We start from the raw sequence: 44,608 nt of genomic DNA, 5'->3' as shown, positions 1-44,608 counted from the left end.
CCCCCCCCCCCCCCCCCCCCCCCCCCCCCCGCGCCCCCCCCCCCCCCCCCCCCCCCCCCCCCCCCCCCCCCCCCCCCGTCTCCTGTTGCCCGAGACTGTCTTCCCCGAGCGGCGGGACCTTACCCGAGCGGCAGGACGACCGTGCGGGTCTCCAGGTACGCCTCGACGCCCTCGGGACCCATCTCCCGGCCCACGCCGGACTGCCGGAACCCGCCGAACGGGCTGCGCGGCTCGACGATGACCGGCGAGTTGACGGCGCAGACCCCGGTGCGGATCCGGCTGGCGACCGCGATGCCACGGGCGTTGTCCGTGGTCCACACCGAGCCGGACAGGCCGTAGTCGGAGTCGTTGGCGATCGCCACCGCCTCGTCCTCATCCCGGTACTTGATCACCGTGACGACCGGGCCGAAGATCTCCTCCCGGGCGATCCGGTCGGCGTTCTCGACGTCCGCGAACACGGTCGGCTCGACGTAGAACCCGGCGTCCAGGCCCGCGGGACGGCCACCGCCGACCACCAGGCGGGCGGCGCTGTTCTTACCCTCGGCCAGGTAGGCCTCCACCCGGTCCCGCTGGCGGCCCGAGATGAGCGGGCCGATGTCGGTGTTCGGGTCCCGCGGGTCGCCCACGGCCAGGCCGCGCACATGCTCGGCCAACGCGTCGACGATCTCGTCGTAGCGCGCGGCCGGCGCCAGGATGCGGCTCTGGGCGGCGCAGATCTGGCCGTTGTTCTGCAGCCCGGAGTCCAGCACCTGCGGGACGATGGTCGCCAGGTCCGCGTCGTCGAGAATCACCGCGGCCGACTTGCCGCCGAGCTCAAGGGTGAAGCGCTTCATCTGCTCGGCACAGGTGGCGCCGACCGTGCGGCCCGCCGCGGTGCTGCCGGTGAACGAGACCTTGTCGATGCCCGGGTGGGCGACCAGGTAGCGGCCGAGGTCGGCCCCGCCGGGCAGGATGCTCACCACGCCCGGTGGGAGGCCCGCGTCGGCGAGCACCTCGGCGAGCAGGAACGAGCTCAGCGGCGCCTCCGTCGGAGGCTTGAGGATGATCGGCGCGCCCGCCGCCAGCGCCGCGCCCAGCTTCATGCAGGCGAGGAAGACCGGCACGTTCCACGGCACGATCCCGGCCGCGACCCCGACCGGGACCTTCTGGATCAGGCAGGGTCCGACCAGGCCGGCCCGCTCCTGCTCGAAGGCGAAGTTCTCGGCGACGTCGGCGAGGCCCTCAAGGACCATGCCGGAGCCATAGCTCTGGCCGAAGATCGAGAACTTGGCGGGCGAGCCCATCTCGTCCGTGATGAGCCCGGCGAGCTCCTCGCCGCGAGCCTGCAGCCCGGCCGCGACCCTGCGGATGATCTCGGCCCGCTCCTTGCCGGTGGTCCGCGCCCAGTCGGCACTGGCGAAGGCCGCGCGGGCCGCCTCGACGGCCGCGTCCACGTCGGCCTGGCTGGCCTCGGGGACGGTCGCCACCAGGCGCTGGTCGTGGGGTGAGCGCACCTCGATCCGACGGTCCGAGGCGGGCTGCGCCCACTGGCCGCCGATCAACAGCCGGTCACGTTCAATCACCGTGGTCACGGCGTTGCCTCCTTGGGGAGCTGGCGCCGCGAGACCCTGCCGGCCGGCAGACGCGGCAGCTCGGCCAGTCACACGGCCGAGCGGGAACATGGGTGGAGGGCATCCACCACGCCCATCATGGCCGGCCCCGCGCCGCGAAGCAGTGTTCGCCCGAGCAGCGGCGTTCACCCCGAGAGGCGGCCTTCGCCGACGGTGCGGCGTTCGTACATGGCTCGATTGCACCCCCATAAACCTCTATATATTATCGTCCAGAGCAGTCGGCACCCAGGCCCGCAGCGCGGCGTCGACGCCCGCCGGGCCAGATCCATGGGTTCCCATCCAGCGCACTGGCGCGCCGAGCGACGGCCGTCGGCCCGCGCCGTCGAACTCGAGAGGGACTGGGCATGAATCCTGACGAAGCGGCGAGTGTCTTCGTCGACCCGCGTTCCTACGCGGACGACGCGCGTTTCCAGGCCGCGACCGCGTTGCTGCGCCGCGAGTCACCGGTGCACTGGGTCGAGTCGTCGAACCTGGCGCCGTTCTGGGCGATCACCCGGCACGAGGACGTCATGGCGATCTCCCGCAACTCGGAGATCTGGCGTAACGCCCCCCGCACCGCGGTGAACCAGGATCCGGCCGCCGACGCACCGCCCGTGCGCACCCTGGTGCAGATGGACGCGCCGGACCACCCGGTCTACCGGCACATCAGCGCGCCGTGGTTCACCCCGGCCGGCGTGCGGCGTCTGTCCGATCGCGTGGCGGAGCTCGCCAAGCGCTACGTCGACCACATGGCCGAGCTCGGCGGCTCGTGCGACTTCTTCACCGACGTCGCCTCGCACTACCCGCTCTACGTCATCCTGTCCCTGCTCGGGCTGCCCGAGGACGACTTCCCCCGGATGCTGAAGCTCACCCAGGAGCTGTTCGGCGCCGAGGACCCGGACTTCGCCCGCGCCGCGGACGACGACGCGGCGCTCGCCGCCCTGCTGGACTTCTTCCAGTACTTCCAGGGCATCATCGCCGACCGCCGGAAGAACCCCACCGACGACCTCGCCTCGGTGATCGCCAACGCGACCCTGGAGACCGGTGAGATCGGCGAGATGGAGGCGGTCGGGTACTACGTGCTCATCGCCACCGCCGGCCACGACACGACCAGCGCGGCGATCTCCGGCGGCCTGCACGCTCTCCTGCGGAACCCCGACCAGCTGCGCCGGCTGACCGACGACCCCTCCCTGGTGGGCACCGCCGTGGAGGAGATGGTCCGCTGGGTCTCCCCGGTCAAGCACTTCATGCGGACCGCCAACCGCGACACCTCCGTGCACGGCGTCGACATCAAGGAGGGGCAGGCGGTCCTGCTCTCCTACCCGTCGGCGAACCGGGACGAGGAGGTCTTCGACCAGGCGGACACGTTCGACGTCGGACGGACCCCGAACAAGCACGTCGGCTTCGGTTTCGGCGCCCACTACTGCCTGGGCACCCACCTGGCCCGGCTCGAGGGCCGGGCGCTGTACTCCGAGCTGATCCCGCGGCTGCGCTCGATCGAGCTGGACGGCACCCCCGAGTACACCGACACCCTGTTCGTCGGTGGACCCAAGCGGCTCCCGATCCGCTACGAGCTGGGGGAAAGTATGACCGCGCTGACAGGTGACCAGGTGAGCGGGTGAGCGGGGACGGGCGGCCGGGCGGCGCGCTCCCGGACGACGCGGATCTGATCATCGACGACCCGGCCGAGGCGAGCCCGCGGTGGGTCACCACGGTCCTGCGCCGAGCTGACCTGGACATCGAGGTCACCGCGGTACGGTCCGAACCGATCGGCACCGGGCAGCTCAGCGCCAACTACCGCATCCACCTCGACCTCGACGGGGCCGACGCCGCCCGCGCGCCCGCCACCCTGGTCCTCAAGCTGCCCGCCGGGTCCGACCAGGCCAGGGCCCAGATCGCAGCCGGGTACCGCAGTGAGATCGGCTTCTACACCCGGTTCGCCGCCAGCACGACGATCAATGTGCCCCGCTGCTGGGGCGCCGCCATCAGCGCCGACGCCCGCGCCTTCACCCTCGTCCTCGCCGACGCGCACCCGGCGCGGGCTGGCCGCCAGGTCGACGGGTGCGCTCCGGCCCAGGCCGACACCGCCGTCCGCAATCTCGCCGCGCTGCACGCCCCGTTCTGGGGCCTGGCGGACCTGGGCGACGGCGTCGACTGGTTACGCCGCACGGACGAGGTCGGGCTCGGCTTCATGGCCGAGGTCCTCGCCGCGTCCACCGCCCCGTTCGTCGAGCGCTACGCGGGACGGCTCCCGGCCGAGGACGCCGACACGCTGCGGCGCGTCGCCGAGGTCAGCGACCGGTGGGGCCGGCACGTCAGCGGGCGCCACTCGCTCATCCACGGCGACTACCGGCTCGACAACCTGCTGTTCGAGGGCTCGTCCGCGGTGATCGCGGTCGACTGGCAGTCGCTGGAGATCGGCTTCCCCGGCCGCGACCTCGCGTACTTCCTGTCGACCGCGCTCGCGCCGGCGCGGCGCCGGGCCCACGAGCGGGACCTGATCCGCGCCTACCACCAGCGGCTGACGGAGCTCGGGGTCACCGGATACCCGCTGGAGGACTGCTTCCACGACTACCGGCTGGGCATGCTGCAGGGCCCGCTGCTCACCGTGCTCGGCGCGCTCTACGCGACGCACGAGCGAACGGAGAGCGCCGATCGCATGTTCCTGTCCATGGCGGCCAACTCCTGCGCGGCGATCCGGGAGCTCGGAACCCTCGAGTTGCTGGCCGCCTGACCGCGCCGACCTGACCGCCGCGTGGTCCACCGCGTGGTCCACCGCGCGCCCCGCCGAGCGGGCGGGCGCCTTACGCCGACCGCGCCTCACGGGAGATCACGACGCCCTCGTCGAGCAGCAGTCCGCGCAGCGCGCCCACATCCACCTTGCCGCTGGCCAGCCGCGGCACGCGGTGCGGGTCGCTCAGGAGCAGCCAGCGGCTCGGGACCTTGAAACTGCTCAGCCGGGCCCGGGCCAGGTCGGCCAGGGCCCGCGGGTCGGGCAGGGAGCTTCCGACGACGACCGCCGCGACCTGGCGGACGCCCTCGTCGGAGGCGGTGCCGTCCGGGCCGGCCGAGGCGGGCGAGTCGCGGGACGCGGTCGGGGCGGCGGGGCCGGTGACATCGGTGACGTAGACGTCGGCGACTCCCGGCAGCGCCCGCAGCGCCGACTCGACCTCCAGCGGGTAGACGGTGGCGCCGGAGACCTTGAACATGTCGTCAAGGCGGCCCTTGTACCAGAGGTAGCCGTCGGCATCGAGGATGCCCCGGTCGCCCGTCGGGTACCAGCCGTCGGCGTCGAACACCTCGGCGCGTTCGCGACCGACCATGCCGCGCATCACGTTGGGTCCCCGCAACCGGATCTCGCCCTCGTCACCGGCCGGGACCGGCGCGCCGGAGACCGGGTCGACGATGCGTACCTCGACGCCGCGGAACGGCTGGCCACAGCTGCCCCGCTTGTCCGGCGGCAGGTCGATGTCGAGGCGTGACCCGCAGTACGGGCCGAAGGTCTCGGTCATCCCGAACAGGTTCGCCCGCGCCCCCGGGGCCGGCCGCTGGTGCGACGGCAGGACCGGGCCGAGGCTCGCCGGCCGCAGCGCCGACAGATCCGTACTCGCGAACGCCGGATGGGCCGCGAGCCGGGCGGCCTGATCCGGCCACCCCCGGAACAGGGTCACCCGCTCCCGCTCGAGGAACCGCAGGGTGCTGGTCGGTTCCGGGACAGCCTCGGACAGCAGGGTGGCGCCGGCGACCAGGGCGGAGAGCAGGCCGCCGCCGAACCCGCCGGTCCAGAAGAACGGCATCGGGATGTACATCCGCTCGCCGCGGCCGATCCGCCGGCTTCCGAGGCTCGCGGCCACCGCGCGCAGTCCACCGCCGTGGGTGTGCAGCACCCCCTTCGGCCGGCCGCGGCTACCCGAGGTGAACAGCACCACCAGGTCGTCGGCGGGCCGCACCGCCGCCGCGAGCGCCTCGACGATCTCGGCCGGCACGCCCGCCGACGGCACGTCCGCCGACGGCACGCCCGCGGACGGCACCCCGCTGGTGGACGCCGCGGCGGAGGTCACGCCCAGGGGCAGTTCGTCCGAGCGCCAGATCCGCCGCAGCGACGGCGCCGCGGCGTGCCGCCGGCCGGCCCGCGTCGCCTCCACGAGACCCGGCGCGGCCGAGTCCAGCTCCTCGAGATAGTCCCGCCCGCGCAGTCGCGGCACCACGACGAGGTCCGTGACGTCGGCGGTCCGCAGCTGGGCGAGCAGCTCCGGCGGGCGCAGCAACGTGCTGAGCGGAACCAGGACCGCGCCCAGGCGCATCACCCCCAGCGCGATCGTCGCCCACTCGATGCCGTTGGGCAGCACCAGTCCCACCCGGGTGCCCTTGCCGACGCCGACGGCGACCAGGTACGCGGCCACCATCCGGCTGGCGTCGTCCAGCTCGGCGTAGGTGATCCGCTCCTCGTCGCTGACCAGCGCGTGGACCTCGCCGTCGAGGCGCCGGCGGACGGCCAGCAGCGCCGGGATGGTCAGCGGCACCTCGTCACGCGGCGTCTCGTCGGATTCGTCGCCCGGTGTGGTCATTCCTGGGCTCCCCTTTGTGACGTCCTCCCGGGTGAGGTCGCCCCTGGCGATGCCCTCCGTGGCGACACCGCCGGTAGCCGCGACCGGTCACCCTTGACCGCATTCATCTCCGCCTCGCACACCACCGTCTCACCGGCCCGCAGCGTTCCGGTCGAGTGGATCCGCGTCTCGTCCACGGACCGGGTCAGCTCGAAGCGCAGATCGGTGCCCAGCGGCGTGGGCCGCCGGTACCGCAGCGCCAGCTTCGTCGTCTTTCCCGCCAGGCCGAGATCGCAGTTGTGCTGCTGGATCGCCGTATCGAAGAAAAGCGCCAGATATCCCCCGTGCACCAGGCCAGGAGGCCCCTCGAACGCGATGGGGAAGTTCACCGTGCCGGTCGCCCGGTCGCCCTCGACGACGAGGTCGTACTCGGGGAAAAAGGGATGGAACGAGCCGACATCACGGGAATGATCGATATACACCCGGTTATCGGAGTCCACCGACGCACCGACCCGGGGTACCGCGCTCGCGCGGACCTGCCCGGCCAGCGCCCGCTCGGCCTCGTCGAGCGCCCGGATCAGCGCGTCGATCGCCGGGTCGGGGCGTTCGGCGGAGAGCACCAGCCCGGTGACCCGGCGCAGCCGGTCCGCGACCTCGACGGTCTGGGCCAGCGGCCCGACCCCGAAGGTCCAGGGAATCACCGGCGCCGTGTCGGTCACCGCAGCCTCCACGCGGGCCCGCCCGGGCGCGCGGGCGCCGGTGCGGTACCCGATGCGGACGACTCGTCGGCCTTCGCCTTCGACGTCTCCGCCTCCTTCGCCTTCTCCGCCTCGGCCATCCCGGCCGCGTTACCCAGCCTGGTGTAGATCAGTGCCTGTTCCATCGCCGCCCGGTACGGCCGGTCCAACGACTCCCAGATCGCCCGCACCGTGCCCTGCGTCGCCACCGAGGGCTTGCGCGCGATTCCCGCCGCGATCTCGTGCGCCCGCTCCCACAGCCGGTCCCGCTCGACGATCTCGGTCACCAGACTGATCCGCAGCGCGGTCTGCGCCGACACTCGTTCGTCGTTGCCCGACAGCGCGATGCGCAGCGTCTCGGCCAGCCCGATCCGGCGCATCAGCCCGATCGGCTCCACCGCGAGCACCCGGCCGAAGGTCACATGGGAGTCGAAGAAGGTGGCCTCCGGCGAGCAGATCACCACGTCCGCCTCGTTCAGGAAGTAGAAGGCGCCCGCGGTGCAGATGCCCTGCACGGCGACCACCACCGGCTTCCAGCATTTCTGCCACTTGGGGCTGAGCAGCTCGCCGGGATCCTCGTGGTTCCAGATGTCGTCCGGCTGGCCGAACGCCTTCTTCACGTCCAGCCCGGCGCAGAACGCCCGGTCGCCCGCGGCGCGCAGCACCACCGCGTTCACCTCCGGATCGCGCTTGATCCGCTGCCAGGCGTCCCGGATCTCCTCACACATCTGCCGGTCGAAGGAGTTCAGCGCCTCCGGCCGGTTCAGGGTGATCGTGGCGACCCGGTCGGAGCCCGTCGCATAGTCGATGGTCGAGTAGCCCGGCGTGACATCCTCCCCGGCCTGACGGCCGAGAATTCCCTTCCTCGCGGTCGGGTTTTCCTGGTTCACCGACAGATGCCTCCCCACTCCAGGAGCGGGGTGGTCTCACTCCGTCTCCACCGGCTGATACCGCGAGCCCCGCGGCCAGAATGTGCCACGTTCACGTCCCGGTCCGGTCGGGCGCTACCGTCCACCGAAGTCGGGGGACCGTCGCTCGCGGAACGCCACGAGCCCCTCCTTGAAGTCGGCCGTGCGGGAGGCCAGTTCCAGCGCGAACGCCTCATCCTGCAACGCCTCCGCGAGGCCCAGCTCGAGCCCCCGGTTGAGCAGGCGCTTGGTCAGCCCAACCGCGACCGTCGGGGCCCGCGCGAGCTCCTGGGCCAGCGCCGCCGCGGCCTGGTCCAGCTCGGCGTCGGGCACGGCCCGGTGCACGAGCCCCCACTGCGCGGCCTCGGCGCCGGACAGCTTGCGGCCCAGCAACAGCAGCTCGCGGGCCCGGGCGAGCCCGACCAGGCGGGGCAGCAGCCAGGTCGCCCCGCTGTCGGGACTGAAACCCCTGGTCAGGAACGGTTCCCAGAAACTGCTGGTCGCCGCCGCCACGGTGAAGTCCGCCGCCAGCGCCAGCTGGCAGCCAAGCCCCACCGCATGGCCACGGACCGCGCAGACCACGGGCAGCTGGATCTCCGTGATCAGCTGGATGAGCCGGTGGGCCTGCAGCGCGGTGCGACGCTGCACGCTGCCGGGCCGCGGGCGAGGCCCACCGGCCGTGTTCGACCCCACCCAGTCGGCGCCCGAGCAGAAGTTCTCGTTGCGGCTGAACAGCAGGACGGCCCGCAGCCCGTCGTCGGTCGCCGCCTCCTCCAGCACGGTCACGATCCGGCGGACGGTGTCCTGGTCGAGCGCGTTGCGCCGCCGCGGCCGGTCCAGACCGATCCGCAGCACCGAGCCGTCCCGATCGACGACGATGCCCGCGTCCCGAACATCCGCGTCCTCGGTGGCGGTCACCAGTCCTCCAGCACCTCGATCGTCCCGGCCAGCGCCCGGCCGGCGCGCCACCCCTAAACATCTAGATGTATAACATGCCGGGGGATGGCGGAGCGAGCATCCCGGCGACCAGGACCGGCGATGCTCCGGCTGCCTGACCGGGCGCCGCGGGCTGCGCGGCCAGCGCCGCCGCGATCAGCTCGCGGCACAGGCCACTACCGGGTCGCTTCCGCCGGCAGCAGGCGACGTGCCACCTTGCCGGTCAGCAGCCTGGGCAGCTCGGCCAGGAAGACCACCGAACGAGGACTCTTGTAGTGGGCGATCCGCTCCCGGGTGAACGCGATCAGCTCCGCCTCCAGCGCCGCCGGGTCCTCCGGCGGCGTCACCGGCTCGACGATGGCGCGCACCGACTCCCCGAACTCCGCGTCCGGCACGCCGATGACCACCACGTCGGTGACGGCGGGATGCAGGATCAGGACATCCTCGATCTCGCGGGGATAGATGTTCACTCCGCCCGAGATAATCATGTTCGACGCGCGGTCGGTGAGATAGAGATAGCCCTCTTCGTCGACCCAGCCGATCTCGCCGAAGGTCGCCCAGCCCTCGGCGTTGAACGCCTCCGCCGTCTTGGTGGCATCACCGTGGTACTCGAACTTCCGATCCGACTCGAAGAAGACCCTGCCCTCGGTACGCGGCGGCGCTTCCTTCCCATCGTCACCGACAATGTGCACCGTTCCCAACAGTGACCTGCCGACCGATCCCGGGTGCGCGAGCCATTCCTCCGGTCCGATCGCGCAGAACCCGACACCCTCGCTGCCGGAGTAGTACTCGTAGACGATCGGCCCGAGCCAGTCCAGGATGGCCCGCTTCACCTCCGGCGGGCACGGGGCCGCCGCATGCACGATGGTACGCAGGCTGGAGAGGTCGTAGCGGGTCCGGACCTCCTCGGGCAGCTTCAGCAGCCGGATGAGGTGCGTCGGGACCACCTGACAGAGCGTCACCCGATGGCGTTCCATGAGCGCGAGAAACTCGGCCGCGTCGAACCGCTCGGTGACGACGACCGTGCCGCCGAGCCGGTGGATCGTCGCCGCCCACCCCAGCGGGGCGGCGTGGTAGAGCGGCGCAGGGCTCAGATAGACGGTGGACTCGTCAGCACCGTAGACGAACCTGAGCAGGCTGGTGAAGCTGGTGGGCCCGCCCAGCGGCCCGCCGACCCTGGCGGGCGTGATGCCCTTGGGCCGGCCGGTGGTGCCCGACGAGTAGAACATCCACATGCCCTCGCACTCGTCGTCGATGGGCGACGTGGGCTGGGCGGCAAGCAGCTCCTCGAAGGAGTCGAACCCCTCGATCGACCCGCCGGCGGCGAGCCGCACCTTCAGCGCCGGCGCCTCGATCCCGGCGACGACGTCGGCGCGAGCGGCGGACGCCACCAGCACCGAGGCGCCGCAGTCCGAGACGATGTAACCGGCCTCGGCGGTGGACAGATGCCAGTTGATCGGCGTGACGTACAACCCGGAGCGCAGTCCCGCCCACACCACGACGAAGTACTCGATCCGGTTCTCCATCAGCACGGCCAGGTGGTCGCCGACGCCGAGGCCGAGTGAGCGCAGCACGTGGGCCAGCTGGTTGGAGCGCGCCTCCAGCTCCCCGTAGGTGAGGACCTGATCGCCGAGGATCACGGCAGGCCGGTCGGGCGCGGACGCCGCGAACCGCTTCGGGTGCTCGATATCCATGCCAGACTCCCTTGCGCGCCGTTGTGGCCGCCGCCTTGTGGCCTCTGCCCTGGTGGCCTCTGCCTTTTGGTGCCTCTGCCCTGGTGGGCCCTGGTGGCCTCTGCCTTGGTGCCGACGTGGCTGGCACGGTGCCAGCACGGAGACATGGTTTCGGTATGCGGTCCGGCGGGCCCCGCCGGACCGTGTTCGGGCCAGGCGGGGCCCGCCGGACGGACTCCGTCAGGCGGAGGCCGGCGGGAGAAGCACGGGCTTGATGACCTTGCCGGACAGCGAGGACTCCTCCGCGGCGTTGATCGCCTCCAGGGGGAACGTCTCGATCAGCCGGTCGAACGGGAACTGGCCGGCCCGCCACAGCTCGATCAGCCGCGGGATCACCACCTGGGGGTCGGCCCCGCCCTCCAGGATGTTCGACAGCTGCTTGCCGAGCAGGCCGAAGGCGTCGAAGGTCACCGGCCCGGTCTGGATGCCCACCATCCCGCAGTGTCCGCCCGCCCGTAGGGCACCGACCGCGTTACCGATCACCGCCGGGTTGCCGGTGGTGTCGAACGTGTAGTCGGCTCCGCCGCCCGTCAGGCCCTGGATCTGGGTGACCAGGTCCTCGCCGCGACCGTCGAGGGTGTGGGTCGCCCCGAGTTCGGTGGCCAGGTCCAGGCGGTGCTGGTGCAGGTCCACCGCGATGATCGGACCCGCGCCGACCACCTTCGCCGCCATCAGCGCCGCAAGCCCCACCGCGCCGGCGCCGAACAGCACGAAACTCGCCCCGGCCCGGACATTCAGCTGGACGAGCACGGATCCGGCGCCGGTGAGAATCCCGCAGCCAAGCGGTCCGAGCTTCTCCAGCGGCAGGTCCCGGTCGACCACGACCACGCCACGCTCGGCGGCCAGACAGTGGGTCGCGAACGAGGACTGGCCGAACCAGCGCGAGGCGATCTCACCTCCGTCGTGGCCGTGGGCACCGGTCGTGCCGTCGAGACGCCGGCCGAACATGTTGCGGAACAGAAACAGGTCGCAGTACGAGGGCACGCCGCGCCGGCAGCTCGCGCACTCGCCACACGAGTCGAACGAGAGCACCACGTGGTCCCCCACCGACACCCGCGTCACGCCCTCGCCGACCGCCTCGACCACTCCGGACCCCTCGTGCCCGGTGATCACCGGCGGGGGCACCGGCGAGAGCTCGCCGCGCGGCACGACGTCGGTGTGGCACATGCCGACGCCGACGACGCGGACCAGTACCTCACCCGGCCCCGGCGGATCGAGCTCGATCTCCTCCAGCTCGTACGGACCATCCGCCTTCCGCAGGACCGCCGCGGTCGCCTTCATCGGACACCTCTCCCGTTCTCCGGCCTGCGTTCTCCGGCCTCATTGTCCGACCTGGTGGGAACTCGTGCGTCAGGTTCGCCCCGCACGACTCGGTCCGGCATCGCCGCCTGGTGCGTCCAGGTCGCCCGCTCAGCGGCCCTTCCACTGCGGCGCACGCTTCTGCGCGAACGCCGCGGTGGCTTCCTTGGCGTCCTCGCTGGCCAAGAGCTTGCCCATCTCCTTGAAGACGGGGCCCAGCGCCGCCTCCTCATCACCGAGCTCGGAACGCATCAGCCGCTTGGTGGCCGCGACCGCCAGCGGGCCGGCCGCGCTGACGCGCCGGGCGAGCTCCAGCGTGGCGGGCAGCAGCTCCTCGCGGGGCACCACTCGGTTGATCAGACCCCAGCGCAGCGCCACCTCGGCGGGGAAGGGCTCACCGGTCAGGCCAAGCTCCAGCGCGACCGCGAGCGGTAGCCGCTGCGGCAGTCGGGTGCCGCCACCACCGGCGAGCAGGCCCCGCTTGACCTCGGGCAGGCCGAACGGCGTCCCCTCGACGGCCACGACGAGGTCACAGAACATCATGAGCTCGAAGCCGCCGCCCAGGCAGGCGGCGTTCACCGCGGCCAGCAACGGCTTGGTGAAGGTCCGCAGCGCGGTCAGGGCGTCCATGACCGGCCTGAGGTTCTCCCCGGCAGCCAGCGCCTTCAGGTCGAGGCCGGCGGAGAAGGCCTTCTCGCCCGCTCCGGTGACGACGACAACCCGGGTGTCGGGGTCGTCCTCGGCCTTCGCCAGCGCATCGATGATGCTCTGGCCGACGGCGCCGTTGAGGGCGTTGCGCGCCTCGGGCCGGTTGATGGTGATCGTCAGAACGCCATTGTTCAGATCGGTAAGAATGCTCATCTCAAGGCCTACTTCGGTGCGAAACGCTGGCCGCCGTCCAGACGAATTGTCTGGCCGTTCAGCATGGGATTTTCGATGATGCCGACAGCCAGAATGGCGTACTCCTCCGGTCGGCCCATGCGCTTGGGGAAGGCCGCGTCCTTCGTCAGCACCTTCTCGTATTCCTCCGGGATCCCCTTGGTGAGGCCGGTGTGGAACAGGCTCGGCGCGATCGCGTTCACCCGGATGCCCAGCGAGCCCAGCTCCCGCGCCATGGTGAGGCTCATGGCCGCGACGCCGCCCTTGGCCGCCGTGTAGGCGATCTGCCCGATCTGCCCCTCGAACGCGGCGATGGACGCGGTGTTGACGATGACGCCGCGCTCGCCCTCCCCGTTCGGCTCGTTCTTGCTCATGTGCCAGGCGGCGAGCCGGGCCACGTTGAACGTGCCGATCAGGTTGAGATCGACGATCTTCTGGAACTCCTCGATCGGGTAGGGGCCGTTCTTGCTCAGCGTGCGGCCGGGCATCGCCCCGCCCGCCGTGTTCACGACCACGTCGAGCCCGCCGAGGTCGGCGACCGCCGCCTCGAGAACACCCTCAAACCCGGCAAAATCGGTCACATCGCAGGCGTGGAAGCTGCCGTTCAGACCGGCGGCCACCTCGGCCCCGGCGCTCGCGGGCCGGTCGAGGATGGCGACCTTGCCGCCACGGGCCCCGATCAGCTCGGCGGTCGCTCGCGCCATGCCGGAGGCGCCACCCACGGCAACCGCCCGAATCCCTTTCAGGTCCACTCGTTCTTCCCCTCCGCCAAACATGTTTGGAACGGTTCCCAGCACCTGCGGGAAAGTAGGATTTTTGTATCTTCCGGGTCGCGCCACCCGCAAGCGAAGTCGAGCCCCGGCCGGTTGCGCACCATCCGCGCTCACCCCCGGTGCCGCTGGGGACGCTCAGCCGGCGGCACGCAGCAACTCCTTCAGCCCGACAAAGTCGATCTTGCCACTGGACATGGCCGGTACCTCGTGGTCGGCGAGCAGAACGATCCGACGCGGAACCTTGTAGGCGGAGAGCCGCTCGGCGAGCTGGCGGCGCAGCCCGTCGGCATCGACGCTCGCGCCCGGGGGTACCCGAACCGCCGCCGCGACGATCTGGCCGCGGCGATCGTCGGGCACGCCCACCACGTGCGCCGTCAGGCCGGCGACGTCCCGGATCGCGGCCTCGACCTCGGCCGGCGAGACGTTCGCGCCACCGGTCTTGATGACGTCCCCACCCCGCCCCTGGAAGTAGTGGAAACCCTCGGTGTCCACGAGGAACAGGTCCCCGGAGTGGTACCAGCCGTCGGCGTCGAACACCTCGTGACGCTCACGGCCGTAGTAGCCCTCCATCATGAACGGGCCCCGCAGCCAGAGCTCCCCCACCTCGCCCGGGCCGAGTACCCGCCCGTCGCCCTGGGCGACAATCCGCGTCTCGAAGCCCGGCGCCGGGTGCCCGAACGAACCGCGCCGACGCTCGGGCTGATCACCTTCGTCCTCGCTGACCAGGCAGACCGAGCCGGTCTCGGTCATGCCGAGCATCTGGTGGCGCAGCTGCGGGTCGGCCGGCCGGACTTCGTCCGGCATGATCGAGTACAGGTTCCCCCGCCGGATGAATGACAGGTCCCGGCCGGCGAACGTCGGATCCGCGGGCAGCGCCGCGACCGACGCGGCATAGCCGTTGACCATCGTCGGGCGCTCGCGTTCCAGCACGTCGAGAACGGCCGCCGCGTCGGCCGCGTTCGAGCACACCAGCCGGCCGCCGGACAGTAGCGTGCCGAGCAGGGCATAGGACAGACCGCCGATCCAGAAGAACGGCGAGTTGGAGAACAGCACCTCGTCGGGCGTGAAACGACGGATCTCGTTCAGGTTCGCGACGTGACGGATCAGCGCACCGTGACTGTGGATCACACCTTTTGGCGCGCTCGTCGAGCCGGAGGTGTGCACGATCGCCATCCGGTCGCTCGCCGCCACGGCGTCCTCGGCCGCGCGCAGCACGTCCGCGCCGACCGTGCGGCCTGCCGCCAGCAGGGCCGAAACCGTCCAGGGCAGGTCGGGTCGGCCCCGCGGACGCGCACCGTCACCAGTACCGCGTGCGGCCGCCTGGATGTGCGGGGAGTCCGCCGGGGCGCCGAAGGCCGGAGCTTCGAAGAAGGCATGGCGCAGGGCGGGCGTGGAGGGTGCGAACAGCGGCGGCGGAATCGGATCCGCCGCGGCGCCCGTCGCATCCGTCATATCCGTCATATCCGTCATGTTCGGTGCGTCGATGGCGGCGGCAAGTTCGGGCACCGCCGCCCGCACGGTGGCGACAAAGTCGTGGTTACGGTAAGAAGGCGCGGCCAGCAGCACCGCCACGTCGGCTCCCCGCAGCAACGCGCTCACCTCGGCGCTGGTGGAAAAGGTGCTCAGCGGCACCGTCACCGCGCCGATCCGCGCCGCGGCCAGCCACCCGACGACGAAGTCCGCCCCGTTCGGATACAGCAGGCCGACATGGGTCCCCTTACCCGCGCCCACCGCCAACAGACCATGGGCGAGGGCACGCGACCTGCGGTCGGCCTCGGCCAGGGTGAGCACCTCGTCGTCGCGGACGAGCAGTACCCGCGCGCCGTCCCGGGCGGTGCGCTCGCGGAGCAGGGCCGCGATGGTCAGGGGGAGGCCGTCTCCCGCGTCGACGACCGTGGCACTCATGGATCTTTCCCCACCAACCCGCCTCCTCCAGAGCGCCCGGCGGCGCCATACGGGAACCACGCCCGCTTCGGGTCGCCCCCCGAGCCGAACCGGCCCGACACCCATCCGCGAGGATGCTAGCCCCTAGCCCCGCAATGGTCTAGATATATGGATGCCATCGGATGAGTCACGGTGCGCGGACGAGCAGCACCCCGGCATAGCCGCAAAGACGAATCGGGACGCCCCACACGGAGCTTCTCCGGCCTCGGGCAGCCAGCACCCGCCGCGGACCACCCACAAATCGTCTAGAGGGAGAAGGCCCACATTTGCCTGCCCGGTCATGTGTCGACGAGGCCGCCCGGTAGCATGGAATGCGCCTCCATGCCGGGCTGGGTCAGCGTCGATCACGGTCATCGTCGATCACGGTCACCCCACCGGCCCTCCGCCCGTGAGCGGGCGCCCGGCCCACGGGCCGCCCGCACGGTCGCCGCGGAGTCGGCCGTCCGTCGCGGACGGGCTCATGGGCTGGAGGCAGTCGGACGAAGGATGTAGCCGGGAGAAGGAAGGTCAGCCCAGGTGGCCGAGTCAAGGCGAGTCCGCAGCGGGGATCGGGCATCGCTTCGGGAGAAGCCGCAGCAGGTCGCCGACGAACTCCGGCGGCTCATCCTGATCGGTGAGCTGGCGGACGGCGAGTCGCTGGGCCGCGAGCCCGACCTGGTAGACCGGTTCGGTGTCTCGCGGCCGTCGCTGCGGGAGGCGCTGCGCATCCTCGAGGCGGAGGGCCTCATCTCGGTCCGGCGTGGCGTGCTCGGCGGCGTGATCGCCCACCAGCCCGACGAGCGACTGACGGCCCGCACCGCCGCCCTCGTCCTGCAGGCCCGCAACGTTCCGCTGGCGGATGTCTACGCCGCTCGCAGCATGATCGAGCCGGTGGCGGCGCGGCTGGTGGCGACGTCCCGCTCTCACGGCGCCGCGGCGGCGGAGCTGCGCCGGCTCTCCGCCGAACAGCTCGAGGTGATCGACGAGCCCGAGGCGTTCGGGCGGGCCAACTCCCGCTTTCACAGCCGGCTCGTCGAGCTCGCCGGGAACCAGACGTTGACCATCATCGCGGAGATGCTCAACGAGATCGTGGCCCGCGCCGTCGCCGCGGTCAGCCGGCCGGACGACAACGAGGACGGCGATGCCACCGCGACCAAGCTGCGTGGTCTACGTTCCCAGGCCCGGCTGGCAGCGCTCATCGAGGAGGGCAAGGCCAGCGCGGCCGAGGAACACTGGGCCGAGCACATGAAGATCGTCGGGCGGGTCATGCTCGCCCACAGCGCCAAGACCGTCATCGACCTGATGCAGCACGACTTCTGAGCGCCGCCGCGCCACTCGCCAACCAACCAAGACGCGCCACGAAAGATATAGAGTTTTCCCGGGCCGCACGTCACCCTCACCGGATTCAGCTGGGATCCCCGCGCGATCACGGAGATCGCCGTACGGGCTGAACAGGCCGGCTAAGGTTCCGACCCGCCACACCGCCCTTCTCGCAGCAGCGCGTGACGACGGACCGGCCCCGGAAAACCCCCCGTGTCGCTTCTACAGGGTTACGAAGGGACAACTCGGGCACATTGCCCGGTAGAAGCGACATCCCCACTGACCAGCAGCGCCACCACCCCCAAAAGCCATCACGGACAGTGAGATTCACCGGGCGAACCGGTCGCGAGCCGCCCCCGCCCGCCCAGGGACCTCACGTCGGTTCAGACAGGGGACGGCGGCGCGCAGGGGTGACGAGTTCGCTGGCCGGTTCGCCGGCCAGGCGGCGCTGCAGGGAGCCGGCGATCCGGCCCGCCTGGAGCTTGGCGCGTTCGGCGCGTTCGCCCTGGTACAGATCGTCGACCGTGCTGGTCCACAGGTCGAGCCAGCGCGCGAAGTGCGCGGGGGTCAGCGGGGACCGCGCGTGCAGAACGGCGTGCACGTGCAGCGCGTCGCGGCGGTAGGTGCCGAGCCGCAACAGCACGCTTTCCCAGAAGTCGCAGATGATGGGCAGATGCGCGGCGAGATCGAGCCGCGCGACGTCGATGAAGATCGGCCCGAGCAGGGGATCGGCGAACGCCCGACCGTAGAACGCGGTGACGAGCGCGGCGATGTCCTCGCGGCTCGCGAGGTCCCGCGGCTTCGAGCCGGGCGTCTCGGCGACAGCGGTCATCCGAGGAGCTCCCGGGCGAGCAGAACGCCGAGCGTCGGCAGCAGGATCACCTTGACGGCCTCCAGAACGATGTAGGTGACGTGCCGGTGGGTGGGCGGTGGTGCGGCCACCCGAGATCACCAGCTCGGCCCGCCGGTCCAGGACCTGCATGGCCGCACGCACGGATGCTCCGGGAGACGGTCCAGCCGGTTCCTCCCCATCCTCCACGCACGGGCTGGGCTCGACGAAAGGTACGGCACGAGGCCGGTGTCGAGGGCGGCGCCTCGACGTGCTCCGGCACTCCGCGCGGAAGCCCGAGCTACACCGTGCAGAACGCCCGGATGGGCCGGATCGGCCTGGCACTGATGTCGGCCGGAAGCGGCCTTCCGGGCCGAACAACATCTTCCGTGTGCTATCGTTTGAACCAGGATCGGGGGGGTCCGTCTTCCTTCATGCCTGCGCGCATGCCCCCGATATCCAACTCGGGGGGATTCATGAAACGCGTCGCCATTCTTCTGTGTACCGTTGCGATGTTCCTGGGGGTTTCGGTGGGGACCGCCACAGCCGCCACATCGTCATATTCGTCCACATCCAAGCTGTGGACCACGAGATGGACTCCATCGACGTCGGCGGAGACGACCGGTGCTTCGGCTACCTGTTCACTGGTCACCCGGGGTCCAAGGAAGTTCACGGCGTGGACGGCCTGGCTCACCTGCACCCTCAGAGACAACGCCAAGGATGGCAGCTCAGTCTATCTGTCCTCGGACGTGACGAGTCTCCCGAATATCCGGACGACTTACAACAAGAATGGCTATGACTCGTCCTACACCTTCACGCAGCTCCGTGGCAGCGACTCCAACTGGCCCTATCTGAGGTGGCGGGTCTGCCGCGACCGCCGAGCGCGAGCCAACAACTGCTCCGGCTGGCAGTACTACTACTTCAAGTACTGATTCCCGATCGGACGGGGTACCGGGACGGCACATCGTCAAGGCCTTCAAGGATATCGCCGTTCCTTCACGCCAGAACGGACCAGCCGATCACCGACGTCGACGGTCGGGGCGCCGGACACCCCAGCGGTCCGAACGCCGAGCGCGGCGCCGGTAGCCCGCGCGGCTCAGGGGACGCGGGCGGGGATAACCGGCTCGGGCGAGGCCTCACCGGTCGCGGGCCGGACTGGACCTGGGAGCGCCAGGCGCAGGATGCGTCCCCAGACGCTCGCGGTCTGCCGAGGCAGCGAGCCGGTCGCGTACGGGAGGCCGAACCGCTCGCACAGGGCCCGGACCCGCGGGGCGATCTGCGCGTACCGGTTGCTGGGGAGGTCGGGAAAGAGGTGGTGCTCGATCTGGTGGCTCAGGTTGCCGCTGAGCAGGTGAAGCGCCGCCGGGCCGCTGATGTTCGCGGAGCCGAGTAGTTGCCGCAGGTACCATTCCGCTCGGCTCTCGCCCTCGATTTCCTCCTCGGTGAAGGTCCTGGTGCCGCTGGGAAAATGACCGCAGAAGATCACGGTGTGCGCCCAGATGTTCCTGGCGACGTTCGCAGTCAGGTTGCCCGCCAGCACGGGGAGGAATGCCGGGCCGGCAAGCAGCGGAAATATGACATAATCTTTCCTGCCCTGACGGGCGGCCTTCCTGAGGGCGTCGCCGAGGTGGTTCAGGGTCTCGTCCAGGGGCTTTTCCCGGCGCCAGGTTCTATCGATCTCCACGTCGTAGAGCGCGATTCCCCATTCGAAGACGACCGCGAGGGCGAGGTTGTACAGCGGCTGAGCCAGGTGGACGGGGCGCCACGGCTGCTCGGGAGCCACCCTGAGCAGGCCGTACCCGACGTCCCGGTCTCGACCGAGAACGTTTGTATAGGTGTGGTGAATATAGTTGTGCGTATATTTCCACTGGGCGGCGGGAGACGCGAAATCCCATTCCCAGGTGGTGGAGTTGATATGGGGGTCGCACATCCAGTCCCACTGCCCGTGCAGAACGTTGTGGCCGATCTCCATGTTCTCGAGAATCTTGGCGAGGGTGAGCATCGCCGTACCTGCCAGCCATGCCGGCGGCAGCAGGGACGCAAACATCATCATCCGGCCGCCGGCCTCCAGTCCGCGTTGAGCCGTGATCACCCGTCGGATGTACCGGGCGTCGTCCTCTCCTCTGCTCGCGAGGAACTCCGCGCGGAGGCGGTCAAGCTCCTCGCCAAGTTCCTCGATTTCACCGGCGCTGAGAGAGGTCGGTACTGCCATCCGTCTGCTCCTTACAGATCGATGTCGACCGGGCCGTGATGTCCGGAATCAATCTCCTTCTGCCACGGGCGGGCGGCTGATTGTTTTTTTCCGGATCGTCACCGGCCTCCACGTGCGGCATACCAGGCTCGGGCTCGGCAGCCGGGAGAGTACACCGCCAGGCCGCCCCCGACCCGTCGACCATCTCGACGGGAAGACACAAGGAGAGACATTCTGGGCCGACACGGCGTCCCGGGGCCGCCGCGTTCGCGTGGAAGATCCTGGGCAGTGGATCCAGCGGCCTTGAGTGACCTCGCGTAGCCTGGCGATATCACCGGTGATGATCTACGGGCAACAGCAGACATCGCCATGGTTGTTCGCCCAGTTGCGGGCGGATCCCAACACGTCTGCGGCGTTCGCCGGCCGCCGCCTCGAGCTGCTACGAAATGCGAACTGGCCCGGCAGCACAGTGAAGCAGCGAGCCTGATCGAGGCCGTCGGCCACCGGGTATTCAGGTCGACTACTTTGAGTGAACTCGGGTACACCGAATGCGCCAGGTCGTTGACACGCTTCGGAGGTGTGTCGTGCGCGGAATTTCGAAAATCAAGGCCGCTGCCCTGATCGCCGGGATCGGAGCACCGTTGGCCGTCATTCCCATGGCGACCCCGGCGCTTGCCGGCACCATCAACAATCCCCTGACGGTCACCGGGACCGTCCGATGCAAGATCGGATCGGCCGAATCCCTGCTGATCACCGGCGGTGGGGAGTCACACGGCTCGGCGGTGGGCGTCGGCGGGCACTTCTCGGTCGTCTTCGGCAATCCGCAGCTCCCCAGCACCGCGACCGCCCAGGTGCGGTGCGACGTACTCGGCAAGCGCACCTACCGTTCAACGAACTTCCTCATCTATCGGCCGCAGACCGGGCAGGTTCTTCCCGTGAACCTGGCCGCCTGACCATCTTCACCGGGGCGCGCCGGGCCGTCACGGCGCGCCCCGGTCGATGGTCGGCCAGACAGCTGGAATCCCGTCTCCCGACAGGTTACGGCGTCCGATCCGCCATCACGCCCGGCGCCTGCGGATCCTTGCTCGTCGTCATCGCACCATGTCCTCGTCCGCGGGGGTCCCGCTCCGGGCACGGGCCGCGTCCGCCCGGCCTACTCCGGCCACGACGTCCAAGGCTGCGTCCGTGGACATCTCACTGACTCGCCCTATCCTGCCGGTCCCAGCTTCTTGACGCCGAGCATGCCATCGGACGCGCGGTGCGCGGCGTTGACATGAAGTCAGGTGCAGGTTCTAGCCTACGGTTCGGTCAACGACGGCGGATGACGTCACCCGCTCCCGGCTCGAGCTGACCTCGGTCCACCTCGAGCCGGCGGTGGGCGGGCGCGTCGCCACACGATGCGGGCAGGAGCAAGGGAACGATGCCGATCACTACGGGCTTCAACCACGTGGCTACGATCACGGCGGACATGGACAGGCTCATCGCGTTCTATGTCGACGCCTTCGACGCGAAGATCACGTTCGAGATGGCCGCGCGCGAGGATCATCCACGCATGACGATCCTTGACCTCGGTGGAGGTGCGGCGCTCAACGTGTTCGAAGCCCCCGGGGACGCAGAGAAGGCCGAGAACACGGCCTGGAACAGGCGCCGCCCGGGCGGACGAGGCCCGATCGATCACTACGGCCTGGCCGTCGACTCCCTGGCGACCCTGGAAGCAACGCGTGATCGGCTACGCGAGCTGGGAGCCGACACCGGCGAGATTCAACGCCTCGGATCCGAATGGTCACTGTTCTTTCGCGATTCCGACGGCATGGAACTGGAAGTCTGCTGCCCCGCCGACGCATGACCGACCGAGGTCACTGTCCCGCCGCTACGCGGCCGTGCGGATGACCGCGACCGGGCATGCGGCGTGGTGCAGGCACTGGTGGCTGACCGAGCCGAGGAGCAACTCGGCGAAACCGCCATGGCCGCGGGAGCCGACGACGAGCAGCTGGGCATCCTCGCAAGCCGTCAGCAGCGCATGGGTGGCGGCGTCGGTGACGAGCAGGTCTTCGACCTCCAGGGTGCCGCGTTCACCGACCGCCTCCTCGAGACACGCGTCGAGCATCGCGCGGGCGGCCTTCTCCGAGGCCTCGAAATCCACGCCCACGTACATGGCGGGATAGCCATAGCCGACCGGAACCGGGGACCAGGCGTGCACCACCCGCAGCACCGCCCCGCGCAGGCGGGCCTCGTGCGCGCCCCAGCGCAGCGCCTCGACCGACCTGACCGACCCGTCGACGCCCACGACCACCGGGCCCGCCGCCCGTGCCTGCCCGGCACGGACCACGACCACCGGCGTGGTGGACCTGTGCACGCAGGCGGCCGAGACGGAGCCCATCAGGATCCGGCGCACCCGGCTCGCCCCTCGCATGCCGACCACCAGCAGGTCGGCCGTGCCGGCGGCGGCAAGCAGCGCCTCGGCCGCGGGCCGCAGTTCCACGCGTTCCACGACCGGCACCGGGCACCGCGGGTCGGAGGCGTTACGCACGGCCGTCTGCAGGACCCACCGAGCGGCCGTCTCGACGTCGTGCTGGCCAGGTCCGGAGGTCATCCCGACGACGGAGCCGGGCGAGTCGTCAGGTGACCAGGCCAGCAGCGCGGTCACCGTCGCGCCCCGCACCCGGGCCTCCCGCATCGCCCACCGCAACGCCTCCTCGGCCTCGGCCGAGCCGTCCACCCCTACCACGATTCCACTCATCGCCCGCTCCCGTCATGTCGAGGTCCGCGCCTGCCGAGGTCTCTGCCTGGCGCGGCTCCTGCCGATGGACACACAGAGTCGTCTCGCCGGGACCGCCAGTCGAGAGCTGTCCGGCAATACCGGCCAGGCCACTTGGCCCGACCAGTCCGTACCAACGACTCGTTGCCGCACGGATCAGCCAGGCCGGATTCCGCATCCGCACGTTTCGCGGGAAATGTCGACCTGACGGCGGCGCGGGCGTTCGCCCCGCGGAACGTACGACCGGACACTGCCGTACCCGTGGACGCCCGCGCGCAAGCTCCGGGTCGGGCCGGGCGGTCCAAGACCGGCCAAAGACGGGCCGAGCAGCCCGGACAGGCGGGACGATCGGCCCCCGAACGGGAAGCCAACGGAAGGAAGTCCGCGTACGGACCGGCGGAAATACTGGCGAGGTCCGAACAGATGACCACGGGCGGCAGGCAGTCCGGAATGCGCCTGCCGGGCGGTGATGGGAGCGCATCCATGGCCACAGAGACAACAACACTGTCCGCGGACCTTGCTCGAACAGCGGTCCAGACCGCGGTCCTGGCCCCCTCGATCCACAATTCCCAGCCGTGGCACTGGCGCCTGCATGACGGCGTCCTGGACCTGTCCGCGGACCTCACCCGCGCGGTCCCGGTGGCCGACCCGGATCACCGCCAGCTGGTCATGAGCTGCGGCGCCGCGCTGTTCCACACCTGGCTGTCGCTGCGGGCGGCGGGGCTCACCGCGCAGATCGACGAGCTGCCGGACGGCCCCGACATCACCCGGGGGCGGCTCGCCACCCTGCGGGTGATCGATACCAGCGCCCCCGCGCCGGGAGATGCCGCGCTGGCCGCCGCCATCGGCCATCGCCACACCGACCGGCGGCCCTTCGACCCCGCCGACATGCCCGGTGAGCTGATCCGCGGACTGCGCGCGGCAGCCGAGGAGGAGGGCTGCTGGTTGGACCCCCTGACCAGGACCGATGCCCGGGTGGAACTGTCAGTGATCCTCGCCCACGCCGACTGGATCGAGACGCACGACCCCGCCTACCAGGCGGAACTGCTCCGGTGGAGCCGCACGGACCCGGACGCGACCGACGGCGTCCCCCGCAGCGTGGTCGTCGGCAGCGAGACCCAGCGCCAGTCGGAGTTCTCGCTGCGCGACTTCGACGTGGTCGGCCAGGCCGGGCAGCATCTGCGCGACCCCCGGGTCGAACACCCCGGCGTCCTCGTGCTCGGCACCGACGCGGACGGTCCGGCGGACTGGCTGCGCGCCGGGCGGGCGCTGGCCCGGGTCCTCGCCGTCGCGACCTCTGCGGGCCTGGCCGCCTCCCCCCTCGGCCAGGCCATCGACCTCGAGGCCACCCGCGCCCTCGTCCGCGAGGCCACCGGCGGCCTGGGCACAGCCCAGATGATCCTCCGCGTCGGCTACCCCGACCCGGCCGCCGAACCCCTGCCGCCCACCCGGCGCCGCCCGATCGACGAGGTCCTCGACCTCGTCAGCGACCCCGCATCAGCCTGAGATCGTGCGGGCACACGCCGTCCGGCCCCAGGCTCGCCCGGTTGGTGACGCCGTGCGGGTAGATGCACCGTGAGGACACCGGGAATGGCGCGGACCACAGCCAGGGAAGGTCGCACCCATGACCAGGTCAAGTAGATCGAGTACGGCTTCGACGCCCGCATCCGCGGCACAGCCCATGGGCTCCGGGCCCGCGGCCGGCACGCGACCCGTAGCCGGGCTGGAGCCCGCGCCCGCACCGCCACCTGCCGTGGTGGAGACGCATACCTCGACGCTTATCTTTCTTGGTAACCGGGTGTACAAGGTGAAGAAGGCGGCGGACCTTGGCTTTCTTGACTTCCGTACCCGTGAGGCACGGCTGGCCGCGTGCCAGGCGGAGGTTGCACTCAACCGGCGACTCGCCCCCGACGTCTACCTGGGCGTGGCCGATGTGTCCGGGCCGGACGGCCAGCCGTGTGACCACATGGTCGTGATGCGTCGCCTGCCCGTCGCGCGCCGGCTGTCCGCGCTGGTCGCTTCGGGTGCTGATGTGAGCGGCGCGCTGCGCGACACGGCCCGGCTGATCGCGTCCTTCCACACCCGCTGCGAGCAGTCACCGCAGATCGACGAGCTCGGCGGCGGCGCTGCACTGCGCGCCCTGTGGGAGGCGGGCCTGGCCGGCGTGCAGCCGTATCTCGGCGGTCCGCTCTCGGCACAGATGGTGACCGAGATCGGCCGCCTCGCTGGGCGGTACGTCGACGGGCGAGGCGTGCTGCTGGCCCAGCGCCAGCGGGCCGGCCTGGTCCGGGACGGCCACGGCGACCTGCTCGCCGACGACATCTTCTGCCTGGACGACGGCCCGCGGATACTCGACTGCCTGGAGTTCGACCAGCGGCTTCGGGCCGGCGACGTCCTGGCCGACGTCGCGTTCCTCGCGATGGACCTGGAACGCCTCAACCGCCCCGACCTGGCCGCCCGTTTCATGTCCGCCTACCGCGAGTTCTCCGGCGAGAACCATCCCCGGTCGCTGGAGGACTTCTACGTCGCCTACCGGGCGTTCGTCCGCGCCAAGGTGGCCTGCATCCGATCGACCCAGGGCGACCCCGACGCCGCCGGGCAGGCACAGGCACTGGCCTCACTCGTCCTGTCCCGGCTACGCCACGGCCGGGTCCGCCTCGTCCTCGTCGGCGGCCTGCCGGCATCAGGAAAATCGACACTGGCCGCCGGACTCGGCACCACCGAAGGATGGACGGTGCTGCGCTCCGACGTCATCCGCAAGGAACTCGCCGGAGTATCAGCCACCACCCCCGCGGTCTCCGACCCCGGCAAGGGCATCTACCAGCCGCGGATGACCGACGCCGTCTACGACGAGCTGATCCGCCGGGCCGGCATCGCCCTCGAACACGGCGAATCAGTAATCCTCGACGCCTCCTGGACTGATCGCAGACACCGCCGCCAGGCCACACGGCACGCCCTGGAAGCCGCAGCCGAGATCATCGAGCTGCGCTGTGCCGTGGCACCGGAGATCGCCCACTCCCGCATCGCTGCCCGCATGCAGGCACGAGCGGCCGCCAACGGCCCCGGGATGGAGGTGCCTGACCAGCCGCGCGGAGCCGACGAACTCGGTGTGGTTGCTGTCGGCGCGGGCGCCCACAGCGTGGCCGACAGTCTGTCCGCCGACGGTGTGTCCGCCGACGGTGTGTCCGCCGACGGTGTGTCCGCCGACGGTGGGGTGTCCGATGCCACCGACGCGGTGCTGACCGAGCTGACGAGCCGGGCGGACCCATGGCCCGAAGCCATCACCGTGTTCACGACCGCCCCGGTGGCGCAGACCCTGCGCTCCGCCCGCAGACTCGTCGCCTGACTCCTGCACGCAGCGCGACAACGGCTGCGCATCGTCACATCCCGGAACGCCGAGGCCGGGAGCGAACCGACGATCGATCCGTCTGGGTAGGCCAAACGGCCTGCACCGGAGGTGCCCTTGCCATTCGAGTCCCCCGCCAGCCACGCTGAAGAATGAGCTGTGCCGGACTTCACTGCAACGAAATCTTGAACCACGGGAGGCCCCAGATATGTGCACTGAGAGAAAACAGCACATTCTTGTCGGTATCGACGGCTCCACCGGATCTGAAGCCGCCCTGCGCTGGGCGTACACAACAGCCCAGCTCGAGCACCAGCCCGTCACCGCACTGCTGGGCTGGACGGCCGACGGCCTGCCCAGGCCGGTTTATCAGGCAGCGGTCAACGCCGACCACCTGGGACTGACCAAGGCCGCCGAACAGACCCTGCACGGCACGATCGCCCGGGTGCCCGTACCCGACCCACCCGTCGAACTGCACCAGGTGGTTGTTGAGCGCGACCCGGTGGAGGCCTTGATCCACGAAGCCAGGAACGCCACCATGACCGTGATCGGTACCAGCGGATCAGGCTTCGCCCACCGCGTCCTGGCCGGATCGGTCGCCCAACAGCTGCTGCACCAGCACACCGGGCCGGTCGTCGTCGTCCGTGGCGACGACGAGCCGGTGAATCCGGACCAACGGCCGATCGTGGTCGGCGTGGACGGCTCGGACCCTTCCTGCGCCGCCGTCCGCTGGGCCGCCGACCAGGCCGCCGCACGCGACGTCCCGCTGTACCTGATCAACGCCTACCGCGTGCACATCGCACCGTTCGCTCCACCCATGGAGTACTTTGCTTCCCTGCATCAGGGCGCCGAACAGCTGCTCACCGACACCGTCACCGCGAACATCGACGACGACTCCGACCTGGAAATCCACCGGATCGCCGCCGACGACTCCCCCAGCCGTGCCCTGCTGCACGCCGCCCAGGACGCCCAACTCCTCGTGGTCGGCACCCGAGGCCGCGGTGGTTTCGCCGAGCTCGTCCTCGGCTCCACCGCCCACCAGTGCGTCCTGCACGCCCCCTGCCCCGTCGCCGTCGTCCACGCCTAGGTCATGGATCGTGTCCCGGTCCCACTTGGCTGTCGCCTTCGCGTAGGAGCGGCTTCGCGCTGTCCGGCGGTATGGTCCCGCCGCCCTCACGGACCTGCGGATCCTCATGATCGACCTGGATACCGCAAAGGATGCGGCACGCAACTCGTGCGCCGCGGGCAGGAGCGGCAGAAGACCTAGAATCGGTTGAAACTGAGGACCAGGAGCACCCGATCCACATACATCGCCGCCACTGCCGGCTCGTTCCGTCGGAATATTCCTGGCGGCAGATGGGTGGGGATACCGCCGGTGGACTGGCCGTCGCCGCGTACATGATTCCGCAAGTGATGGCCTACGCGTCGCTCGCCGGTGTGCAGCCCGTGGCGGGCCTGTGGGCAGCCGCACCCGCCATGGCGATCTATGCAGTCCTCGGAACATCGAGGTTGCTCTCGGTCGGCCCCGAATCGACCACCGCTCTGATGACCGCCGCCGCCATCGCCCCGCTGGCCGGGGGTGACCCCACCCGGTACGCCCAGCTCACGGCGGCCCTGGCCATCGTGGCCGGGACCTTCGCGATCCTCGCCGGGCTGGCTCGGCTCGGCGTCATCGCCGACCTGTTGTCCCAGCCGATTTTGGTCGGCTATCTCGCCGGCGTGGCCATCATTATGATCGTCGGCCAGTTGGGCAAGGTCACCGGAGTGCCGGTGGACGGCGACAACCTCTACGAGGAGATGCGCTCGTTCGCCCGCGGTCTCCCCCACGCGCACGGCCCCACGGTTGCACTCGCCACCGCTTCCCTCGCCCTGCTCTTTCTGCTGGCATGGCGAGTTCCCCACCTTCCGGGACCGCTGCTCGTGGTTGCGCTGGCCACGGGCGCGGTCGCGGCGGCCAACCTCGACGCACACGGACTTCGTGTCGTCGGGACCATCCAGGCCGCGTTGCCGGACTGGCGCCCGCCCGCCGCAACCGATCTGGTGCGGGTCGCGCCCCCGGCGCTGAGTGTGCTGTTCGTCGGCTTCACCGACACCATGCTCACCGCCCGCGCCTTCGCCGCCCGCCACGGCCACACGGTGCACCCCAACCGCGAGTTGCTGGCGCTGGGCGCGGCGAACATCGGCGCCGGAGCTGCCCGGGGATTCCCCGTCTCCAGCAGCGGAAGCCGCACCGCGCTCGCCGTCGCCGGCGGCGCCAGCACGCAGGTCTACTCCCTCGTCGCGGTCAGCGCGGTCATCGGCACTCTGGCGTTCCTGCGGCCGGCCCTGGCGATGTTCCCCCTGGCGACCCTGGGCGCGCTCGTCATTTTCGCCGCGATCCGCCTCATCGACCTCAGGGGGTTTCGCCGGCTCGCCTCGTTCCGCCGCAGCGAGCTTCACCTCGCGCTGCTCGCCGCCGCCGGTGTGCTCATCTTCGATATCATCTACGGGATTCTCATCGCCATCGGCGTGTCACTGCTCGATCTGCTCGCCCGGGTCGCCCGACCTCACGACGCCGTTCTTGGCCAGGTGCCCGGCCTCGATGGCATGCACGACGTCGACGACTACCCGAACGCACGTACCGTTCCCGGGCTGTTCGCCTACCGGTACGACTCACCGCTGTTCTTCGCCAACGCGCACAACTTCCGCCACCGCGCCCTCGCCTCGCTGCAAAGATCCACCGGGCCGGTCGAGTGGTTCATCCTCAACATGGAGGCGATCGTCGAGGTCGACATCACCGCCTTGGACGCACTCGAAGACCTGCGCGCCGAGATCACCCGACGCGGCATCGCCTTCGGCATCGCACACGCCAAACTGGACCTCCTCGGCGACCTCGACGCCTACGGGCTCACCGCCTCCATCGGCCCAGAAATGATCTTCCCCACCATGCGGGCCGCCGTCACCGCTCACGAGACCCGACACGCCGATCCACCACAACCACCACGTACGGATCCGGGAACGAGCCGATCAAGATCGGCGTGACAGCCAGCGGTACCGGCGACAGCCATGCGCTGCTCTGGCCTGCGAGCTCCCGCTGGCCATGAGGCGCTTGCGCCAGGCGCGACCGAGGCGGTTATCTCCGCGTAAACCCGTATCTCCGCGGAGCCCCGTATCCGCGTGGTTCTTCTCACCCTCCGCGCTGTCACGCGAAGGGTGAGTGTGCTGTGCGAGATGGACACCAGACCCGCCGCAATGCCGCCGACGCGATCTCACCGGCCTGCCAGCACAGGACCTATGAGGTGCCTCCCGGGGCAACCCGGCCGGAGGTCCACACCCCCGCCCGCCATCTGACCGCGACTCGGTGACTATAAAGGGTAACAGTGTCGGCGAGATGCGTCCGAGAGTGGGTGCGGGTCGCGCGGGTGGTCCTGTCATTCGCGACGATGGCCACATGAGGATTGTCAGTACGTCTCTGCTTGGCAGGATGGTTGGGGCTCATCTTGCCGGCCGCGGCGATGGCGGCCACGGCGATGTTCCGAGTGGCCGTCGACCGGTGATCGTGGCGTCGGGAAACTTCGCCAGCCCGGACGTCGTGTTGCGCGTCGTTGACGAGACCGTCGCGGTCTATCAGCTGTTCGTGCTGAACCCTCAGGCGGGCCTGCCGGTGCGGGCGGGGGTGTCACATGTGACGCCGTTCGTCGGCCCGGGCGCGCGGGAACTGGCCACGCTGGAGTACGTTCCCTGCCGGCTGAGTCTGGTGCCCGGGCTGTTCGCCGGGCCGTACCGCCCCGATGTGGTTGTGGTGCACACGAGCCCGCCATCGCGCGGTCGGGTCTCGCTCGGCACGGAAGTCAATATTCTGCCGGCGGCCATCGAGGCAGCCCGCAGCGGCGGCGGGCTGGTCGTCGCCCAGATCAATCCGGACATGCCTTACACCTTCGGCGACGGAGAGGTGTCCGTCGAAGACGTGGATCTGGCCGTCGAGACGCAGCAACCCCTGGTGCATCCGGCGCCCAGGGCGAGCGACGCGGTGACGCGGGCGATTGGCGCGCGGGTCGCGGCCCTGGTGAAGGACGGTTCGACCCTGCAGCTGGGGATCGGGGGCGTGCCGAACGCGGTGCTCGCCGCGCTGTCCGGCCGACGTGGTCTGCGGATATGGACGGAGACTTTCTCCGACGGTGTACTGGCCCTCGAGGGTGCCGGTGCGCTCGACACCGGTGCGGACCTGGTGACGAGTTTCCTGTTCGGTTCGGCGGAGTTGTATCGCTGGGTGAATCGCAATCCGCGGGTGCGGCTGCTACGCACCGAGACCGTCAACGATCCGGGCCGGATCGCCCGCCAGCCGGCGATGACGTCCATCAACACCGCGCTGCAGGTCGACCTGCATGCCCAGGCGAACGCCTCCTACGTGCGGGGACGGATCTGGTCCGGTTTCGGCGGCCAGCCTGATTTTGTCGCCGGTGCCCTGCACGCCCCCGGCGGCCGCGCGGTGATCGCGCTGCCGAGCTGGCACGCCAGATCGGACACATCGACGATCGTGGCGTCCCTGCGCGAGCCGACAACCAGCTTCCAGCACAGCCACGTCGTCAGCGAGCACGGAACCGCGGCGCTGTGGGGACAGAGCCTGGAAGGGCAGGCGCGGGGCATCATTTCCCAGGTGGCCGATCCCCGGGCCCGCGGGGAACTCACCGACGAGGTCGTGCGCTGGGCCACTGCGCCCGCTGGCCCGTCGAAGCAGTCCGCGCGCAGGCCCAACTGCTGAGGACCGAACAGCCCCGGCGAAGCGCGGCGGCCACGCCACAGCGGGAATAACGGACACGGTCCCGGATCGCGCCCCCGTCGTTGAGCGTGTGACTCGAATTCCTCCCGCTAATGGCGCTGTGCGGGCAGGTGGACTGCGATGACGCCGGGGATCGCGCGGACAAGGGCGAGCAGCAGATCGGGCAGGGCGGCCGCCGGGCCGGTGAGAGTTACTTCGCCATCGGTCACCGAGATGGCCGGGGGGAGCTCCGTGTACCAGTCGGTGAGCACCTGCCGCACGTCGTCGGCGATGTCGCAGTCGGCGCGGACGAGCAGACGCACCAGGTCACGGCGGCTGACCAGGCCCACGAGACGGTTGTGGTCGTCGAGGATCGGCAGCCGGGTCAGATGCGCGGACAGCATGATCCGAGCCAGGTCGGCCAGGTCTGCGTCGGCTCGCGCGGCGACCACAGGCGTCGACATGATCTCACCGACGGTCGTCGGATCTCTGGATATGCCCGAGGCTGCGGCGTGCGGCAGGAACGTGGTCGCCGCGACCAGATCGCGGCGGGCGTGGCGGCGCGGATCCGGTGCGCAGCTGACGGCTAGCAGGTCTGCTTCAGTGACCATTCCGGCCAGGGTGCCGTCCGCGTTCACCACGGGAAGTCCACGGATATGCCTGCGGAGCAGGAGCTCGGCGGCCTCCTTCACCGACACCTCCGGTCCCACGAAGCACACATCGGTCGTCATGACGTCGTCGGCGCGCATGCTGCTTCCTTCTGGGCGTCGTGATCGGCATTCCCACGCGGACGGACGGCCACGAAGATCTTTTCAGGGGCGGTGACGGGCAGGCCGCGCTCGTCGTAGATCGGTGCGCCCAGCTGCCGCAAGCGGGCCGCGCTGGCGCGCAGGTGGTGGGCGCAGAGGAAGATCTCCTGGGCGTCCCGGTCGCCGGACGGCGGTAGGACGACCCGGGCGGCGGGTTGGCTGGGGCAGCAGCATGCACGGGTGGCCGCACCAATCGGCATTACAGGGCCGACGAGGAGGCCACCCGCCGGCTGGGATTCGGCGGTTCCGTCTCCGGTGGCCGGAGCTGCCGGATGAGCACGTCGCGTGCCAAGAAAGCTCATGAGACCAACACTGATCCTCCCGGCTGCGCGGAACGACTGCCGGAGGTCCCGCCCGGCGTGGACCAACGGCACGCCGGGCTGCGACCCATGACCGCTCTGCTGACGCAGGCCCTCCAGGTGACGAGACGAGCTATCGCGCGGGTGCGGCGACGGACGGTGTCCCATCGCCGACGACATCTTCTGCCCTACCCACCGCGCGTATACCTACTGTCTGACTCCTCGCGCAACGACATGGCCGCTGCCGGATTCTCTGTAACAAATTCGCCGTCAGCGGATGTCCGCACCACTACGCCCGTCCTGTCTGAGGCACGTTGCGTATCTTTCCGCGGCGCGCAGCCCTATCATCATCCCTGATCCGCAGTCCTCCTGCGACATGCGCTTGGGGTGCCGGTGGGTGACCGCAGTACCGATTCCGTCCGCGCTGGTGGCGTGTCCGCGCCTGCTCCGGACGGCGGGCCCACAGTCAGATCCCTCAGCGGCGCTGTTCCCGCGGCTGGTCTGGCATTTCCCTCCGTCGCCCGGCTCGAGCTGGACGAGCTGCTGACCCAGCTGGTCGACCGGGCCCAGGACGTGATCGCCACCCAGGGGCGGCTGCGAGGCCTGCTCCGCGCCACCCAGATGATCACTACTGACCTGCGGCTGCCGGTCCTGCTCCGGCTGATCGTGGAGGCGGCCTGCGAACTGTTGAACGCCCGCTACGGCGCTGTCGGGGTGCTCACCCCGGACCGGCGTCGGCTGGAGGAGTTCATCCACGTCGGCATGGAGCCGGACGCGGCCGAACGGATCGGGCACCTGCCCACCGGCCACGGCCTGCTCGGCGCTCTGATCGACGACCCGCGCCCCCGCCGGGTCGAGGACATCGCCCGCGACCCGCACGCGATCGGGTTCCCGTCCGGGCATCCGGTCATGCGCACCTTCCTCGGCGTACCGATCATGGTGCGGGGTGAGGTCTTCGGCAACCTCTACCTGACCGACCGCCGCGACGGTCTCCCGTTCACCGGCGAGGACGAGGAACTGGTCCGGGCGCTGGCCGCCCAGGCAGGGGTCGCGATCGCGAACGCCCGGCTGTTCCAGGAGTCGCAGGCACGTCACCAGTGGATGAGTGCCGCCGCCGAGCTCACCCAGACGCTGGTGAGCGGCACGGACTCCCCCCTGAACCTGGTCGCCGACCGCGTGCGAGAGGTCGCCGAGGCCCAGTTCTGCGCGGTCGTGACCGCGTCGTCGGAAACCACGACCGGGTCCCAGACGCACGACGGCCCTTTCCGCCAGGCGCACCTGGCGGTGTCGCTCGGCGCCGGCGATCCGCATCCGGCCGGTGCCACGTTCAGCGAGAACGGGACGCTGGTCGGCCAGGTTCTCGCCGAACGGCGTCCGATCCTGGTGGACGACCCCCAGCTCGACGCCTCGGACCTGGAGCGGGGCAAGGACACGGCGTCGCTGATGGTCCTGCCCCTGCCCGGCCCGCGGCATGACCAGGCGATGGTCCTGCTGGTCGGCCGCGACCGGGGCAGGCCGGCGTTCACCGCGTTCGACCTCGGCCTCGCGGCCACCTGCACCGGTCACATCGCGGTCGCCCTGGAGCTTGCCCGCGCCCGGGCCGAACGGGAGCGGCTGCTCGTCGCTGACGACCGCGGGCGGATCGCCCGGGACCTGCACGACCAGGTCATTCAACGCATCTTCGCGATCGCGCTCGGCCTGCAGGACCTCGCCCAGTACGAAAGCCCCGCGAACGCCGGCCGGCTGGACGGCTACGTCGAGGACATCGACGCGACCATCAAGGACATCCGCCGAACGATCTTCGAATTGCGGCCCGGCCCGTCCGGGGCCGTCGTCGGGGGCGGCGGCGTGCGCGGCACCCTTGACAAGATCGTGGCGGATGCCCGGCCCGGTCTGGGCTTCGCCCCGACCGTCCGCTACGCCGGGCCGGTCAACCTGGTCGTCGACGCGAGGCTCGCGGACCACGTCTACGCGGTGGTGCGGGAGTCACTGTCCAATGTGGCCCGCCATGCCCATGCGGGCGCGGTCGACCTCGCTGTGCGCGTCGCCGACGGCCAGCTGATCGTCGAGGTGACCGATGACGGTGTCGGCCTGCCGCAAGCGTCCCGGCGCAGCGGACTGGACAACCTGCGCACCCGGGCCGAGACGCTCGGCGGCACGTTCACCGCCACGGCCCAGGCCGCCGGCGGAACCCGGGTGCACTGGAGCGTGCCGCTGTGACACCCAGAATCTGTGACACCCAGAATCCACACACCGACAATCACTGACGGCCAGAATCACTGACGGCCAGAATCACTGACGGCCGGAATCGCGGTGGCGTCGCCGTCCGCGCCGGCTATCGCGACGCATCGCCCCCGAGGTGTTTGGAGGCGATGACCGCCGCCTGGGTGCGACTCGTCAGGCCGAGCTTGTCCAGAATGCCGGACACGTAGTTCTTCACCGTCTTCTCGGACAGGTTGATCCGCCCGGCGATCTGCCGGTTGGTCAGCCCCTCGGCGATCAGGCCCAGGATCTCGCGCTCCCGCGGGTTCAGCGGCGCGAGCACCGGATCCTCCCGCGGGCCTTCCCGCAGCCGGCTCAGCACCCGCCGGGTGACCGATGGAGACAGCAACGACTGGCCGCCCGCCACCGTCCGCACCGCACCGACGAGATCGTTACCCCGGATCTCCTTCAGCACATAACCGGCCGCCCCAGCCATGATCGCGGAGAACAGCGCCTCGTCGTCGTCGTAGGACGTGAGGATGAGACAGGCGATCTCCGGAAAATCTGATCGGATCTCCCGGCACACGTCAATGCCGCTGCCGTCGGGAAGCCGGCCATCCAGAATCGCCACCGTCGGCCGCAGCGCGGGAATTCGGCGCAGTGCCTCCGCCACCGACCCCGCCTCACCGACGACTTTGATGTCCTCATGCCGCTCCAGCGTCTGCCGCAGCCCGTTACGGACGATCTCGTGGTCATCGAGTAGGAACACGCTGATCGCGGCCATGCGACAGACACTACGCGAGACTCCGGACCAGGTAAATCGTCCAGCTGATCTACCGACGCGGCGCGGGCGTCCAGGGCGAGGAACTCACTCGCGCAACGCCCGTCCCCCCGCCTGGCGGGCGGAAACGGGGCCGCACGGAAACCGGAGTCGTCGCCCTGGTGGAAGAACAGGTGGCCGGTCAGCGCGTCGTCGTCGCCCCCCGTGATCATCGGCATCCCGACCCTCCTCCCACCGTCGCCGGCCCGCCCCTGGCGACCGGTCCACCGTCACGGAGCCGTCGTCGGGTCACCAGAGTTCGGCGTAGCGGGCCGCACCCTTCGGATGGGTGGTCGGATTGATCAGCGACGAATGGACGTTGTCGGGGAGGTCGTCATTGAAATAGGCCTCGTAGGCGAGGATATCCGCATTGTCATGCATGGTCTGGTACATCATTTCGATGTAGAACGGATTGTCTCCGCCGGCCTGGCCGATCTTGCCCGCACCCGTGTCGGTCGTCCCCACCAGACCCCATTCGGGGACGGAGAACTTCTTGCCGTGCTGCCGGGCGAACGCGATGCCCGAGCACAGCCCGGTCGCCTGGCGGCACTGCGCGTTGAAGTCGGCCTCGGTCTTGCTTGCCGGCCACTGGTCATAGGTGTCCACCCCGACGATGTCGACGTACTTGTCACCCGGGTAGTACTCGAAGGCGTCCGTGTTGTGGGCGTTGAACGTCCAGTCGATCAGTGCCTGCGGGGCGGTGGCGCGAATCGAGGTGACGACCTGCCGGAAGCACGACACCCAGCTCCAGCGATCCTTCGACACCGACCACGGGAACCAGGCGCCGTTGAACTCCCAGGCGGGGCGGACGATGCTCGAGCCGCGCCCCTGGCTCACCAGCCAGTTGCCGAACTCCCGCCAGTGGGAGTTGTAGAACCCCGCCGCGCACAGCCCGATGGTTCCGCCGTTGGTGGGAAAGAACGGCTGCGAGATCACCCAGGTGCCGGCGAAGCCCTCGAACTTCTCGGGGCCCGCACCCATCCACGGGTGGGTGATGGTGTCCCAGCTCGAGCGGTCGGTGAAGCCGACGACGACGTCGACCGGCGAGCCGCGGAATGCCTCCCACTCGCGCACTTCGGTCAGTGATCCCGCCGAGATGCCGCTCAGGCCACCGGGCGGCTGGCCGCTGCGGGAATCGCCGCCAACGGCGGCGGTTGGTCCGGCGGTGGCGGTTGGTCCGGCGGTGGCGGTTGGTCCGGCGGTAACGGGCGAACCGGTGGCAGGCTGCGGGTCCGGCGACGCGGGCCGCGGTATGTTCTGGCCTGTCCCCGGCGTCGACGCGCCGGTGCCGGGCCCGGTCGGGGGGTTGTTCCCCGGATCCGTGGCCGTTTCGCCGTTCGCTCCGGCAGCCGGCGGGGGCTGCGGTGCCGGCGAGCTCGGACCGTCGCTGGCGGCGCCGGCTCCGACCGCCACCGTTGCGCCGCTGCGTTGGTCGGACTCCAGCGGCTGCGACCCGCATCCCGCGATCACGACCATCAAGGCCAGCACACCCACGCCCACGCTCGCGAGCCTGGCCCGCCGGCGGGTCGTGGCCGACGTGCGGCGTCCGCCACCGCTACCGGTCGCGGATGCCTCGGGGGCGGACGGTCCCGGCGCGCCGATGCCCTCGAAGCCGCTTGACGAAGTCGGACGTAATCGCGCTGGACGAACTCCCACCGTGGACCCCTCAAAGACGTGCTTCCGCGTCGCGTCCGGCTGCGCCCCGCTGGAATCAGTGCGGTCGCCCGGTAGCACAGTCGCGGACCCGTCGAACTCGCCCCGGGTGCGCATCCCAATCGGAAAATCCGGGACATCTTTGCCAATTTCGCCGGACGCTACCGGGGGCGGACCGCGCTCGCCAGCGAAGGCGATGCGGCGGCATCGCTGCGACCCGGCTCACGTTGTGAGGAGTTCGCGCTCCGTATCCGCGCGCCCTTGACGCGGCCGAAGAGCGGCAGCCGGGGTGGGCACACCGCGCTACCCACCTCGTCGTGAACGCGTCACCTCGCGCGACGCGGGAAGATCGAGAAGTATCGGCAGGCGAGCGACGTGGACTTCCGCTCATCACGGACGGTCCCGCTGGGCGTCGCCGCAGACGTGCGCCCAAGGCTTCATCCGACCACGTTGTCGGTGCACGGAGGAACCGACCGCCCGCCCGGCGGGCGAAAATCGATCAAATGGAATCAGCCAGCGGGCAACGGCTGCCCAATTTTGCCCGGTCGCGATCATTGGTTCACTTCTACCCAAAGGTGGGGATGCGGCCCGATGCCGCCGCTTGCGCGGACATCGTGTCCGATCGCCGGATCCGACATCGTGAGCACGGCCAGCGGCATCATCGTCAGCCAGACGGCCAGGGCGCCGTTTCCCGAGATGCTGTCCGTCCCCGCAGGCCGTCCGTCCTACCGAAGGAGGTCGCTCGTGCCCGACGATCGCCACCCGGTCACCGTCGTCACCGGCGCCAGTTCCGGCCTCGGCCGCGGCTTCGCGATCCGGTACGCCGAACGCGGCCACGACCTCGTGCTCGTGGCTCGGCGGGCCGCACGGTTGGAAGCGCTCGCCGACGACCTGCGAGCACGCACCTCGGTCACGGTCACCGTCCTGCCGGTCGACCTCACCGGCCCGCAGGCTCCCGAAGCCGTCGCGGACGCCCTCGCGGACAGGCGGCTGCGCGCCGAGGTACTGGTGCAAGCAGGTCGGCGTTGATGGTGTCTCGGCCTGGGTGGTGGGGATGCCGAGGTGGGCGGTCAGCGCGGCCAGGTCGTCGACGAGCTGGTTCGGCGACATGCGGCATTCGCCGCCCTGGCACCCGTCGTACTAGCGCCAGCCGTAGCGCTGACGCAGCCGGTCCGTGACCCGCTCGAACGGTTCGCGCGCAAGGGCCGCCGACTCTCGGCGCATCCCACCCTCATGCAACCGGATCACCCGGTCCAGATTGACCCAGGACGGTCGGTGCTCGCCGTCCCATCCACCCGCGCCGACGGACACGAAGTCACCCTCGCCGTCGTGGTCCTTGCTGGTCAGCTGCACGGCCAGGTAGGTACCCGCCGATTCGACGGCGACCACGAGCACCGGCCGGTCCTTGCCCCGTCCGTCGTTCTCCTCGAACGGCACCCATGTCCAGACGATCTCACCGGGATCCGGGGCCCCGTCCGACTGCGGAGAGTAACTCATCCGCACCGGCCCGATGCGATCCGGATCGACCTCCACGGTGGCGTCCGGCCCGAACTCGCCCGGCGAGCCTTCCCGTCCTGCCTCCCGCGAGGGCGCCTCACCCCGGCGACCACCGCTCGTCGCCAGGTCGGACACGATCTTGACTAGATCCCCCAGAAATCCCATGCCGCCACCATAAGTGGATCGCGCTGTCGCATTCGGAGGGTTCGTTCGACGCAGCCAGGAGTAGCTGACCGTCTGCGACCGCGACGCAGGATCACAGCACTGCCGGGCACCTGGAGACGGCCAGCACGATCCGTCCCGCGCCGAACGCCGACGATCGAATGAACCCGGCGGAGATATTCCCGATCGACCGAAAGGTACCATTCAGAGTCGATTCTGAACTTTCGAGAGGAGATTTTTGAGATGCCATGGAGTGCTCCAGAAGCAGCCCCGAAAATCTCCGAGGAAGACGGCGAGTTCCCGCTCCGAAGGAGGGCAAAACGCGAGCCTGGATGCTACCTTCTTCCCCATGACTCAAAGCAAAGTGCAACCGCGCCACGGTCTGGTCTCGGAACCGGCATCTCGAGCCAGCATATATCTTGCGGGATGGCAGTCCGCCGGCCTCGAGTCAGGGAAGTTCTTCCCGGCAACGCAGGGCGGGCAGGCAGATCCCTTCGCTCCTGACGACGTCCGCAACGACGCGCCGCCCCCCGACGGCAAGATTGCGAGCGCCGGCCTGGACTATGCCGTCGAGCTGGACCTGCCGAGATCGGACTGGCAGAAGCACACCGTCGCTGCCGGCCAGCCGCTTCCCATCACCTGGAGCTTCCACGCGCCGCACAAGACGCGGCGATGGAATTACTTCATCACCCGAGAGGACTGGAACCCGAACATCCCGCTGAGCCGAGCCCAGTTCGAGCCACAGCCGTTCCATCAGGTCCAGAACAGCGCGCAGCCCTACTGGGCATCCGACGACCTCGTGCCGGAGAACCCGACCCGGCACGAGGTCGTCCTGCCGCAGCGGCAGGGATATCACGTTCTGCTCAGCGTGTGGGAGGTCGCGGACACCGCCAAGGGCTTCTACCAGGTCATCGATCTCGAATTCACTGGGTGACACCGACGCTTCGTCCGCCGGCCGGGGCTCCGGCCCGCCGGCGGACGAGGCGCGCCCGCACGACACCGGGAACCTCAGGCGACAACCACCGGCCAGCGGTGGACCGCCGCACAGAGATGACCAGACAGAGAAGAGATAGGTGGTAAACGTGTACGAACTCCGCCGAGGACGGCTGTCATGACCACACGAAATGCGGCGGACGCGCTGCGCGAGGCGATGATCGGCCAGGGCGGCCCGGAGGCGACGGGCTGGACGGGTTCGTTCGAACTGCCCCCGGCTCCCCGCGCGGGCGCCACCGTCGCCGTTCTCGGCGCCGGGGTCGGCGGGCTCACCGCTGCCTACGAACTCGGCCGGCTGGGCTACCGCTGCACCGTGCTGGAGGCGTCGGACCGCGCGGGTGGCCGCAATCGCACGGCCCGAAACGGCGATGTGCTGCACGAGCTCGGCCCGACCGGGCAGCCGGTCGCCACCCATCGATGTTCCTTCGACGACGGGCTCTACCTGAATCTGGGCCCCGGCCGCATTCCCCACCACCATCGCCGAATGCTCGACTACTGCCGGGATTTCGGCGTCGAGCTCGAGCCGTACATCATGGAGACGACGGCGAACGTCATACACCTGGCGGACGGCCGGGTCGTCCGGTGGCGCAACCGGCAGGTCGCCAACGACACCCGCGGGCACCTCGCGTCCATGCTCGCCGGGAACCTCGTACAACGGGACGCCGCGACCGGGCGGCTGCTGGACCTGCTGCGGGTGTTCGGTTCGCTGGCCGACGACGGCAGCTACGACGGCTCCACCCGCTCGGGATACGCCGAGGATCCAAACGTGCACGACTTTCCCCGCCCGGCGCCGCCGATTCCGCTGGCGGACCTGGTGGAGTCGGGCTTCTGGCGGCACTCGTTCTACCAACCGGTGGACTACCTGTGGCAGGCCACGATGTTCCAGCCGGTCGGCGGCATGGACCGTATCGTGACCGCCTTCGAACGGGAGATCCGGAAACGGTTCGGCGACATCGTCGAACTGGGCGCCGAGGTCACCGCGATTCGACTGCTCGACGAAGGCGGCGTCGCCGTCGAATACCAGCGCGACGGAGGTCCGCGGACGCTGACCGCCGACTACTGCGTCAGCAGCATCCCGTTGCCGGTACTGCGGCGGATCCCGACGAATTTCTCCGCCGAGTTCGACGCGGCGATCAACGCGGTCGCGTTCGCGGACACCTGCAAGGTCGGCTGGCAGGCGGACGAACGTTTCTGGGAGGGCGACACCGACCAGATCTACGGCGGGATCAGCTGGACGAACCATCCGATCACCCAGATCTGGTATCCGAGCAACGACTTCCTCTCGTCGATGGGCACCGTCACCGGCGCCTACAACTTCGGCGACGTGGCCGTGAAGTTCGGCGACCTGGCACCGCCTGAACGGCTGGCACAGGCGAGGGCCGGGGCGGCAGAGTTGCACTCACAGTTCAACGACGAGGGCATCGTCCCCACCGCGAAGGGCATCACGATCGCCTGGCAGAAGGTGCCGCACCAGCTCGGTGGCTGGGCTGCCTGGGACCCCGCGAATCCCGACCACATGCGGGCCTACAAGCAGCTCCTCCAGCCCGAGGGTGACGGACGCTTCTACGTCCTCGGCGACCAGAGCTCCCCGCTACCCGGCTGGCAGGAAGGCGCCATGATGTCGGCCCACTACGTGATCGGTCAGATCCAGGGCGTCGTCCCACTCACCGTGCCTGAACCCGTCCGCGTGCCCGACGCGGTCGCCCTCACCCAGGGCTCCCGCTGACCTCTCGGGCGCCCCATCCAGCGATGGATGCGTACAGGACGACAAATCCCTGCGGCAGAAGGTGTCTACGACGGCAGGCTGGCCGATGGACGGCCGCGTCCGGCCATCGGCCAGCCTGACCGGTCAGGGCTGGGGCCGGCGGCCGGGGAAGGGCGGCGCGGAGGTGGGGCGGTTACGGCCGCTGATCATCGCGTCGATGCCGCGGCGAAAGGCGTCGCGGGCGTCGGCGTCATCCAGCCCGGCGAGGTCGATATAGGAGATCCCGTGCAGCACACCCTCCGGCCGACAGCTGGAAATCCGCACGGGTACGAGCCGTCGTTCCATTCCCATGGGATCCTTTTTCCAGGCCGCCGTCCACTGCGCCTGGACCTTCGGCTCCCGCAGGTAGTTCTCCGAGAGCACCAGGAGCGTTTTCTTGGCGTGGCGGATCGCCTGGTCCAACTGGACGACCGAATTCTGTCCGGCCACGACATCCCATTCCTGCAGATGCACCTGGAAATCGCGGGCTTCGAGCTCCCAGGCGATCCACGCTCCCCACGCGGCGTCCGCGTCGGCAACGGAAATGAGGTAGTCCCATTGGTTGCGTCCGGCGCTGGAGGCACCACCCGGACCGTCCGGCGCATCGTCGTGCGGCGCATCGTCATGCGGCGCCAGGCCGTGCACCGCCGGGTCCTCGGCCCCGGGGCGTGGGCCCGGGGCCGTCAGCCAGGCGGAGCGGATTCCCGGCGGGATGTCGACATCGATCTCGCGGAATTCCGTCGGGTCGAGACCATGGAGCCGGCGGCGGACCGTCGCGTCAAACAGGGTGCAGGAGAGGATTTCGACGAGGTCGGCTGTCGGTTCACTGCGCATGAGCCAGTTCAGCCCTGGCGCGTCCATCAGCCGATGGGTCGTCACCACCGCGGTCTGGTCAAGCGACCCGTCGGCATCGGCGAGCAGGGCCAGGCGTAGTCGCACCCGTTCCTCTCCCGCCCGCCTACTGTTGTAGGCGCGCAGGGTGCCGGCGAGTTCGGCGGCGAAATCACCGACGATAACCGGCGCGGCCGCACTGTCCAGGACCGTGCCGAACAGGCGACTGCCCCGCTGCCGGTGGCTGATGGCTCCGGCCGGTAGCCCGCACCGGCGGGCGGCAACCTCGACAACGTCGGCGAGATTCACCTGCCACCGCACGGGCACCAGCGTGCCGTCGGAGTCGTGTAGGACCGGATCGACCGCCAGTAGAGTGGTTCCCGGAACCGGCGCGCGGCCTTCCTTTCCGTCATGTGCGTCGGCCTCGTGTCCATACGCATCGCCGCGGCCACCCTGACCGGCAGCTTCAGTGGTGCTGCCGCCGCCATCACGGCTGTTCTCCTCGTGGCGATCTCGCTCGCCGTCGCCGATGTGGCTCTGGTGCGCCGGCCCGCCACTGGCTGCGGCCCTCGCCCGCGTGATCTCCTTGAGCCCCGCGCTGAAGACCGGGTTGGCTCGGAAGTCCTGGCTCGCCATGGCGAGGATCCGGCGACGCCCGTCGGGCAGAAGGCCGAAGGCAAGCTGCCTGTTGATTTCCCGCCAGTACGACAACGAGGACTGCCCGGACCAGGACGGATGCTCCAGGCGCTCCAACCCGGCCCGCTCGAGCAGGGACGTCACCTCACTCGGACGATGGAACGCGCGCGCGAGTTCGAGCACCTCCCGGTCGGACAACTGCTCAGACACCATTCCCCCGACTTCACTCGCACCGCCGACGCTGCCCGTGCTGCCCGTGCTGCCCGGGCGGAAGTCGGCACCATCAGCCGTCCCGCCTGGAACGATCCCAGAAGATCGTACGCGGCGGACGCGCGAGAAAACGGACAGTGCTCCCAGCCAGACAATCGGCAAGGCGACAGGCGCCAAAGCTGACCGTCGCCGTCCACGCTCTCACCGATACCCGCGGCGCACCCGCTTCGCCACTCCCACCTGCACATTGGGGCGGTCCAAAACCGTCGGAAGGCCGGCATGGAGGTAACGGTCTTTCCGCACCAGCCGAGCCCGGATAATCCCGGCCCGAATCCTTGGACAATGCGCCTCCGACATCAGCCCGGAGCAGGTAGCTGCTGTCGCCGCTGGTGCTGTTGTTGTCGCTGGTGCCGCTGTCGCCGGCAGACGAGACACCGTACGGCCGGTCCGGACCCCTCACCGGCCCACGTCGATCACTCACTCAGGGCATCGGACACACTACGATCGCCTCGGCGTGGTCCGGTCGGCGGAGTCGGCTCCGCCGTGCTGTAAGCTGGCGTCGCCGGCCACTGCGGTGGCGGGCACGCGCTCGTAGCTCAACGGACAGAGCATCTGACTACGGATCAGAAGGTTGGGGGTTCGATTCCCTCCGAGCGCACGCACGGTTGAGACAGGCCAGAGCCCCGCACCCCCATCCAAGGTGCGGGGCTCTGCCGCTTCCAGACCGCGAGTACTGCCATTGGCGGACGGTCCTGCAAGAGGCTTCAGGCGGTACCCTCTCCTGTCTCACTCGCCGTAGTGGTCACCTGGTAGCCGGTCGACGTGGGCACGCGGATCGCCAGGCCGGTGCGCCCCTCGCTGGCTTCCACCGACGCTGCGACATGAACGTCAGCCGGGCGCGTCCGCACAGCCACCAGACCACCGGCCAGAACGACCGGCCATGCAGCCGCCACCACACGACGGCGAACACCGCCAGGCCGCCAAGCAGGATGCCCAGGGCGGGCAAGCCGAAGTGATGGACGAACAGCAGCGTCCCGAGCGTCGAGCCGACCGCGACCCGGTGCCGCCAGGGCGGACCACCGGGGATCTCATAATCCGCTGGCGCCTACTTTGCTTCGGCGTGACCCTAGAAAAACCCGTAACCTTGGCACACAAGCCGAAAAGAGATTGTGTTATTCGGCTGGGGGCAGCGCTCGCGGACTTGATCCGTCGACGCTGCGCGAGAGATGTCGGATGCAGCCTTCCACTATAGATCGACTGGTCCAAATCTCCCTTACTGCATCCGAGCTCAAGATGACGCCTGACTCGACTCTCTGCATGCTCATCTCGAGTCGATGCCAGGCCGCAACGAGTTCACTTATTATTTTCGGCGTGATGTGGAGACTAAGCCTCACATCCCCTTCCGGAATGTCATGAATCATCGCAACCAGCTTTTCGGGCTCGACCAGGTTTTGATTCAAAATGCGCCGCTGATCTCTCACGATGTTCAAGATTTCTTCAATTAGTTCTTTCTGACCCCTCGAGCGATGCGCCGTTATTTGAATGGCTGGTGCCTGTAGAAGCTCCGCCACATCAGCCTCTAGCCGAGGCCACCACATACGAAATCCCTCGCCAAGGCGCTCTTCGGAAAGGGCTCGTTCCCCACAGGCTTCATTGATGCTCTGAAGTAGCAAATAGACGTCATTCTTATCGCATACAGTCGCTTGAAACTGGGTCAAAGGGCCACTTAGGTCTGATTTTCGAACGTTCAGGAGAATCGGGGATACTCGACTAGTCTCGAAGGCGACTGAAAGTGCGCCGGCCTCAAAATTGAGCCACTTTGCATCGACATTATCAGCAGTCACACACAGTAGGCCATATGAGGATTCTTTCAGTTCGCGCGCCAATTCAGCGCTCCAGCGCGCCCCCTTCTGAATGTCATCCGAAGAAACAAATGGAGATACCACTTGCAGAACCGATGGGAGCCAGCGTCGTAGTATGTCCGCAAACCTCTGGCTTGTTTCTCCGGACCAGCTTATGAACACGCGCATTTACAGGGTCCCCCACCCAATATCTGCACTTTCAACAAATGGATCTGGATGGATTCAGTCATACATCGATCTTGCATGTAACTTAGCGCGACGGTCTTCCTACGAGAAGATATTAGCCCAAACGGCTGATCCTGGCGAGGGTCTAGTAGACTGTCGCTGTTTAGTCCTGGTGTGTTTCGTGTCTGGGTGGGAGTGTTGGGTCTGGCAGATCTTGTCGTC

General features: G+C 69.5%; 36 protein-coding genes and 1 tRNA gene. 16 read left to right on the top strand and 21 right to left on the bottom strand.

The genetic code is table 11. The features are described 5' to 3' along the window. Positions 1-119 precede the first annotated feature (119 nt). The gene (locus tag MXD95_RS20980) at positions 120-1,571 is read right to left on the bottom strand and encodes an aldehyde dehydrogenase (protein WP_250642394.1); all 1,452 of its coding nucleotides are present in this window, start codon (positions 1,569-1,571) and stop codon (positions 120-122) included. 383 nt (positions 1,572-1,954) lie between these two features. Between MXD95_RS20980 and MXD95_RS20975 the strand changes: the two genes are divergently transcribed. Beyond that, positions 1,955-3,211 carry a cytochrome P450 gene (locus MXD95_RS20975; protein ID WP_250642393.1) on the top strand — a complete coding sequence of 419 codons (1,257 nt, stop codon included), beginning with the start codon at positions 1,955-1,957 and terminating at the stop codon, positions 3,209-3,211. Further along, the gene (locus tag MXD95_RS20970) at positions 3,208-4,323 is read left to right on the top strand and encodes a phosphotransferase (protein WP_250642392.1); all 1,116 of its coding nucleotides are present in this window, start codon (positions 3,208-3,210) and stop codon (positions 4,321-4,323) included. The genes MXD95_RS20975 and MXD95_RS20970 overlap by 4 nt, the downstream gene beginning before the upstream one ends. Before the next feature lie 70 nt (positions 4,324-4,393). Here the strand turns inward: MXD95_RS20970 and MXD95_RS20965 are convergent, their stop codons facing one another. From MXD95_RS20965 to MXD95_RS20925, 9 genes are all read right to left on the bottom strand, one after another. Beyond that, positions 4,394-6,157: a class I adenylate-forming enzyme family protein gene (locus MXD95_RS20965; RefSeq protein ID WP_250642391.1), complete on the bottom strand. Its 1,764-nt coding sequence runs from the start codon at positions 6,155-6,157 to the stop codon at positions 4,394-4,396. Next, positions 6,154-6,855 (bottom strand): PaaI family thioesterase, encoded by a 702-nt coding sequence (locus MXD95_RS20960; RefSeq protein WP_250642390.1) that lies wholly within the window; start codon positions 6,853-6,855, stop codon positions 6,154-6,156. The genes MXD95_RS20965 and MXD95_RS20960 overlap by 4 nt, the downstream gene beginning before the upstream one ends. Beyond that, positions 6,852-7,763 carry an enoyl-CoA hydratase/isomerase family protein gene (locus MXD95_RS20955; protein WP_250642389.1) on the bottom strand — a complete coding sequence of 304 codons (912 nt, stop codon included), beginning with the start codon at positions 7,761-7,763 and terminating at the stop codon, positions 6,852-6,854. The genes MXD95_RS20960 and MXD95_RS20955 overlap by 4 nt, the downstream gene beginning before the upstream one ends. A 114-nt stretch (positions 7,764-7,877) precedes the next feature. Beyond that, on the bottom strand, positions 7,878-8,699 hold the full coding sequence (locus tag MXD95_RS20950) for an enoyl-CoA hydratase/isomerase family protein (protein ID WP_250642388.1): 822 nt from the start codon (positions 8,697-8,699) through the stop codon (positions 7,878-7,880). Positions 8,700-8,893: 194 nt separating this feature from the next. Further along, positions 8,894-10,411 (bottom strand): acyl-CoA synthetase, encoded by a 1,518-nt coding sequence (locus tag MXD95_RS20945; RefSeq protein WP_250642387.1) that lies wholly within the window; start codon positions 10,409-10,411, stop codon positions 8,894-8,896. A 219-nt stretch (positions 10,412-10,630) separates the two neighbouring features. After that, the gene (locus MXD95_RS20940; RefSeq protein WP_250642386.1) at positions 10,631-11,731 is read right to left on the bottom strand and encodes an NAD(P)-dependent alcohol dehydrogenase; all 1,101 of its coding nucleotides are present in this window, start codon (positions 11,729-11,731) and stop codon (positions 10,631-10,633) included. Between the two features lie 129 nt (positions 11,732-11,860). Continuing rightward, positions 11,861-12,610: an enoyl-CoA hydratase/isomerase family protein gene (locus MXD95_RS20935; protein ID WP_250642385.1), complete on the bottom strand. Its 750-nt coding sequence runs from the start codon at positions 12,608-12,610 to the stop codon at positions 11,861-11,863. An 8-nt stretch (positions 12,611-12,618) separates the two neighbouring features. Beyond that, positions 12,619-13,380 (bottom strand): SDR family oxidoreductase, encoded by a 762-nt coding sequence (locus MXD95_RS20930; protein ID WP_250642384.1) that lies wholly within the window; start codon positions 13,378-13,380, stop codon positions 12,619-12,621. A gap of 156 nt (positions 13,381-13,536) precedes the next feature. After that, entirely contained in the window at positions 13,537-15,306 is a 1,770-nt protein-coding gene (locus tag MXD95_RS20925; RefSeq protein ID WP_250642383.1) for a class I adenylate-forming enzyme family protein, read from the bottom strand. 555 nt (positions 15,307-15,861) lie between these two features. Here MXD95_RS20925 and MXD95_RS20920 point away from each other — a divergent pair. Then, positions 15,862-16,644, top strand: coding sequence for a FadR/GntR family transcriptional regulator (locus MXD95_RS20920; protein WP_250642382.1), 783 nt, complete (start codon positions 15,862-15,864; stop codon positions 16,642-16,644). Between the two features lie 373 nt (positions 16,645-17,017). Here MXD95_RS20920 and MXD95_RS20915 read toward each other — a convergent pair whose 3' ends face one another. After that, a complete protein-coding gene (locus MXD95_RS20915) occupies positions 17,018-17,476 on the bottom strand; it encodes a group III truncated hemoglobin (RefSeq protein WP_250642381.1) in 459 nt (152 codons plus the stop codon). Positions 17,477-17,867: 391 nt separating this feature from the next. Continuing rightward, positions 17,868-18,167 carry a hypothetical protein gene (locus MXD95_RS20910; protein WP_250642380.1) on the bottom strand — a complete coding sequence of 100 codons (300 nt, stop codon included), beginning with the start codon at positions 18,165-18,167 and terminating at the stop codon, positions 17,868-17,870. A gap of 55 nt (positions 18,168-18,222) precedes the next feature. Here MXD95_RS20910 and MXD95_RS20905 point away from each other — a divergent pair, with 55 nt between their 5' ends. Beyond that, on the top strand, positions 18,223-18,405 hold the full coding sequence (locus MXD95_RS20905) for a hypothetical protein (RefSeq protein ID WP_250642379.1): 183 nt from the start codon (positions 18,223-18,225) through the stop codon (positions 18,403-18,405). A 164-nt stretch (positions 18,406-18,569) separates the two neighbouring features. Here MXD95_RS20905 and MXD95_RS20900 read toward each other — a convergent pair whose 3' ends face one another. After that, a complete protein-coding gene (locus tag MXD95_RS20900; protein WP_250642378.1) occupies positions 18,570-19,685 on the bottom strand; it encodes a fatty acid desaturase family protein in 1,116 nt (371 codons plus the stop codon). A 563-nt stretch (positions 19,686-20,248) separates the two neighbouring features. On the opposite strand from MXD95_RS20900, the gene MXD95_RS20895 reads away from it, so the two are divergent. After that, on the top strand, positions 20,249-20,617 hold the full coding sequence (locus MXD95_RS20895) for a hypothetical protein (protein ID WP_250642377.1): 369 nt from the start codon (positions 20,249-20,251) through the stop codon (positions 20,615-20,617). Positions 20,618-21,084: 467 nt separating this feature from the next. Continuing rightward, the gene (locus tag MXD95_RS20890) at positions 21,085-21,510 is read left to right on the top strand and encodes a VOC family protein (RefSeq protein WP_285223698.1); all 426 of its coding nucleotides are present in this window, start codon (positions 21,085-21,087) and stop codon (positions 21,508-21,510) included. 24 nt (positions 21,511-21,534) lie between these two features. On the opposite strand, the gene MXD95_RS20885 is transcribed toward MXD95_RS20890, so the two are convergent. Then, entirely contained in the window at positions 21,535-22,404 is an 870-nt protein-coding gene (locus tag MXD95_RS20885; RefSeq protein ID WP_250642375.1) for a universal stress protein, read from the bottom strand. A 501-nt stretch (positions 22,405-22,905) separates the two neighbouring features. Here MXD95_RS20885 and MXD95_RS20880 point away from each other — a divergent pair. The 5 genes from MXD95_RS20880 (at position 22,906) to MXD95_RS20860 (ending at position 30,506) form a co-directional block, all read left to right on the top strand. Continuing rightward, positions 22,906-23,928: an Acg family FMN-binding oxidoreductase gene (locus tag MXD95_RS20880; protein ID WP_250642374.1), complete on the top strand. Its 1,023-nt coding sequence runs from the start codon at positions 22,906-22,908 to the stop codon at positions 23,926-23,928. Positions 23,929-24,046: 118 nt separating this feature from the next. Next, complete coding sequence (locus tag MXD95_RS20875) at positions 24,047-25,768, top strand: bifunctional aminoglycoside phosphotransferase/ATP-binding protein (RefSeq protein ID WP_250642373.1); 1,722 nt, start codon at positions 24,047-24,049, stop codon at positions 25,766-25,768. A 208-nt stretch (positions 25,769-25,976) separates the two neighbouring features. Continuing rightward, positions 25,977-26,852, top strand: a complete 876-nt coding sequence (locus MXD95_RS20870) for a universal stress protein (RefSeq protein WP_250642372.1) — start codon at positions 25,977-25,979, stop codon at positions 26,850-26,852. A 212-nt stretch (positions 26,853-27,064) separates the two neighbouring features. Then, positions 27,065-28,786 (top strand): SulP family inorganic anion transporter, encoded by a 1,722-nt coding sequence (locus MXD95_RS20865; RefSeq protein WP_374122096.1) that lies wholly within the window; start codon positions 27,065-27,067, stop codon positions 28,784-28,786. A gap of 409 nt (positions 28,787-29,195) precedes the next feature. Then, a complete protein-coding gene (locus MXD95_RS20860) occupies positions 29,196-30,506 on the top strand; it encodes an acetyl-CoA hydrolase/transferase family protein (RefSeq protein WP_250642370.1) in 1,311 nt (436 codons plus the stop codon). Between the two features lie 107 nt (positions 30,507-30,613). On the opposite strand, the gene MXD95_RS20855 is transcribed toward MXD95_RS20860, so the two are convergent. Both MXD95_RS20855 and MXD95_RS20850 read right to left on the bottom strand, forming a co-directional pair. Beyond that, positions 30,614-31,252 (bottom strand): CBS domain-containing protein, encoded by a 639-nt coding sequence (locus MXD95_RS20855; protein WP_250642369.1) that lies wholly within the window; start codon positions 31,250-31,252, stop codon positions 30,614-30,616. Continuing rightward, positions 31,231-31,614 (bottom strand): DUF7455 domain-containing protein, encoded by a 384-nt coding sequence (locus MXD95_RS20850; RefSeq protein WP_250642368.1) that lies wholly within the window; start codon positions 31,612-31,614, stop codon positions 31,231-31,233. The genes MXD95_RS20855 and MXD95_RS20850 overlap by 22 nt, the downstream gene beginning before the upstream one ends. 390 nt (positions 31,615-32,004) lie before the next feature. Here MXD95_RS20850 and MXD95_RS20845 point away from each other — a divergent pair, with 390 nt between their 5' ends. Next, entirely contained in the window at positions 32,005-33,831 is a 1,827-nt protein-coding gene (locus tag MXD95_RS20845; RefSeq protein WP_250642367.1) for a sensor histidine kinase, read from the top strand. 115 nt (positions 33,832-33,946) lie between these two features. Here MXD95_RS20845 and MXD95_RS20840 read toward each other — a convergent pair whose 3' ends face one another. After that, positions 33,947-34,597 carry a response regulator gene (locus tag MXD95_RS20840; RefSeq protein WP_250642366.1) on the bottom strand — a complete coding sequence of 217 codons (651 nt, stop codon included), beginning with the start codon at positions 34,595-34,597 and terminating at the stop codon, positions 33,947-33,949. A gap of 285 nt (positions 34,598-34,882) precedes the next feature. Beyond that, complete coding sequence (locus MXD95_RS20835; RefSeq protein WP_250642365.1) at positions 34,883-35,707, bottom strand: glycoside hydrolase family 26 protein; 825 nt, start codon at positions 35,705-35,707, stop codon at positions 34,883-34,885. 1,218 nt (positions 35,708-36,925) lie between these two features. Between MXD95_RS20835 and MXD95_RS20830 the strand changes: the two genes are divergently transcribed. Next, positions 36,926-37,315 carry an SDR family NAD(P)-dependent oxidoreductase gene (locus MXD95_RS20830; RefSeq protein ID WP_250642364.1) on the top strand — a complete coding sequence of 130 codons (390 nt, stop codon included), beginning with the start codon at positions 36,926-36,928 and terminating at the stop codon, positions 37,313-37,315. A gap of 111 nt (positions 37,316-37,426) precedes the next feature. On the opposite strand, the gene MXD95_RS20825 is transcribed toward MXD95_RS20830, so the two are convergent. After that, positions 37,427-37,948 (bottom strand): type II toxin-antitoxin system PemK/MazF family toxin, encoded by a 522-nt coding sequence (locus tag MXD95_RS20825; RefSeq protein WP_250642363.1) that lies wholly within the window; start codon positions 37,946-37,948, stop codon positions 37,427-37,429. 346 nt (positions 37,949-38,294) lie between these two features. Here MXD95_RS20825 and MXD95_RS20820 point away from each other — a divergent pair, with 346 nt between their 5' ends. After that, on the top strand, positions 38,295-38,879 hold the full coding sequence (locus MXD95_RS20820) for a lytic polysaccharide monooxygenase auxiliary activity family 9 protein (protein ID WP_250642362.1): 585 nt from the start codon (positions 38,295-38,297) through the stop codon (positions 38,877-38,879). A gap of 177 nt (positions 38,880-39,056) precedes the next feature. After that, on the top strand, positions 39,057-40,664 hold the full coding sequence (locus tag MXD95_RS20815) for a flavin monoamine oxidase family protein (RefSeq protein ID WP_250642361.1): 1,608 nt from the start codon (positions 39,057-39,059) through the stop codon (positions 40,662-40,664). 123 nt (positions 40,665-40,787) lie between these two features. Here the strand turns inward: MXD95_RS20815 and MXD95_RS20810 are convergent, their stop codons facing one another. Beyond that, a complete protein-coding gene (locus MXD95_RS20810) occupies positions 40,788-42,362 on the bottom strand; it encodes a toll/interleukin-1 receptor domain-containing protein (protein WP_250642360.1) in 1,575 nt (524 codons plus the stop codon). 582 nt (positions 42,363-42,944) lie between these two features. On the opposite strand from MXD95_RS20810, the gene MXD95_RS20805 reads away from it, so the two are divergent. Beyond that, positions 42,945-43,017, top strand: a tRNA-Arg gene (locus tag MXD95_RS20805). Positions 43,018-43,531: 514 nt separating this feature from the next. Here the strand turns inward: MXD95_RS20805 and MXD95_RS29380 are convergent. Further along, positions 43,532-44,389 carry a TIR domain-containing protein gene (locus MXD95_RS29380; protein WP_374122095.1) on the bottom strand — a complete coding sequence of 286 codons (858 nt, stop codon included), beginning with the start codon at positions 44,387-44,389 and terminating at the stop codon, positions 43,532-43,534. Positions 44,390-44,608 lie beyond the last annotated feature (219 nt).

The sequence above is a fragment of the Frankia sp. AiPa1 genome, from assembly GCF_023243075.1.
Lineage (GTDB): Bacteria > Actinomycetota > Actinomycetes > Frankiales > Frankiaceae > Frankia.
Note: the sequence above shows the minus strand (reverse complement) of the source record. Positions and strands in the feature narration are given on the sequence as shown.

Bases quoted from the DNA above. Each gene is read 5' to 3' on its own strand.
- MXD95_RS20975 (WP_250642393.1), top strand. From the start codon at position 1,955: ATGAATCCTGACGAAGCGGCGAGTGTCTTCGTCGACCCGCGTTCCTAC.
- MXD95_RS20965 (WP_250642391.1), bottom strand. From the start codon at position 6,157: ATGACCACACCGGGCGACGAATCCGACGAGACGCCGCGTGACGAGGTG.
- MXD95_RS20945 (WP_250642387.1), bottom strand. From the start codon at position 10,411: ATGGATATCGAGCACCCGAAGCGGTTCGCGGCGTCCGCGCCCGACCGG.
- MXD95_RS20940 (WP_250642386.1), bottom strand. From the start codon at position 11,731: ATGAAGGCGACCGCGGCGGTCCTGCGGAAGGCGGATGGTCCGTACGAG.
- MXD95_RS20935 (WP_250642385.1), bottom strand. From the start codon at position 12,610: ATGAGCATTCTTACCGATCTGAACAATGGCGTTCTGACGATCACCATC.
- MXD95_RS20925 (WP_250642383.1), bottom strand. From the start codon at position 15,306: ATGAGTGCCACGGTCGTCGACGCGGGAGACGGCCTCCCCCTGACCATC.
- MXD95_RS20915 (WP_250642381.1), bottom strand. From the start codon at position 17,476: ATGACCGCTGTCGCCGAGACGCCCGGCTCGAAGCCGCGGGACCTCGCG.
- MXD95_RS20900 (WP_250642378.1), bottom strand. From the start codon at position 19,685: ATGGCAGTACCGACCTCTCTCAGCGCCGGTGAAATCGAGGAACTTGGC.
- MXD95_RS20890 (WP_285223698.1), top strand. From the start codon at position 21,085: ATGCCGATCACTACGGGCTTCAACCACGTGGCTACGATCACGGCGGAC.
- MXD95_RS20885 (WP_250642375.1), bottom strand. From the start codon at position 22,404: ATGAGTGGAATCGTGGTAGGGGTGGACGGCTCGGCCGAGGCCGAGGAG.
- MXD95_RS20880 (WP_250642374.1), top strand. From the start codon at position 22,906: ATGGCCACAGAGACAACAACACTGTCCGCGGACCTTGCTCGAACAGCG.
- MXD95_RS20875 (WP_250642373.1), top strand. From the start codon at position 24,047: ATGACCAGGTCAAGTAGATCGAGTACGGCTTCGACGCCCGCATCCGCG.
- MXD95_RS20870 (WP_250642372.1), top strand. From the start codon at position 25,977: ATGTGCACTGAGAGAAAACAGCACATTCTTGTCGGTATCGACGGCTCC.
- MXD95_RS20860 (WP_250642370.1), top strand. From the start codon at position 29,196: ATGAGGATTGTCAGTACGTCTCTGCTTGGCAGGATGGTTGGGGCTCAT.
- MXD95_RS20855 (WP_250642369.1), bottom strand. From the start codon at position 31,252: ATGCGCGCCGACGACGTCATGACGACCGATGTGTGCTTCGTGGGACCG.
- MXD95_RS20850 (WP_250642368.1), bottom strand. From the start codon at position 31,614: ATGAGCTTTCTTGGCACGCGACGTGCTCATCCGGCAGCTCCGGCCACC.
- MXD95_RS20840 (WP_250642366.1), bottom strand. From the start codon at position 34,597: ATGGCCGCGATCAGCGTGTTCCTACTCGATGACCACGAGATCGTCCGT.
- MXD95_RS20825 (WP_250642363.1), bottom strand. From the start codon at position 37,948: ATGGGATTTCTGGGGGATCTAGTCAAGATCGTGTCCGACCTGGCGACG.
- MXD95_RS20820 (WP_250642362.1), top strand. From the start codon at position 38,295: ATGACTCAAAGCAAAGTGCAACCGCGCCACGGTCTGGTCTCGGAACCG.
- MXD95_RS20815 (WP_250642361.1), top strand. From the start codon at position 39,057: ATGACCACACGAAATGCGGCGGACGCGCTGCGCGAGGCGATGATCGGC.
- MXD95_RS20810 (WP_250642360.1), bottom strand. From the start codon at position 42,362: ATGGTGTCTGAGCAGTTGTCCGACCGGGAGGTGCTCGAACTCGCGCGC.
- MXD95_RS29380 (WP_374122095.1), bottom strand. From the start codon at position 44,389: ATGCGCGTGTTCATAAGCTGGTCCGGAGAAACAAGCCAGAGGTTTGCG.